Origin of the sequence: Burkholderia sp. JP2-270 (genome assembly GCF_003233675.1) — a bacterium.
GTDB classification, from domain to species: Bacteria; Pseudomonadota; Gammaproteobacteria; order Burkholderiales; family Burkholderiaceae; genus Burkholderia; species Burkholderia pyrrocinia_C.
Genome location: NZ_CP029826.1, coordinates 288,358 through 346,028 on the forward strand (window position 1 = coordinate 288,358; position 57,671 = coordinate 346,028).

At 66.8% G+C, this 57,671-nt stretch carries 44 protein-coding genes and 4 pseudogenes (1 of these 48 running past the window's edge); 17 read left to right on the plus strand and 31 right to left on the minus strand.

Annotated elements, in window-relative coordinates; all coding sequences use genetic code 11:
- Together uvrA and DM992_RS33985 are read right to left on the minus strand one after the other, a co-directional pair.
- Positions 1-2,222, minus strand: partial view of an excinuclease ABC subunit UvrA gene (gene uvrA, locus DM992_RS33980; RefSeq protein WP_111020673.1) — the 5' portion only. It extends 3,682 nt beyond the left edge of the window; the window shows 2,222 of its 5,904 coding nt (coding positions 1-2,222); the start codon lies at positions 2,220-2,222; its stop codon lies beyond the left edge, outside the window.
- A 184-nt stretch (positions 2,223-2,406) separates the two neighbouring features.
- Positions 2,407-2,766 carry a helix-turn-helix domain-containing protein gene (locus DM992_RS33985; RefSeq protein WP_111020674.1) on the minus strand — a complete coding sequence of 120 codons (360 nt, stop codon included), beginning with the start codon at positions 2,764-2,766 and terminating at the stop codon, positions 2,407-2,409.
- On the opposite strand from DM992_RS33985, the gene DM992_RS33990 reads away from it, so the two are divergent.
- Positions 2,765-3,238: an SDR family oxidoreductase gene (locus tag DM992_RS33990; RefSeq protein WP_239511518.1), complete on the plus strand. Its 474-nt coding sequence runs from the start codon at positions 2,765-2,767 to the stop codon at positions 3,236-3,238. The genes DM992_RS33985 and DM992_RS33990 overlap by 2 nt on opposite strands.
- A gap of 23 nt (positions 3,239-3,261) precedes the next feature.
- On the opposite strand, the gene DM992_RS33995 is transcribed toward DM992_RS33990, so the two are convergent.
- From DM992_RS33995 to DM992_RS34015, 7 genes and pseudogenes are all read right to left on the minus strand, one after another.
- On the minus strand, positions 3,262-4,722 hold the full coding sequence (locus DM992_RS33995) for an amino acid racemase (protein WP_111020675.1): 1,461 nt from the start codon (positions 4,720-4,722) through the stop codon (positions 3,262-3,264).
- Positions 4,719-5,993 (minus strand): dicarboxylate/amino acid:cation symporter, encoded by a 1,275-nt coding sequence (locus DM992_RS34000; protein ID WP_111021588.1) that lies wholly within the window; start codon positions 5,991-5,993, stop codon positions 4,719-4,721. Before DM992_RS34000 ends, DM992_RS33995 begins: the two co-directional genes overlap by 4 nt.
- Before the next feature lie 186 nt (positions 5,994-6,179).
- Positions 6,180-7,094, minus strand: a complete 915-nt coding sequence (locus tag DM992_RS34005; protein ID WP_111020676.1) for a LysR substrate-binding domain-containing protein — start codon at positions 7,092-7,094, stop codon at positions 6,180-6,182.
- A gap of 336 nt (positions 7,095-7,430) precedes the next feature.
- Entirely contained in the window at positions 7,431-7,826 is a 396-nt protein-coding gene (bamE, locus tag DM992_RS34010; RefSeq protein WP_111020677.1) for an outer membrane protein assembly factor BamE, read from the minus strand.
- 44 nt (positions 7,827-7,870) lie between these two features.
- Positions 7,871-8,248 (minus strand): YadA-like family protein, encoded by a 378-nt coding sequence (locus DM992_RS43590; RefSeq protein WP_343212488.1) that lies wholly within the window; start codon positions 8,246-8,248, stop codon positions 7,871-7,873.
- Between the two features lie 97 nt (positions 8,249-8,345).
- Positions 8,346-8,819 (minus strand): annotated as a pseudogene (locus DM992_RS43595) (hypothetical protein); the annotation flags it as partial.
- Positions 8,738-12,367: pseudogene (locus DM992_RS34015) on the minus strand (ESPR-type extended signal peptide-containing protein); the annotation flags it as partial. The pseudogenes DM992_RS43595 and DM992_RS34015, both read right to left, overlap by 82 nt.
- Positions 12,368-13,811: 1,444 nt before the next feature.
- On the opposite strand from DM992_RS34015, the gene DM992_RS34025 reads away from it, so the two are divergent.
- Both DM992_RS34025 and DM992_RS34030 read left to right on the plus strand, forming a co-directional pair.
- The gene (locus tag DM992_RS34025; RefSeq protein WP_034182376.1) at positions 13,812-14,645 is read left to right on the plus strand and encodes a response regulator; all 834 of its coding nucleotides are present in this window, start codon (positions 13,812-13,814) and stop codon (positions 14,643-14,645) included.
- Positions 14,638-16,986 carry a sensor histidine kinase gene (locus tag DM992_RS34030; RefSeq protein ID WP_111020679.1) on the plus strand — a complete coding sequence of 783 codons (2,349 nt, stop codon included), beginning with the start codon at positions 14,638-14,640 and terminating at the stop codon, positions 16,984-16,986. Before DM992_RS34025 ends, DM992_RS34030 begins: the two co-directional genes overlap by 8 nt.
- Positions 16,987-17,071: 85 nt before the next feature.
- On the opposite strand, the gene DM992_RS34035 is transcribed toward DM992_RS34030, so the two are convergent.
- On the minus strand, positions 17,072-18,418 hold the full coding sequence (locus DM992_RS34035; RefSeq protein WP_111020680.1) for an MFS transporter: 1,347 nt from the start codon (positions 18,416-18,418) through the stop codon (positions 17,072-17,074).
- A gap of 296 nt (positions 18,419-18,714) precedes the next feature.
- Here DM992_RS34035 and DM992_RS34040 point away from each other — a divergent pair, with 296 nt between their 5' ends.
- The 4 genes from DM992_RS34040 (at position 18,715) to DM992_RS34055 (ending at position 23,856) form a co-directional block, all read left to right on the plus strand.
- Positions 18,715-19,752 (plus strand): LacI family DNA-binding transcriptional regulator, encoded by a 1,038-nt coding sequence (locus DM992_RS34040; RefSeq protein ID WP_111020681.1) that lies wholly within the window; start codon positions 18,715-18,717, stop codon positions 19,750-19,752.
- Between the two features lie 206 nt (positions 19,753-19,958).
- Positions 19,959-21,740 (plus strand): IlvD/Edd family dehydratase, encoded by a 1,782-nt coding sequence (locus tag DM992_RS34045; RefSeq protein WP_111020682.1) that lies wholly within the window; start codon positions 19,959-19,961, stop codon positions 21,738-21,740.
- 32 nt (positions 21,741-21,772) lie between these two features.
- Entirely contained in the window at positions 21,773-22,954 is a 1,182-nt protein-coding gene (locus DM992_RS34050; RefSeq protein ID WP_111020683.1) for a fumarylacetoacetate hydrolase family protein, read from the plus strand.
- 512 nt (positions 22,955-23,466) lie between these two features.
- Positions 23,467-23,856 carry a cupin domain-containing protein gene (locus DM992_RS34055; RefSeq protein WP_111020684.1) on the plus strand — a complete coding sequence of 130 codons (390 nt, stop codon included), beginning with the start codon at positions 23,467-23,469 and terminating at the stop codon, positions 23,854-23,856.
- An 84-nt stretch (positions 23,857-23,940) separates the two neighbouring features.
- Here the strand turns inward: DM992_RS34055 and DM992_RS34060 are convergent, their stop codons facing one another.
- The 19 genes and pseudogenes from DM992_RS34060 to DM992_RS34145 form a co-directional block, all read right to left on the minus strand.
- A complete protein-coding gene (locus tag DM992_RS34060) occupies positions 23,941-24,417 on the minus strand; it encodes an AraC family transcriptional regulator (protein ID WP_111020685.1) in 477 nt (158 codons plus the stop codon).
- Positions 24,418-24,428: 11 nt separating this feature from the next.
- Entirely contained in the window at positions 24,429-25,580 is a 1,152-nt protein-coding gene (locus DM992_RS34065) for an FAD-binding oxidoreductase (RefSeq protein WP_204356204.1), read from the minus strand.
- Positions 25,580-27,001 carry an FAD/NAD(P)-binding oxidoreductase gene (locus tag DM992_RS34070; RefSeq protein WP_111020687.1) on the minus strand — a complete coding sequence of 474 codons (1,422 nt, stop codon included), beginning with the start codon at positions 26,999-27,001 and terminating at the stop codon, positions 25,580-25,582. Before DM992_RS34070 ends, DM992_RS34065 begins: the two co-directional genes overlap by 1 nt.
- Positions 26,983-27,291, minus strand: coding sequence for a (2Fe-2S)-binding protein (locus DM992_RS34075; protein ID WP_111020688.1), 309 nt, complete (start codon positions 27,289-27,291; stop codon positions 26,983-26,985). The genes DM992_RS34070 and DM992_RS34075 overlap by 19 nt, the downstream gene beginning before the upstream one ends.
- 74 nt (positions 27,292-27,365) lie before the next feature.
- Positions 27,366-28,643 (minus strand): FAD-binding oxidoreductase, encoded by a 1,278-nt coding sequence (locus DM992_RS34080; protein ID WP_111021589.1) that lies wholly within the window; start codon positions 28,641-28,643, stop codon positions 27,366-27,368.
- Between the two features lie 199 nt (positions 28,644-28,842).
- The gene (locus DM992_RS43100) at positions 28,843-29,400 is read right to left on the minus strand and encodes an aldehyde dehydrogenase family protein (RefSeq protein ID WP_239511519.1); all 558 of its coding nucleotides are present in this window, start codon (positions 29,398-29,400) and stop codon (positions 28,843-28,845) included.
- 178 nt (positions 29,401-29,578) lie between these two features.
- Positions 29,579-30,481 carry a GNAT family N-acetyltransferase gene (locus DM992_RS34090; protein WP_111020689.1) on the minus strand — a complete coding sequence of 301 codons (903 nt, stop codon included), beginning with the start codon at positions 30,479-30,481 and terminating at the stop codon, positions 29,579-29,581.
- Positions 30,482-30,757: 276 nt separating this feature from the next.
- Complete coding sequence (locus DM992_RS34095; RefSeq protein WP_111020690.1) at positions 30,758-31,942, minus strand: M20 aminoacylase family protein; 1,185 nt, start codon at positions 31,940-31,942, stop codon at positions 30,758-30,760.
- 68 nt (positions 31,943-32,010) lie between these two features.
- Entirely contained in the window at positions 32,011-33,468 is a 1,458-nt protein-coding gene (locus DM992_RS34100; RefSeq protein WP_111020691.1) for an aldehyde dehydrogenase family protein, read from the minus strand.
- Positions 33,465-34,742, minus strand: coding sequence for an FAD-binding oxidoreductase (locus tag DM992_RS34105; RefSeq protein WP_111020692.1), 1,278 nt, complete (start codon positions 34,740-34,742; stop codon positions 33,465-33,467). The genes DM992_RS34100 and DM992_RS34105 overlap by 4 nt, the downstream gene beginning before the upstream one ends.
- A 135-nt stretch (positions 34,743-34,877) precedes the next feature.
- Positions 34,878-36,203 (minus strand): FAD-binding oxidoreductase, encoded by a 1,326-nt coding sequence (locus DM992_RS34110; RefSeq protein WP_111020693.1) that lies wholly within the window; start codon positions 36,201-36,203, stop codon positions 34,878-34,880.
- Positions 36,204-36,205: 2 nt separating this feature from the next.
- On the minus strand, positions 36,206-36,940 hold the full coding sequence (locus tag DM992_RS34115; protein WP_111020694.1) for a cupin domain-containing protein: 735 nt from the start codon (positions 36,938-36,940) through the stop codon (positions 36,206-36,208).
- Between the two features lie 313 nt (positions 36,941-37,253).
- Positions 37,254-37,709, minus strand: coding sequence for an AraC family transcriptional regulator (locus DM992_RS34120; protein ID WP_111021590.1), 456 nt, complete (start codon positions 37,707-37,709; stop codon positions 37,254-37,256).
- A gap of 11 nt (positions 37,710-37,720) precedes the next feature.
- Positions 37,721-37,885, minus strand: a pseudogene (locus DM992_RS34125) (sarcosine oxidase subunit beta); the annotation flags it as partial.
- A pseudogene (locus DM992_RS43600) lies at positions 37,885-38,034 on the minus strand (FAD-dependent oxidoreductase); the annotation flags it as partial. The pseudogenes DM992_RS43600 and DM992_RS34125, both read right to left, overlap by 1 nt.
- Before the next feature lie 143 nt (positions 38,035-38,177).
- Positions 38,178-40,049, minus strand: coding sequence for an ABC transporter ATP-binding protein (locus DM992_RS34130; RefSeq protein WP_111020695.1), 1,872 nt, complete (start codon positions 40,047-40,049; stop codon positions 38,178-38,180).
- Positions 40,049-41,005, minus strand: a complete 957-nt coding sequence (locus DM992_RS34135; protein ID WP_111021591.1) for an ABC transporter permease — start codon at positions 41,003-41,005, stop codon at positions 40,049-40,051. The genes DM992_RS34130 and DM992_RS34135 overlap by 1 nt, the downstream gene beginning before the upstream one ends.
- A gap of 30 nt (positions 41,006-41,035) precedes the next feature.
- The gene (locus DM992_RS34140; RefSeq protein WP_111020696.1) at positions 41,036-41,989 is read right to left on the minus strand and encodes an ABC transporter permease; all 954 of its coding nucleotides are present in this window, start codon (positions 41,987-41,989) and stop codon (positions 41,036-41,038) included.
- A 79-nt stretch (positions 41,990-42,068) separates the two neighbouring features.
- Positions 42,069-43,655, minus strand: a complete 1,587-nt coding sequence (locus DM992_RS34145; protein WP_111020697.1) for an ABC transporter substrate-binding protein — start codon at positions 43,653-43,655, stop codon at positions 42,069-42,071.
- 498 nt (positions 43,656-44,153) lie between these two features.
- On the opposite strand from DM992_RS34145, the gene DM992_RS34155 reads away from it, so the two are divergent.
- Positions 44,154-44,498 (plus strand): cupin domain-containing protein, encoded by a 345-nt coding sequence (locus DM992_RS34155; RefSeq protein WP_111020699.1) that lies wholly within the window; start codon positions 44,154-44,156, stop codon positions 44,496-44,498.
- Between the two features lie 54 nt (positions 44,499-44,552).
- Here the strand turns inward: DM992_RS34155 and DM992_RS34160 are convergent, their stop codons facing one another.
- On the minus strand, positions 44,553-46,091 hold the full coding sequence (locus tag DM992_RS34160; RefSeq protein ID WP_111020700.1) for a methyl-accepting chemotaxis protein: 1,539 nt from the start codon (positions 46,089-46,091) through the stop codon (positions 44,553-44,555).
- A gap of 209 nt (positions 46,092-46,300) precedes the next feature.
- A complete protein-coding gene (locus DM992_RS34165) occupies positions 46,301-46,969 on the minus strand; it encodes a haloacid dehalogenase type II (protein ID WP_111020701.1) in 669 nt (222 codons plus the stop codon).
- Between the two features lie 54 nt (positions 46,970-47,023).
- Here DM992_RS34165 and DM992_RS34170 point away from each other — a divergent pair, with 54 nt between their 5' ends.
- From DM992_RS34170 to DM992_RS34210, 9 genes are all read left to right on the plus strand, one after another.
- A complete protein-coding gene (locus DM992_RS34170) occupies positions 47,024-47,281 on the plus strand; it encodes a hypothetical protein (RefSeq protein ID WP_111020702.1) in 258 nt (85 codons plus the stop codon).
- A gap of 166 nt (positions 47,282-47,447) precedes the next feature.
- Positions 47,448-48,308 (plus strand): GNAT family N-acetyltransferase, encoded by an 861-nt coding sequence (locus DM992_RS34175; protein ID WP_111020703.1) that lies wholly within the window; start codon positions 47,448-47,450, stop codon positions 48,306-48,308.
- A gap of 12 nt (positions 48,309-48,320) precedes the next feature.
- Complete coding sequence (locus DM992_RS34180) at positions 48,321-49,247, plus strand: glyoxylate/hydroxypyruvate reductase A (RefSeq protein WP_111020704.1); 927 nt, start codon at positions 48,321-48,323, stop codon at positions 49,245-49,247.
- A 161-nt stretch (positions 49,248-49,408) separates the two neighbouring features.
- Positions 49,409-50,809, plus strand: coding sequence for an aspartate aminotransferase family protein (locus DM992_RS34185; protein ID WP_111020705.1), 1,401 nt, complete (start codon positions 49,409-49,411; stop codon positions 50,807-50,809).
- 86 nt (positions 50,810-50,895) lie between these two features.
- Positions 50,896-51,387: a winged helix-turn-helix transcriptional regulator gene (locus tag DM992_RS34190; RefSeq protein ID WP_034182400.1), complete on the plus strand. Its 492-nt coding sequence runs from the start codon at positions 50,896-50,898 to the stop codon at positions 51,385-51,387.
- A gap of 88 nt (positions 51,388-51,475) precedes the next feature.
- A complete protein-coding gene (locus DM992_RS34195; RefSeq protein ID WP_111020706.1) occupies positions 51,476-52,948 on the plus strand; it encodes an NAD-dependent succinate-semialdehyde dehydrogenase in 1,473 nt (490 codons plus the stop codon).
- 43 nt (positions 52,949-52,991) lie between these two features.
- Entirely contained in the window at positions 52,992-53,972 is a 981-nt protein-coding gene (locus DM992_RS34200) for a M14 family metallopeptidase (RefSeq protein WP_111020707.1), read from the plus strand.
- A 163-nt stretch (positions 53,973-54,135) separates the two neighbouring features.
- Positions 54,136-55,656 (plus strand): sensor domain-containing diguanylate cyclase, encoded by a 1,521-nt coding sequence (locus DM992_RS34205; RefSeq protein WP_111020708.1) that lies wholly within the window; start codon positions 54,136-54,138, stop codon positions 55,654-55,656.
- A gap of 428 nt (positions 55,657-56,084) precedes the next feature.
- On the plus strand, positions 56,085-57,671 hold the full coding sequence (locus tag DM992_RS34210) for a methyl-accepting chemotaxis protein (protein ID WP_111021592.1): 1,587 nt from the start codon (positions 56,085-56,087) through the stop codon (positions 57,669-57,671).

Genomic DNA, 57,671 nt, shown 5'->3' on the forward strand with positions numbered 1-57,671 from the left:
CGAATCTCGTCGAACGCGCCGACATAACTCGCCGGGTTCGAACGCGTGGTCTTGCCGATCGGCGACTGGTCGACGAACACGACATCGCCCACCTGGTCGGCGCCCGTCAGGCTGCGGTACGCGCCCGGCGACTCGGTCGCCTTGCCGTGGTGCCGCGCCATCGCCGGATAGAGCACGTCCTGCAGCAGCGTGGATTTTCCGGAACCCGACACGCCCGTCACGCACACGAGCCGCTGCAGCGGAATCTCGACCGTCACGTCGCGCAGGTTGTGCTCGCTCGCGCCGTCGAGCACGATGCGCGGCGTATGCGCGTCGACCGGCCGGCGCGCCCAGTTCGACGCATGCGCGACGTGCTTGCGGCCGCCGAGGTATTCGCCCGTCAGCGTATGCGCCGAACGGATGTCGCCCGGCGTGCCGTCGTAGACGATCGTACCGCCGCGCTCGCCCGGGCCAGGGCCCATGTCGATCAGCCGGTCGGCCGCGAGCATCACCGACGGATCGTGTTCGACGACGACCAGCGTATTGCCCGCGTCGCGCAGCCGCTGCATCGCCTCGACGATCCGCGTGAGATCGCGCGGATGCAGCCCGATGCTCGGTTCGTCGAGCACGAACAGGGTTTTCGTGAGCGATGTGCCGAGCGCCGTCGTCAGGTTGATCCGCTGCACCTCGCCGCCCGACAGCGTGCGGCTCTGCCGATCGAGCGTCAGGTAGCCGAGCCCCACGTCGCACAGGTATTTCAGGCGCGTGCGCACTTCGGCGAGCAGCAGCTTCAGCGCATCGTCGAGCAGCGCGCTCGGCAGGCTGACTTCATCGAAGAAGCGCCGGATGCGCTCGATCGGCAGCAGCATCAGGTCGTGCACGGTCAGGCCCGGCAGCGCTTCGAGCTGCGCGCGGCTCCAGTCGACGCCGCGCGGCATGAAGCGGCCGGCCGGCGCGAGCACGCCGTCGGCGTTTTCTTTCGAGCCGAGCCGCCATTGCAGCGATTCCGTCTTCAGGCGCGCGCCGCCGCACACGTCGCACGGCGTGTAGCTGCGGTATTTCGACAGCAGCACGCGGATATGCATCTTGTACGCTTTCGATTCGAGGTAGCCGAAGAAGCGCTTCACGCCGTACCACTGGCTCTGCCACTTGCCGTTCCAGTCCGGCGAACCGTTGACGACCCAGTCGCGCTCGGCGTCCGTCAGCTCGGCCCACGGCACATCGCGCCGGATGTCGGCCTTCGCCGCGTAGCGCATCAGGTCGTCCTGGCACTCCTTCCACGCGGGCGTCTGCATCGGCTTGATCGCGCCGCCGCGCAGCGTCTTGCGCGCGTCGGGAATCACGAGGCCGAGATCGACGCCGATCACGCGGCCGAAGCCGCGGCAGGTTTCGCACGCGCCGTAGGCCGAGTTGAACGAGAACAGCGCCGCCTGCGGCTCCGCGTAGCGCAGGTCGCTGTCGGGATCGTGGAGCCCGGTGGAGAAGCGCCACACCTGCGGCTCCGCGGCCGTGCCGCCGGCGTTTTCCGGCTCCGCCGCGAGCACGTAGACGTTCACGCGCCCGCCGCCGCGCTTCAGCGACGCCTCGATCGCCTCGACGACGCGCACCTTGTCGGCCTGCTGCACGCGGAAGCGGTCGGCCACCACGTCGAGCACCTTGCGCGGCCCGGTGGGCGACGCGACTTCGCGCTGCGCCTGCACGCGCGTGTAGCCGCTCGCTGACAGCCACTGCGCGACTTCTTCGTCGGACGCCGAATCAGGCAACTCAACCGGGAACGTGACGACGACGCGCGGATCGTCCGCCTGCGTGCGCGCGACGAGCTCCGCGTAGATCGTCTCCGGCGTGTCGTGCCGCACCCGCCGCGCGGTCTTGCGGTCGAACAGCTCGGCCGCGCGCGCGTACAGCAGCTTCAGGTGATCGTTCAGCTCGGTCATCGTGCCGACGGTCGAGCGCGAGCTGCGCACCGGGTTGGTCTGGTCGATCGCGATCGCGGGCGGCACACCGTCGACGCGATCGACCTGCGGGCGGTCCATCCGGTCGAGAAACTGCCGCGCGTACGCGCTGAAGGTTTCGACGTAGCGCCGCTGGCCTTCCGCGTACAGCGTGTCGAACACGAGACTCGACTTGCCGGAGCCCGACGGGCCGGTGACGACCGTCATTTCGCCGGTGCGCAGGTCGAGATCGATATTCTTGAGGTTGTGCTGACGTGCTCCGCGAATGCGGATCAGATTGCTGGATGACAATTTGCCTGCCCGTCTGAATGAGTTAGCCAGAGTTCACGGTGCCGGAACGCTGCGGCGGATGCCCGCAGGCGCGGCGCACGCGCCGCCCAGGGTCGCACCTGGGCGGCTCGATTTCGACGGCTACTATACTGTATATTCATACAGTTTTCCATGGCCGGCGCGGATACCCCGGCAACGCGTCCGGTCATTCCGGCTTCGGCTTGAACGCGTTGGGCGTGCGTCCGCGCGTCGTGGGCCTGACCGGTACGCTGCGCCCATACTCGTTCCACCACGCTGTCAGCGCTTCCATCGTCGGCCCGAGACCGCGCGCCTTTGCGGTGATCGCGTATTCGACGCGCGGCTGCACTTCCGCGAAAACCGTGCGGGTAATCAGGCCGTCCGCCTCGAGCTCCCGAAGCTGCGCCGTCAGCATGTGCTGGGTGATGCCCGGAATCGCCTTTCGTAGTTCTCCAAAGCGATAGACGCGCTGGTTGAGCAGCCACATGATTTCCAGCTTCCATTTTCCCGACAGCAACACGAATGCGCGCCGCATTTCGTCGTGCATGTTCACTTCATCGGCGCCGTTCTCGTCGATCGTCGATCTGCCGGTCGGGCAACTGCAGCGAAACTTCGAACTCGGGCCCGTTGCGTACCTGAGAATGATGCAGGCAGCCTATCCGCACCTGAAAGCGAGCGGCGAAGGACGCGTGATCAATTTCGGGTCCATGGCCGGCGTCATGGGGCTGGCGGGGTACGGTCCGTACAACATGGCGAAAGAAGCGGTTCGCGCGCTGACGAGAACCGCCTCACGCGAATGGGCCGCCGACGGGATCACAGTCAACAACGTCCTGCCGCTGGCGCAGACGTGGGGCGCGGACACCGACGTGCCGCCGCCGACCAATCCGCTCGGCCGCTTCGGCACGCCGGACGACGACATCGCGCCTGTCGTCCTGTTCCTCGCAAGCAGGGATGCACGGTTCCTGACCGGATACAGCCTCACGCCGGACAGCGGCGCGATCATCGACAGCGCGCGCTGAAGCGCGATCGACGGGAAGCCGCTTCAATCGCCGGCAGCCGTCGCATACGCGACGCATCGGCGCGCAAGAACCTCGGTCGGATCGATCAGCGTTGCCCGCACGCCGTTCCGCGCGGTGTATTCGCCGCCCGGAAGAAGGATAGGCAGCTCCGTGCACCCGAGGACGATCACGTCGATACCCTCGGCAATCAGCGCGTCGACCGCGGCGCCGATATCTTCTTCGCACTGTCCGGTCGTGAAGCCGGCCTTGACGCCATGCTTTCCGTAAATCGCTTCCATCACGCGCGCCTGCAACGCCGGCGCCGGTGCAACCTGTCTGAGCCCGTGCGATTCGAGCGCCTTTTTGTACACGCCGCTTTCGATCGTGCCCGACGTTGCCAGTACGCCGACATCGCGCAGCCCCGGATACGCGTCGCGCAGATGAGCGACGGTGACGGTCAGCATGTTTACGATCGGGATGCCGAGGTACGGTTGAATCCGCTCGACAAAAGCATGCGCGGTATTGCACGGGATCGCGATGATGTCCGCATCGCCGTCCTCGAGCTTCTTGCACGTCGCATACAGGGAGATCGTGGGATCCGTACCGGCATCGACGAGGTTCTCCGTCCGATCGGGAATCTGCGGATTCTGTTCGACCAGCAGCTTGATGTGATCCTGGTCGCGCGAAGCCGGCGTGTTGCGAACGATCTTGTGCAGGAAGTCCACCGTCGCGGCCGGCCCGACGCCGCCGACGACACCGATCTTGAACGTCGATGCGCGGGCGTCGCACCGTGCCGAGACAACGTACTGCGCATACGCCAGATTGGAGTCGATCAGCGGTATCCGCCGAGGGCCGATTTCGTCGGCGACGAGCGCGATCTCCGTCAGCCCGGGAACGATGACCTGGGCCCCCTGATCCGCCAGATCCTCGCATGCGTCGCGCAGCAGTTCGATCGGCCGGCCGCAAAGATTGCCGCGCTTGATGCCGTCCGGCCCGTAGATCGCTTCGGTGACGAGATCGATATCACCGCGCGGCCGCGGATGGACGATCTCGAACTGCGGCGACGGGAAGTACCGGTCGAACAGTCCGTTGGCCCGCACATGGTCCGAAGCCAGCACACCGATACGCGTGGCGCCAGGATACTTCCGCTGCACGTGGCTGCGGACGGCTTCCACGATATCCACGATCGGCAGGCGCGTATTCGCCTTCAGTTCGTCGATGAAGGTGTGGCTCAGAAAACACGGCAGCACCACCGTCGTCACGCCGCGTTTCTCGAACCCGCGGATCATGTCGAAGACATAGAGCTTGCGCCCGGTCGTCGCCGCGCTGCCCGAACCCGAACCCCTGAACGGGTATTGCTCGAAGATCAGGTCGATGTGCTCTTCGTCGGACGACGCGGGCGTTGCCTTCACCAGCTTGAAGAAGACGTCGGTGCTTCCCAGCGGCCCGAGGCCGCCGACCACGCCGAATTTCCGCCGCGTATCCGCGATTTCCGCGCGCTTCATGCGTTCAGCTCCGGCCGGTCGAACGCGGCGCGGCTCGGCTTCGCCGCCCGCCCGCCTTCCCACTTCGCGATCACGGCCGTCGCGACGCTGTTGCCGATGACGTTCGTCATCGTACGGCCCATATCGAGAATCTGATCGATCGCGAGGACCATGGCCACGCCGGCGGCCGGCAGATGGAACATCGGCGCGACGGCAGCGACGACGACCACCGATCCGCGCGGCACGCTTGCCATGCCCTTGCTGCTCAGCATGAGAATCAGCAACATGGCTATCTGCTGCGACAGCGGCATGTTCACGCCGAACGCCTGCGCGATAAAGATCGCCGCAAACGCCTGATACATCATCGAACCGTCCAGGTTGAATGCGTAACCCAACGGAAGCGTGAAGCCCACCACCTTCTTGTCGACGCCGAACTTCTCCAGCTGCTCGGTCAGGCGCGGATAGGCCGCCTCGCTGCTCGCGGTCGAGAACGCGATCAACGCGGGTTCGCGCACGGCCTTCAGCAGGCTCCCGACGCGCCGCCCGAGAAACGCATAACCGGCGCCGATCAGGATCATCCACAGGATGAGCAGCCCGAGATAGAACGAGCCGATCAGCTTTCCGTACGTATAGATCACATCGAGCCCGCGAAGCGTGACCGACGAAGCGATGGCACCGAAGACGCCGAGCGGCGCCGCGCGCATCACGTAGTTCGTCAGGCGCAACATCACGGGCACCATGCCGTCGATCGACTGGATGACGATGCCGACACGCTTGTCGTTCTTCAGTGCGCTCAGCGCGATGCCGAGAAAGACGGAAAAAACGAGAATCTGCAGGATATCGTTGCGCGCCATCGCATCGAGCAGGCTGGTCGGGAACGCATGCGTGATCACGTCCCTGGCGTTGAGCGCGGCCGTATTCAGGCCGACATTGACCTCGCCCGCGGTCTCCGTGAGCTTCAGGCCGGCTCCCGGCTGCAGCGCATTGGCCATGACCAGGCCGAGGCTCAACGAAATGAGCGATGCGCAGACGAACCACCCGATCGAGCGCAGGCCGATGCGCCCGACGTCGTCGCCGCTGTCCATTCCCGCGAGGCCGGAAACGAGCGTGACGAACACCAGCGGCGCGATGATCATCTTGATCAGTCGCAGGAAGATGTCCGTCATGATCGAGAAGTAACCGGCAATCGTCTTGAGCGTGCCCGGGTCCGAGATGCCCGTGTGACACGCATAGCCGGCGACGACGCCGAGAATCATGCCGACTGCGATGCTTAGGGTAAGGCGATTTTTCATGTCCATCCGTCCGTGGGTGGCGCCCGGCCCGGCCGCCGGAAGGCGGCTGTCGGGCGCTGGAATGAGCGCAGGTGACGCTGGCCGCGCGTCACATTTGCCGTTGGAACGAATGGTAGGGAGGGTCAATAAAACCGTGATGCCGGTCCATCATGGCGGTATGCGAGCACCGCATAAGGCGGGAAAACCCTAGCCCGGCGGGGCAGCGGCGGCGCGCAGATGCTGCCAGAGCGTCTCCAGGAACTCGCTGCGATTGGACGCGTCGCGATATACCCGCAGCTCGACTTCGAGGTTCCATGCCGCCGGCCCGGCCGGCAAGAGCTCGCCGGTCGCGAGTTCGGCGGCGATTGCGCTCTTCGGCAGCCACGCCACGCCCTCGCCTTCCATCACGAGCTTTTTCAGCACTTCGGCCATATCGGACTCGTAGTGCAGTTGCAATGCCGGCGCCTCCGGTGCGCGACCGAGCAGCAATGCGAGACACCGCCCGAAGTAGCTGGTTTCCGTATATGAAATAAGCGGCAGCGGGTGCTGTTTCGTGCCGGGAAGGCGAAACGCGGGCGCCGATCGGCGGTTGGGCCTGCAGGCCGGCATCAAGGTGTCGAGGCCGACTGTCAGATGCTCGTACCTGACCGGATCGAGATGGAGCGGAAGCTCGGGATGGTGATAGGCAAACATCAGCTCGCAGTTTCCGTTGACGAGCATCAGGATCGAATCATGGACGTTCGTGGGAATGACGCGTGCCCGCACCTCGCCGAAATGCGGCGCAAGCGCCTTGAGCCACGCCGGCAGGAAACTCAGCGCGATCGTGTGACCTGCTGCGATCTGCAAGCTCTTGCCGGCGATTCGCTGCTCGGTGCGGATAATCGCCCGGGTGTCGAACAACCGGCCGAGCACATCTTCCGCCGTCTCGCGAAACAGTCGTCCGGCCGGCGTCAGCACAGGCGGAAAGCTGCTGCGGTCGATCAGTTCGGCGCCGATCCACTGTTCGAGCGACTGGATCCGGCGGCTGAAACCCGATTGCGTGACGTTGCGGAACTCCGCCGCCCGGGAAAAGCTCTGGTATTGAGCGAGGGCGATGAAATCCTCGATCCATTTGATTTCCATGTTTGCCTTCGAGGTCCACAACCGGATCGACCTGCGGGTGACCGGCGTAACGGCGCGGGTGCGGAAGGCAAAAGCTTACGAGCGTCGAGCGCGATTCGTCAAACGGCCCGGTTTTATCGCCACGTCGACGTCCTGCCGCAACACGCCGTCGACCATGGCCACCGGATACGGGCCTCTTTACGATGATTCGACGTTCGCCGAAGCACGATCCCGATCGCGCCCGGGCCGGGCCGGGCAAACAGCGACCGTGACGCTGAACGATGCCCGTCGCAACGGGCGCCGATGCACGAACGGCATCGGCGCCCGCCAGGTGCCGGGCAGACAGGTCACGCGGCGTCAGCCCTCCTTGCCCGCCGCCCCCTTCCCGCCGAAGGCTTCGCACTCGGGCTTGTCCCACCGCGTCTTCACGACGCGGTTATCCGAATCGAACTGAACCTGGTACTGGCAGGTCGCGACCTTCCCGCCGTCGCGGAACTGGAACAGGTAGTTCCACGTCCGCACGTGAAAGATCCACTCGTGGAAATGCGGCGGGCCGAGGAGTTCGTAAAGCTGGTTCTTCGTCACGCCCGGCTGGACTTGCGCGAGGTTCGCGCGATTCGGATACGTGCCCTCGGGCAGCGTGGCCGTATCGGCCGACGGGAACGGCGGATCGCCCTGCTGCGTGGCGCATCCGGTCAGGCCGGCGACGGCGAACAGTGCCGCGGCCGCGAACTTAGCAATGTGTGCGTTCATGTTTGGCATCGTCTGAATGGAATGGAAACGGCGCGGTTCGCGGCTCACCACTGATACCCGGCACCGACCACGGCGCCATACGTGCCGCGCGTGTTGGTCGAGACGGCCGCCTTGTAGATCCAGTGGTTGTTCTCCGAAATCGTCGAAATACCGAGCGCCTGCCCGGACTGGCCGCGATACACGCTGCCGGCCAGCGCGACCATGCTCTTGCCAGGGCCGGACGGCTGCGGCAGGCCGGCCACGGCCATCGCCGTCGCGGTGCCGCCGTCCGCATCGCGGCGGTAGCTGTCGAGGCTGTTGCGCAAGCCGGCGACCTGGCCGTCCGTGTAGCTGTTCGCCTGCGACAGCGTGTTGCCGACGCTGGCGTTCAGCTGGTTCACGTTGACCGCATCGGTGCCCTGCGTGCCGGCCGCGACGTTCACGACCTGGCGCGCCGAGTCCGCCGAGCCGACCGCGACGACGTTCGAGCGGCCGCCGTCGTTGCTGCCCGTGCCGATCGCAGCCGAGTTGCTGCCCGACGCGGTCGACCCGACCCCGATCGCGGTCGAGCCGTTGCCGGACGCCAGCGACCCGTTGCCGACCGCCGTGCTGTTCGAGCCCGATGCGACCGCACCCGAGCCGCCGGCCGACGAGTTCGACCCGGTCGATCCCGGCGGCACGTTGGAGCCGGCCGGATTCGACGTGTACGAACCGCCGAGGTTCGACGTGCGCTGGTTGATCAGCGTCGTCAACTGGTTGGCGACCGAATCGAGCTGCGACACGTTCACCGCGTCGGTGCCGCTCTTGCCGGCCGCGAGGCCGGTGATCTGCCGGTTGCCGACGTTCACTTCGCCGGCCGACGACTGCGGGCTGCTCAGCCCGTACGCGATGTAGTTCGTCTGCGCGCCGACCGTGGTCAGCGAACCCGCGCCGAGCGCGACGCTGTTCGCCAGCGTCGCCGACGCGCCGGCGCCGAGCGCGAGCGCGTCGGTTGCGTTGCTGCGCGCGCCCGATCCGATCGCGACGCTGCCGACGCTGGCCGCGACCGCGTTGGCGCCCTGCGCGACCGACTGCGCGCCGGTGGCCGTCGCGCCGCTGCCGAGCGCGATCGCATCGGCCTGCGCGGAACTCGCCGCCTGCCCGATCGCCACGCCGCCCGGCGCGGTGGCGTCGACGATCGCACCGTTGCCGATGCCCACGCCGTTATCGCCGTTGACAACCGTCGTCGGGCCGACCGCGATCGACTCCGCACCGACCGCGAGCGAGTCCACGGCCGTCGAGTTCGCATGGAAATACTTCTGGCTCGTGACCGCGAACGACTGCAGCGCGCCGGCCAGTTGCCGCACGGTCACGGCATCCTGCTGGCCGGTGCCGTCCGCGACGTTGGTGATCTGGCGATACGTCCTGCTCGTCGCGTCGCCGACCGATACCGCGCCCAGCAGCGTCTGGTCGGTCGTGTTGAACGGGATCGATGCGCTGCCGTTGCGGATCACGCCGGAAGCCGGCACCGTCGCGCGATCGGACACCGAGCCGGCGCCGAGCGCGATGCTGCCGTCCACCCTCGCGACCGCATTCGGACCGATCGCGACGCTGTCGACGCCGAGCGCCTGGCTGTCCGGCGCGGTCGAGTTCGCGTGGAAATACTTGGTGCCGTGCGCGTTGATGTTGTCGATCGCCGAGCCGACGTTGTTGTTGATCGTCGTCGAGCCGTCGCTGTTGTACGTCACATACGACGGCGCCGAGATCGTCCCGGTCGTCGGATCGTAGGTGGCCCCGCCGCCGATCGCGCCGGCCGTGCTGTTGCCGAGATTGGTGTTGTTCGACGCGATCGAGCTGAGGCCGGTCGACAACGAACCGATACCCGTCGACGTCGCGGTCGACAGCGACGTCAGGTTGCTGTTCGTGCTCGACAGGCCGGTGGACAGCGAGCCGACGATCGTCGACGTGGACGTCGACAGCGACGTGATCGAGCTCGCCGTCGAGCTGAGGCCGGTGGACAGCGAACCGATGCTCGTCGACGTGGCGGTCGACAGCGACGTCACGCTGCTGTTCGTCGTGCTCAGGCCGGTCGACAGCGAAGCGACGCCGGTGGACAGCGAACCGACGATCGTCGAGGTCGACGTCGACAATGATGTGACCGCGCTGTTCGTGCTCGACAGGCCGGTGGACAACGAGCTGATGCCCGTCGACGTGGAGGTCGACAACGACGTGACCGTGCTGTTGGTCGAACTCAGGCCGGTCGACAGCGAACCGACCACCGTCGACGTGGAGGTCGACAACGACGTGACCGTGCTGTTGGTCGAGCTCAGGCCGGTCGACAGCGAACCGACCGCCGTCGACGTGGAGGTCGACAACGACGTGACCGTGCTGTTGGTCGAGCTCAGGCCGGTCGACAGCGAGCTGATGCCCGTCGACGTCGACGTGGACAGCGACGTGATCGCGCTGTTCGCCGACGACAACCCCGTCGACGTGGAGGTCGACAGCGACGTGACCGTGCTGTTGGTCGAACTCAGGCCGGTCGACAGCGAACCGATGCCCGTCGACGTCGACGTGGACAGCGACGTGATCGCGCTGTTCGCCGACGACAACCCCGTCGACGTGGAGGTCGACAGCGACGTCACCGAACTGTTGGTCGAGCTCAGGCCAGTCGACAGCGAACTGATGCCGGTTGAAGTCGACGTGGACAGTGAAGTAATCGAGCTATTGGCCGACGACAACCCCGTCGACGTCGAAGTGGAAAGCGAAGTCACCGAGCTATTGGTCGAGCTCAACCCGGTCGACAACGACGACACACCCGTCGACAACGACGTAATGCTCGACACCGTTGACGTCGACAGCGACGTGACCGCCTGATTCGTCGCATCGAGCTGCGACCCGTTGATCGCGTCCGTGCTCGCCGAATTGATGCGCCCGGCCGCGACGTTGGTGATCTGGCGTTCGGTGCCCGACGCGCCGACGCTGACGACGCTGGTCGGCGTCGTGCCCTGGAAGGTGTACGTGACGCCGCCGATCGTCGCGCTCGACGTCGGATGCGGTGCTGCCGTCGTCGAACCGGAGCCGAGCGCGACATCGCCCGCGTTGTTCGCAACCGCCGACGCGCCGAACGCCACCGAGCCCGCCGCCGCGGCCGTCGACGTGTTGCCGAGCGCAAGCGAGCCGACACCCTGCGCGTTGTTCGAATTGCCGATCGCCACCGCGCCGTCGCCGTTCGCCGTGTTGTTCGAACCGGCCGTGACCGCGCCGGTGCCGATCGCGGTGCTCGGGTCGCCGATCGCCACCGCGCCGTTGCCGCTGACCGTCTGGCCCTGGCCGAGCGCGACGGCGCCGGTACCCGCCAGCACCTTCGAGTTGTTACCGCCGGCGATCGAGCCCGCGCCCGCGGCGGCGGCGACCGAGTTGGTGTCGCCGATCGCGATGGTGGATCCCGCGGCTGCAACGCTGTTGATGCCGATTGCGGTCGAATTGATGGCCGAAGCCGTCGCACCGGGGCCCAATGCGGTCGCCGATATGCCGGTCGCGCGCGCGAGATTGCCGAACGCGACGGCGAACTGCTGCGTCGCGGTCGCCTGCACGCCCATCGCGGTCGAACTGATGCCCGACGCATTGGCGCTCAGGCCGAGCGCAATCGACTGGTCGGCGCCGGCCGTCGTGTTCGAGCCCAGCGCGATCGAGCTGGTGCCGAGCGACTGCGTGCCCGATCCCGGCACGCCGGCAACGCCGCCCCAGCCGATCGCGATCGACGAGCCGCCCTTCGCGCCGCTGTTGACGCCCATCGCGACGCCGGAATTGCCGGACGCCAGCGCGCCGCTGCCCACCGCAACGGCTGCCGCGCCTGAACTCGTCGACTGGTTGCCGATTGCGACGGTCCCCGTATCGGTGGCATGCGACGCGTAGCCGAGCGCAATGCTCTGAACCCCCACCGCGCTCGATCCGAGACCGAGCGCGGCCGCATACTGGCCGGACGCCAGCGCATTGTTGCCGAGCCCGATGGCGGCAACGCCGGTCGCGGCTGCGCCACTGCCGATCGCCACCGCTCCGCTTTGGGTCGCGCTCGAGAGATTGCCGATGGCAACCGAATAGCTGCCTGAACCGATCGCCTGCACGCCGAGCGCCGCGCTATTGACGCCGGTCGCCTGCGAGTTGATGCCGACGGCCGTCGAACCGTCGGCCATCGCGTGAGCGCCCGGGCCCAGCGCGGTGGCGGAAACGCCCGCTGCCGTCGACAGGTTGCCGAATGCGGTGGAATTCACCTGCGTCGCGGCCGAACCGTTACCGACCGCTATCGAACTGGCGCCGCCGGTTGCCGAACCGCCGCCCGCCGAATACTGCGCATGCGCGGCAACATGGAACAGGCCGAGATACACCGATGCCATCAGCACTGCCAGCCGCCGTAGCGACGGAGCGGCAGGCATTCCCGCGTGTGTCGCCGCGCCCACGATCGCGGTACGTTCCGCCGCGCTACTCGACGACGCAACGCGCTTGCCGCGCGCACGGTCAAGCTCCGACGCCGCAACCCAGGCCCCCAATGCTTCGTTCCAGATCGACTTGAACGACTTGTTCATCTTGTCTTCCCTCGGTTCTCATGTGCTGGATGACGCAACAGCGAACGCAACGACAAGCGACGACGCATCCCTCTGCGTTCCCGCCTGTCCTGCGACGCTCCGTTCTTCACTTCGTATAGCTAAATAAACGCTCGAACAACGCTTCACGACATTCCCGATCGCCATCGCGATCGCGCGAACGCACGCCGCACGTGCGCTTCGGCACGATGCGCGACGACGATCGCCGGTTATCGAATCATGGAAGCCGACCTCACAGGAAAAGCGGCGACGCGATATACCGCGCACCGCGAATCCGCGCGCGTGCGCCGTCGCACCGAACCTGCGGCGACCTCGAATCTCATGGGAAAGCGTCGTTCAGACGCCGGATGGACGGATGCCGGCCCAGACCCCGGGGCGGCCCGCCGTGATTCATTCAGGAGGAGGATGGAGCTGCGTAGTCCCCGGGTTTGAAGCATGCGCCGCCGGTTCGCTCGAACCGGTGCGTCGACCTGCCGTGCCTGTCGTGCTCATATTTTTCGTGCCCGCCTGATTCGATAGCTCACCTCGCGCGACCGCGCCCGGACGAACCAAATCGCCGGGCCGCCAACGCGAAGCCGCTGCCTCTTTCCGTTCGGCCGCCAAACGCACTTTCCGGATTTCCGGAAAAGAACCGATGGCTAGCCGAACGACCCCTGCATCGAATTAATCGATCGAATTTCCTTGACGATTTTTTCTTGCTCGATGCTTCAACCCAAAAAAACTTCACAGCCTTCCGATTTATCTTATATATCAACACACTCGGAGAATTATGAAGTTTGCATTACCCTCGCGCCAGTTATCCGCCCGCTGCAGAACGCCCAAACTCTGAGAATTCCATCATTCAATGTCACATTGAATATCGCATGACTCCAGATGCGACAGCGCAAGAAGTCCGCGCAAAACCAGTCTCCTCGAAGAACCGATTCCAGCCGCGCCGGGGCTAGTGTGCAGGGATTCGTCCACGCAAACCTTTTCCCGAGCGGACAAACCCTTTTCCCGAGCGGATGACATTTACATTCATACAATCCGGCACGAAATCCGATTTCTCCGAGAAAGCAATTCTGACCGGCCATCGATAAAACCTTAATCAGACAAGCCTCGAATCAGTGCATTCAATTTATGTCGAATGACACCAACTTTCGACACAAGACGCCCGAATTCATCGACCGGGCCATTTCAACAATGATAATCCCCGGACCGGAAATAAAGACCGATATTAAAAGTTAATTCGGCATGTTTTTCCACCTCTTTTGCTTTCCGCCGAACGCCGCTGCCGGAAACGCGTCACACCCCGCCGGATATGCCCACACAGGCCGCACGGAATCCTCACAATCGGCGCTGTTGTCGACATATAATTTTTTGCAACAATCGCGCGCATAGCGATGCTTTCCGCCCGTCAGGCCCATCTCCCTACCCGTCCGCAACCATGTCATCCCGCTCGTCCAGCCCGGCGTCGCTTCGCTCCACGCCGGATCTCGCTGACGCACATATTCTCGTCGTCGACGATCGCCCGAACGACCTGCGGCTCCTGACCGAGATCCTGCGTGCCGCGCGGTGCCGGATCAGCGTCGCGTTCGACGGCCTGCAGGCCTATCACCGTGCGCAGGCCATCTCTCCCGACCTGATCCTGATGGACGTGCGCATGCCGCGCATGGACGGGTTCGCCGCGTGCCGGCTGCTGGCGTCGACGCCGTCGACGCAGTCCATTCCGGTGATCATCCTGACGGCCGCGGGCGATCTCGAGGACCGCATCGCGGGGCTCGAAACCGGCGCGATCGACTACATCGTCAAACCGTTCGAACCGGCCGAAGTGATTGCGCGGATCCGCAATCACTTGAAGCGCGCGCGGCGCAGCCAGCCGTTTGCGCACCTGCCCGAACTGCCCGACAACCCCGACGCAGCCGTCGTGCGCGCGGCGAGCGAGGTGCTGCTGCGCAACCTGCGCCATCCGCCGGCACTCGAGGATCTCGCCAAACAGGTCGGCACGCACGAAAAGCGCCTGTCCCGCGTGTTCCGCGACCATCTCGGCCAGACGGTGTTCGAGTATCTGCGCGACACGCGCCTGCGCGCCGCGATGCACTTTCTCGCGGAAACGTCGATGGGGATCGGCGACATCGCCGAGGAAATCGGCTTTTCCACGCCGGGCAATTTCGCGACGGCGTTCCGCGAACGCTTCGGCATCACCCCGTCCGACTGGCGCCGCCAGCGCCATGCAGTCAATGCGCCACCCGCGCCCGGGGAGCACCATCACGATGCGTAGGCGATACGCGGCATGGGCAGCCGGATGTCGCGCGTTGCTGCTGCTTCTGATGGCGATCGCCGTCACCTGCGCGACGGCCCGGGCCGCGTCTGCGCCCAATCCCGCGCAACTGGAAGCCGTGTCGGTTTTCGAAGACGCGAGCACGGCGATGTCCGTCGATCAGGTCGCCGCGCGGCACGCCGATCCGTTACGCAGTGGATCCGCAGCAACCACGCCATCGTTCAACGTCGAGTTTTCCCGGTCGGCATGGTGGGTCCGTGCGACGCTGGCCAACCGCGGCAGCACGGTCCGCCCGCTGGTACTGGTGTTGCGCGACGCGCGCGTCGACCATGCCGCCTTCTATCTCCACCGGAACGGCCAGTGGACACTCGCCAGCCGCTTCCCCGCCGCCGATGCCGACGGCGATGCAAACCGGCAGCCATCGCGGTACCCGGTACTCGACGTCACGCTGGGCGCCGGCGAAAGCATCCCCGTGCTGATCCGCGTCACATCGCGCAAGGAAATGCGGCTCGCGCCGGCCGCGTTCACCCGCGAAGCATGGAACGCGCAGGAGTCGCGCGCCACGATGTGGGACTTCGGTTTCTTTGGCGGGTTGCTCGCGCTCGTGTGGTGCGCGCTGCTGATCGGGTTCTTCTCGCGCAGCGGCATGTTCCACGCACTCGCCGCGACGGCGCTGGGCACGATGCTGTTCGAAGCGACGTACCGCGGATACACGGCGCTGGCTCTGTGGCCCGCCGCGCGCGAGTGGTCGGCGCGCGGCGAGGTGATCTTCGCGTACCTGGCGGTCTCGCTCTTCATCGTGTTCATTCTGTTGGTCGCGCATCGCGAGAAGGCGCGGCTCCCGGTGCGCGCCGTCTACATGACGATCCTCGGCCTCGAATGCGCGGGAATGGCCGGCGCCGCCTTCGGCGACCTGCTGACCTTCACGTGGTTCTGCCTGCGATTGAACACCGTGCTGGGGATCGTGAACGTCGGCATCGCGCTGACGCTCGCGATCCGCCGGACGCCGACCGGCCGCGTGATGCTGATCGCGATTACGCTCGCCTGCTTCAACATCCTGCTGCGCACGCTCGACGGCATGGACGCGCTGCCGCCGTTCCTGTTCTGGCTCCAGTCCGATATCTATCCGAACCCCGTCATGGCGATCATCGGGCTCGCCACGCACCTGCTGGTGCTGGCCGCGTGGATCCACCACGTGGGCCGTCAGCGCACCGCGGCCAGAAAACGGCTAGAACATTTCCAGCTCACCGAACAGGATCGCCTGCGCGACGAAGTCGCGAGGCGCACGGTCGCGCTCAACGACGCGCTGCAGCAGGTGACGACGCACATGCAGCAGAAGATCGAGACGCTCGGCTATGTCAGCCACGACCTGCGCGCGCCGCTGTCCACGATCAACGGCTACGCGAAGCTGCTGCTGCAAAGCGCGACGCGCAGCCAGGCGCGGCTGATCCGGTCGATCGACCGCAGCATCCGCTACCAGCTCGCGCTGATCGACGAACTGCTCGCGTTCACGAAGGCCGAGCTACAGCCGCTCGGCGTGTCGCCGGATACAACCGACCTGCCCGGCCTGCTCGACGACATCGGCCACTACGCGGTCGCGCTGTGCGCGCAGCAGCACAACCGGTTCGTCTACCGGCCGGCCACGCCGCTGCCGCGCATGGTGTCGATCGACGGGATGCGGCTGCAGCAGGTGCTGCTGAACCTGCTGTCCAACGCGTCGAAATTCACGCGCGACGGCACGGTCACGCTGTCGGTTCATGCGGCGCGGGAAGGCGATGCGTGGCGCCTCTTGTTCGAGGTCGCCGATACGGGGATCGGGATCGACATCAGCGGAACGCGCGACATCTTTCGCGCGTACCAGCAGGTGCAGGCCGTGAACGGCGGAACCGGGCTCGGCCTGTTCATCGCGCAGCGTATCGTCGACGCGATGGGCGGCGAACTGGCCGTCTCCAGCCGGCCGGGCGTCGGCACGTCGTTCTCGTTTCCGATCGTCGCGCCGGCCGTCGGGCACGCGCTCGTGCCGGCGTCGGAACTCGTCCGGCGGTTTGAGCCGGCGGACGATGCCGAACCAGAGATCGCCGCGCCCTTGCCGCACGGCCCGTCCGACGATGCGCTCGACGAGCTGATCCGGCTCGCCGGCGAGGGCCGGCTCACCGATATCGAAGAGTGGCTCGGCCAGTATGCGGACGAGCCGGAGCACGCGGCCTTCGTGCAGGCGATGCGCGAGCACCTCGACGCGCTGGACCTGCACGCGATCCAGAAGCTCGCCGGTTCGCTGAAACGCGCGCGCAGCGCGGATGCGTCGTTCGACGTCGAAACGGACGCGGCCGGGCCGGCCTGATCACGCGGTGGCCCATCGCTCGACCGCTATTCGCGGCGGCCGCTGCCCATCGACCCGCTCGACGACGCGGGCGACTGTCAAGGACCTACTGCTCGGCCGCGGGCACCAGCATGCCGCGCGGAATCAACGCAATCAGCACGCAGCTGACCAGCAGGCAAGCGCCCAGTGCATAAGTACCGTTGTTGATGTTGCCGGTCATTTCCTTTGCGATGCCGGTGATCATCGAGCCCGTGAAACCGGACAGGTTGCCCACCGAGTTGATCAGCGCAATGCCGGCGGCCGCGGCCGTGCCGGACAGAATCTGGCCGGGGAAGGTCCAGTAGATCGGCATCAGCGCCAGGATGCCGCAGGTGGCGATGGTCAGGAACACGATCGACAGCGCCACGTTCTGCGCGCATGCCGCGCTCATGATCAGGCCGACGCCGCCGATCAGCGCGGGAATCGCTGCATGCAGGCGGCGTTCGCCCGTCTTGCGCGAGTGCGATGCGTTCCACACCATCGCGAAAATTGCCGTCAGGTACGGAATGGCAGTAAGCAGGCCGATATAGAGCGGACTCCGCACGCCAGACGCGCGAATGATCGACGGCAGCCAGAAGGCCAGCCCGTAGAAGCCTGTATTGAACGTGAGAAGGATAAAGGTAAGCAGCCAGACACGCGGGCTGCGCAACGCGGCACCGACGCTGTGCGACTTGTGCGCGGCCTCGGATTCGAGATTGCGCGACAGCACTGCCTTTTCCTGGTCGGACAGCCACTTCGCCGACCGTGGGCCGTCGCCGAGGCAAGCCAGCACGATGAACGCCACCACGATCGACGGCAAACCTTCGAGCAGCAGCATCCATTGCCAACCGCTCATGCCTGACAGGCCGTGCGTCTGCTCCATCAGCCAGCCGGAAACCACGCTGCCCAGCGTCAGGCTCAGCGGGATCGCCACCAGGAAGCCCGACATGGCCACGCTCTGGCGACGCGCCGGAAACCAGTAGTTCATGTACAGGATGACGCCCGGGAAAAAGCCGGCTTCACACAGACCCAACAGGAAGCGCAGCGTGTAGAACATGGTGGGCGTCTGCACGTGGAAGAACTGCGCGAGCGGCACGATGAAGGCCATCGACGACGACACGATGCCCCATGTGATCATGATCCGCGCGATCCAGAAGCGTGCGCCGTACCGGTGCAGCAGCAGGTTGCTGGGCATCTCGAACAGGAAATAACCCCAGAAGAACACGCTGGCGCCGAACGCATAGACGCTGTCGCTCAGGCTCAGGTCATCGAGCATCTGCAGCTTGGCGAAGCCCACGTTGACGCGGTCCAGATAGGCCACGACGTAGCAGAGCAGCAGCAATGGCAGGATGCGCCGCATGACCTTGCGGTAGAGGGCGTCTTCGGACGAATCGGCCGCGGCCGGCGCGGCAGCGGTCTGCGTGATGGTTGGCATCGGATTGTCTCCTGATTGTGTAGGTCTTCTTCGTACCGGCGAGCTCGCCGGCTCGCCGATGTTACCGATACCATCCGGTGATAAAAAAAACCGTCGACAGGACGACGGGAGCAACCGGCGCTCTGATACCGGTAACAGATTTGAAGGTAGCATGCGACGACAGGCGAGTTCAAGTGCCGACGAACAAGTGGTTTCCCTAGTGCGGGCGTCGACGCAATGGGCGCGCAGCGGGCGGCCTGCACGGTACGCCGCACCGGTATGATGTAGCCTTTCCTGTTTCCCTGATCGCGATTCCGATGCCCAGTCCCACCGCCGTCCGGCCTGCCGGACCGCCCCGCATGTCCGACGTAGCCCGCCTGGCCGGCGTATCGAAGATGACCGTGTCGCGCGTGCTTGCCGGCCACAGCGTGGCAGCCGAGACGCGCGAACGGGTCTGCAAGGCCATCGACCAGCTCGGCTACGTGGCCGATGCTGCCGCAGGTGCGCTGTCGTCGGGGCGGTCGGAATTTGTCGCGGTGCTGGTGCCGTCGCTGTCGAGCTCCAACTTCTCCGACACCGTGCGCGGCCTGACCGATGCGCTCGAACCGCATGGCCTGCAACTGCTGCTCGGCGACACCGACTACGACCTCGAACGTGAAGAACGGCTGGTGCGCTCCATGCTGCGTCACCAACCGCGCTGCATCGCGCTGACGGGTGCGCAGCACACCGATGCGACGCGCAAGGTGCTGCAGCGCTCGGCCATTCCCGTGGTCGAGATGTGGGACCTCCCCACGCATCCTATCGACACCGCCGTGGGCTTCTCCAACGTGCGCGCCGCGCGTGCGATGGTGCGGCACCTTGCCGGGCAAGGTTACCGGCGCATCGGCTTTCTCGGCGGTGCCAGCGAGCTGGACCGCCGCGGCCTGGACCGGCTTAAGGGGTATCAGTCGGAGATCAAGGCACTGGGACTGTGCGAGCCGCGCGTCGTGCGGCTCGGTGAATCGCCGATCACCATGAGCCACGGCGGCCCTGCCATGGCAGCACTGCTGGAGATGTGGCCGGACACCGACGCGGCGATGTGCGTGAGCGACATGTCGGCGTTCGGCGCGATCATGGAATGCCACCGGCGCGGACTGTCCGTGCCGGCAGACATGGCCGTGGCCGGCTTCGGGAACTTCGAAGTGGCGACATGCTGCCACCCGACCATCACCACGGTGTCGGTCGACGCCTACGGCATCGGCCTGCGCACGGGCGAGGCCTTGCTGGCGGCGCTGCAAGCGCGTGACGACGGCGAACGGATCGAATCGCAACGCTTCCGCATCGACTACACGATCGTCGCGCGGGAAAGCGCCTGACGGGCTGAAGGCCAGGTTTGCCGCCCTTTATGAGACTGGTCGCGCGTCGAGGCGCGACTGCGTAGCGGCTCGCACCCTCATCCCCCCAACTCGCACGCAAAATCCCCTTTCGCAACGCAAAATCTCCGTGCTAACATCCGCTCGAATGTTACCGGTAACTATCCGGCAAAAAAACTGAACGAAGAACCATGCGGAGACAGCCCACCATGTCACAAACCCCTCGCCGCCTACGCAGCCAGGAATGGTTCGACGACCCTGCCCATGCGGACATGACCGCGCTCTATGTCGAGCGCTTCATGAACTACGGGCTGACGCGTGAGGAGCTGCAGTCGGGCCGTCCCATCATCGGCATCGCGCAGACGGGCAGCGACCTGGCACCGTGCAACCGCCACCACATCGAACTGGCCGAGCGCACCAAGGCGGGTATCCGCGACATGGGCGGCATTCCGATGGAATTCCCCGTGCATCCGCTGGCCGAGCAGAGCCGCCGGCCCACGGCCGCGCTCGACCGAAACCTGGCCTACCTGGGGCTGGTCGAGGTGTTGCACGGCTTTCCGCTGGACGGTGTGGTCCTGACCACCGGCTGCGACAAAACCACCCCCGCCTGCCTGATGGCCGCGGCCACCGTGGACATGCCCGCCATCGTGCTGTCGGGTGGACCGATGCTCGACGGCTGGCACGAAGGCAAGCGCGTCGGTTCGGGCACGGTGATCTGGCACGCCCGCAACCTGCTGGCTGCCGGCGATATCGACTACGAAGGCTTCATGAAGCTGACCACGGCATCGTCGCCGTCGATCGGACACTGCAACACCATGGGCACGGCGCTGTCGATGAACAGTCTGGCCGAGGCGCTGGGCATGTCGCTGCCGGGCTGCGCGAGCATTCCGGCCGCCTACCGCGAGCGCGGCCAGATGGCTTACGCCACCGGCAAGCGCGCTGTCGAGCTCGTTCGCGAAGACATGCGCCCATCGAAGATCATGACGCGCGCGGCGTTCGAGAATGCCATCGTCGTCGCCTCCGCGCTCGGCGCGTCGACCAACTGCCCGCCGCACCTGATCGCCATTGCGCGCCACATGGGCGTGGAACTGAGCCTGGACGACTGGCAGCGCTTGGGTGAAGCCGTGCCGCTGCTCGTCAACTGCATGCCGGCCGGCGAATACCTCGGGGAGAGCTTCCACCGCGCCGGCGGCGTGCCTGCGGTGCTGCGTCAACTCGATGCGGCCGGCCTGCTGCAGCGCGACTGCCTGACCGTGTCCGGTCGCGCGATCGGCGAGATCGCCGACACGGCGCAAGATGCCGACCGCGACGTGATCCGCACGCCCGAAGACCCGCTCAAGCATGGTGCCGGCTTCATGGTGCTGTCAGGCAACTTCTTCGACAGCGCCATCATGAAGATGTCGGTGGTGGGCGAAGCCTTCCGCCAGACCTACCTTGTCGAGCCGGGCGCGGAAAATACCTTCGAGGCACGCGCCATCGTCTTCGATGGCCCCGAGGACTACCACGCCCGTATCGACGACCCTCGGCTGCAAATCGACGAACGCTGCATCCTGGTGATCCGCGGCTGCGGTACGGTCGGCTACCCGGGCAGTTCGGAAGTCGTCAACATGGCACCGCCCGCGGACCTGGTGAAGCGTGGCGTGACGTCGCTGCCATGCATGGGCGATGGACGCCAGAGCGGCACGTCGGCCAGCCCGTCGATCCTGAACATGTCGCCGGAAGCGGCGGTTGGCGGCGGCCTGGCCCTGCTGCGCACGAACGACCGCGTCCGCGTGGACCTGAATCGCCGCAGCGTCGACGTGCTCGTCGATGAAGACGAACTCGCGCGCCGCCGCGAGACTGCAAGCTTCGCCGTGCCGCAGGCACAAACGCCCTGGCAAGAACTCTATCGCCAGTTCGTGGGCCAGTTGTCCACCGGCGGCTGCCTCGAACCGGCCACGCTTTACCTGAAGGTAATCGAGCAGCGCGGTAATCCGCGCCATTCGCACTGACTCAACCGCCCACGACTCTTGCCGAGCTGACCATGCGTACTCTTTCCGTTTCCGACTGCCTGCCGCACGACCTTGCGCAGGCCCTGCTGATCGGCCGCGTCTGGCGGCACGATGGTGCCCACGCGGGCCCGAGCGTCGTCGCCGTGCGCGGCGGCGAGATGTTCGACATCACGCACACCGTGCCGACCACCGCGGACCTGTTCGACCGTCCCGACGCAGTCGCAATCGCGGGCACCGCCCCCGGCGAATCGCTCGGCCGCGTCGAGCTCCTGCTGCAGGCGGCGCTGGACGGCACGCCCGGTGCCATTCACCTGCTCGCCCCATGCGATGTGCAGGCCATCAAGGCTTGCGGCGTCACCTTTGCCGTCAGCCTGATTGAACGCGTCATCGAAGAACAGGCCGGCGGCGATCCCGCCAAAGCGAGGGACGTGCGCGAAACCATGGCCGCGACCATCGGCACCGACCTGTCGAAGATCGTTCCCGGTTCTGAAGCCGCCATGCGCCTGAAGGCGGAACTCGAGCGCCGCGGCGCGTGGTCGCAATACATGGAAGTCGGAATCGGCCCGGATGCCGAGGTGTTCTCCAAGTCGCAGCCGATGTCGGCAGTGGGCTTCGGCGCGGACGTGGGTCTGCTGCCGGTGTCGGTGTGGAACAACCCGGAACCGGAGATCGTGCTGGCCGTCAGCTGCGACGGCAGGCCGGTAGGCGCCACGCTCGGCAATGACGTGAACTTGCGCGACATCGAAGGCCGCTCGGCGCTGCTCCTCGGCAAATGCAAGGACAACAACGGCTCGTGCGCGATCGGCCCGTTCGTGCGGCTATTCGACGACCGCTTCACGCTGGACAGCATGCGGCAGGCCAGCGTGTCGCTGCGCGTCGAAGGCGCGGATGACGGCTTCGTCCTCGACGGCATCAGCCACATGCGCGAGATCAGCCGCGACCCGGCCGACCTCGTCGCGCAGACCTGCGGCGCGCATCACCAGTATCCCGACGGTTTCATGCTGTTCCTGGGCACGATGTTCTCGCCGATCCAGGATCGCGACGCACCCGGCGGCGGATTCACTCACCACCTGGGCGACCGCGTCACCATCTCCACGCCCTTGCTCGGCGCACTCGTCAACACCGTGCGGCTTTCCACGGAGATCTCGCCATGGACTTTCGGCGTGCGTGCCCTGTACGCCAACCTGGCCGCACGCGGCCTGCTCGATGCGTGAGGCCATTCATGGACGATCCAGCCGACCTCGGAACGCTCCGGACGTGGGCTCGGCGTGTCGTGGTAAGCGATCGCAGCACCGGCAAGCGTACTGATCGCCATCGGCGACTCGGGAGATCGTGGTTGCGACTGTTGATGTGGCGCGGACACTACCGGCCGAATGCAGGCAGCGACTCGCACGAGGAGTGACGAGACGTCGGCCCCGGAATATCGATCGCCACCAGACAACGAAGACCGATCCGACATGGCGCGCACGATGACAGCCTCGTGCGCAGAACGATTCCGCCCATCCGACTTAAATGCGCTGTGGAGGCGCACTGGCAAAGAATTCCGTCGCGCGGCGCAGTCGCGCGGGAACGAATCGCCGTTTCGGCCAGATGAGACTGACATCCCTGACCTCGCTGATGAATTCAACTAGTCGACGTGGAGCGAGAATATGACTTTCATCATGCGCCAGCGTTTCGTACAGTACAGACTCGAGCCCGTTCCCGTGATCCCTGCCAGGAGACAACCGTGTCTGCCAGTTTGCTTGCCGAATCATTCGACCTCGAAGGTGCATTCAGCGACGTGTCGGAATACTGGTCGCCCAAAGTCGTCGCACAGGTCAACGATCAATACGTGAAGGTTGCGAAAGTACGCGGACAGCTCGTCTGGCACGATCATGCGCACGAAGACGAACTGTTCTTCGTCGTGCGCGGTCACCTCAAGATCGAATATGAAGGCGGCCGTGTCGTCGATCTGCCCGCGGGTTCGATGCACGTGGTGCCGAGAGGCACGCTGCACAATCCGGTCGCTGACGACGAATGCTGGATCGTCCTGATCGAACCCGTGCAGACGAAGCACACCGGCGACGTCGAGTCTCCGCTGACACGGACGATCGACGAGCAGTTGCGTGAGCGCTGAGTTCATCCGTCGGCTTCGACCGATCCCGCCCAAGCCGGCATGTCGTTGCCGAACCCGTGCCGGGGCCCCGATACCCGCGAAACGTCAGGCCGAAACCGCCGTGCTGCCCGCGCCCTGCTCGCGCGCCGGTGCGGCCCGCCGCCCTGTCGCCGAGGCCGGCGCGCCGCTCGGTCGAGCCGCATTCGGCCGGTCGACGTAATCGCGCGGCGTGCGCCCGAGCACCCTTCTGAAATGGCGGCACAGATGGCTCTGGTCGAAGAACCCGACCTCGGTCGCGACGACAGACGGCGGCAACCCGGCACGCAGCAGGTCCTGCGCGCGCCGCACCCGCACGAGGCACAGATAGCGATGCGGCGACACGCCCAGCTCGCTGCGAAAGCGCGCGGCAAAACGCGACACGCTCAGCCCGGCGACCGCCGCGAGCGCCTCGATGCTCAACGGCTGCGCGTACGACGTCTCGATGATGCGCAGCGCGCCGCCGACGGCGCGCGACACCGGCTGGGCAACGCCGAACGGGCGGATCGCTTCATGATCGATCGCGTGATGAAAAACGTCTCCCATGCGAGGCTCCGTCAGGTCGTCGCGTGCGTCGCGTCGGCCGGCATCGCGAAGCGCCCGATCGCGAACGGCTCGATCGGCGTGCTCGTCGCGCCCGTGTCGATCAGCTCCGCCATCGTGTCGCCGACGCCCGGGCCGAGCTGGAAGCCATGCCCGCAGAAGCCGAACGCGTAATACAGCCCGTCGACCTTCGCGCTGCGTCCCATGATCGGCCGGTCGTCCGGCATATAGCCTTCGACACCGCTCCATACGCGAATGATGTTCAGCCGCGTCAGCGCCGGTGCGACACGCGCGAGCTGCGTGAACTGCAGCAGCGTGCTCTCGGGCAGCACCTTCGCGCGCCGTTCGTCGAGATGGGCCGGCGCGCGCGCGCAGCCGCCGATCACGATGTTGCCGCGCTCGACCTGCCGGAAGTACACGACTTCCTCGATATGCGGCGACGATACGCCGACGGACGGCAGGATCGAATACGGGACGGGCTCCGTCACGCACATCTGCGGCCCGTTGACCGCGATCGGCACCGGCTCGCCGAACTGCGTGCTGAGCTGGTTGCCCCACGCGCCGGCCGTCACGAGCAGTTTCGGCGCGCAGAACACGCGGCCGTCGGCGCTCGTCGCGCGGAACGTGTCGCCGTCCTTCTCGACGGTCGCGATCGCGGTGTTCTCCTCGATCCGCGCACCCGCGCGCGCCGCCGCGCGACCGAACGCCGGGGCAGCGAGGCGCGGGTTCGCGTGGCCGTCCAGCGCCGAATGGGACGCGCTCAGCACCTCGGGGCCGAGAAACGGAAACTTCGCGCGCATCGCCGCGCCGCGATACAGGTCGAGCTTCAGCCCGTATTGCGCGGCATCGCGCGCATAGGCTTCGAACATGTCGTCCTGCTCCTGCCGGTAGCACACGCGAACGTGCCCGACCTGCAGGAATTCGGCACTGTGCCCGATCAGCTCGGGCATTCGGTTCCAGATCTCGCGGGAACGGTTCGCCAGCGGCAGTTGCGGCAGGTAACGGCCCTGGCGGCGCACGTTGCCGAAATTGACGCCGCTTGCCTGCTGCCCGATCAGCCCGCGTTCGAGCAGGATCACCGAGCGGCCGCGCCGGCGCAGGAAAAACGCGGCCGCGGCGCCCATGAAGCCGCCGCCCACGATCACGACATCCGCATCGGCCCGCATCACTCGTCCCCCTTCATCGTCACGGCTTCGTCACGCGGCGCGGGCGGCTCGCCCGCCGCACGCAGCGCGACCGGCAGCGGCTTTACGGGCGCCTGCCCGCGCAGGCGGCCGACCGCCTCGAGCGGCACGCCGGCCGCGGCGGCGATCACCTCGGCCCCCGCGTGGCCGCAGTAGCGGCCCTGGCAGCGCCCCATCCCGACGCGGCTGAACGCCTTCGCGCGATTCGCGTCGCATGCGCCTTCGTCGCGAATCACGCGGCGCAGCTCGCCGACACTCACGCCTTCGCAGCGGCACAGGATCGTGTCGTCAGACAGCGTCGCGGCCTGTTGCGCGGGCCACGGAAACGCCTGCGCAAGCCCCGCGCGGAAACGGTCCATCTTCGTGCGTTCACGCTGCAGCGCGACGACCACGCGCGCGTCGACCGGCCGACCGAGATCCGTCAGCAGCGCGAGCGCCGCGAGGCGGCCCGCCGCTTCCGCGCCGTCCGCGCCGAGCACGCGCGCGCCGTCGCCGGCCAGATAGACGCCCGCGACCGAGCTGCGCCCCATGTCGTCGAGCTGCGGCAGCCATTGCCGTGTGTCGCCGTCGAAGCGGAACGCACAGCCGGCCAGATCCGCGAGCTGCGTCTCGGCGCGCAGGTGGTAGCCCAGTGCGACCGCGTCGCATGCGATGCGTGCGACGGCGCCGCCGGCGCTGCGAAAGCTGACGGCCGACACGCCCTGCGCGGGATCGCCGTGAATCTCGAGCGGCTCGATGCCGTGCTCGATGCGCACGCCGGCACGCTTCAGCGCACGCGTGAGCGCGATGCCCTTCGCGAGCACGTCGGGCCGCGCGAGCAGCTTCGGCAGCGCGCGCAGCCGGTTCGCGGCGGGCGACGTGTCGAGCACCGCCGCGACCTTTGCGCCGGCCTGCACGTACTGGTTCGCGACCAGATACAGCAGCGGGCCCGAGCCCATGAACACGACGTTCGCGCCGATCGCGCACGCCTGCGCCTTCAGCGCGATCTGCGAAGCGCCGAGGCTGTAGGTGCCCGCGTACTGCCAGCCCTTGACGGGCATCAGCCGGTCGGTCGCGCCCGGGCACAGCACCAGCGCGTCGTACGGGCGGCGCACCGACACGCCGTCGTGCGCGGTGTAGAGTGCGCCGTCGGACATGTTCCAGGCCAGCGTGTCGGGCGCGTAGTCCAGCGACGCGCGCAGGCGCTCGAACGTGTCGTGCAGGTCTTTCGCGCGCGCGGCCTCGGTACCGTACAGCTTGTCGTACGGGCGCGAGAACGTGTCGGGCTGACGCCGGTAGATCTGGCCGCCGTCGCGCCGGCCTTCGTCGATCACGAGCGGCCGCACGCCGGCTTCCACCAGCGTCTGCGCGCAGCGCACGCCGGCCGGCCCGGCGCCGACGACGATTACGCGAGGTTCGACCATTGCGGCTCCGGTTGGCGGGTGACGATGTCGAGGCCCGTCTGCACGACGGTCGTGCACGCGCGCAGGCGCTCGCCGTCGGCGGTCCAGACCCAGCAGTCCTGACACGCGCCCATCAGGCAGAAACCGGCCCGCGCCTCGGGTCCGAACTCGGACTGCCGCACGTGGCCGGTCTGCGTCAGCATCGCGACGAGCAGCGTATCGCCTTCGAGCCCGTTCACCGTGCGACCGTCGACGCGGAACGCGACCGGACGGCGACCGGTTTCGGCGAGACGAACGAATCGCCCTGTCATATCCAACCCTCCTGTCGCGCGAGCGCGCCGCCCACCGGCCGGCTCGTCGCGCTTCTTCTCATCGTTTTCATCGTTCAGTGCAGGATGTCCTGCAGCCGGTAATACGCGCCGACGAACGGCAGGAACCACGCGTGCCCGAAATGGCCCGGCATCGCCGGCCAGTCGAGCTCGCGCCACGGATTCGACGCGGCCGCGCCATACATCACGTCGGCCATCACGCGGCCCATGTGCACCGACATCTGCACGCCGTGGCCGCTGTAGCCCATCGAGTAATACACGCCTTCGTGCTGGCCCGCACGCGGCAGGCGGTCGGCGGTGATATCGACGAGGCCGCCCCAGCAATAGTCGAGCCGCACATTCGCGAGCGCCGGGAAATACGCGGCCATGCCGGCGCGCAGGATGTCGCCGCTTTTCGCATCGGAGCGCGGGCTCGACATCGCGAAGCGCGCGCGGCCGCCGAACAGCAGCCGGTTATCGGGCGTCACGCGGAAGTAGTTGCCGATATGGCGCGACGTCACGTACGCGCGGCGATGCGGCAGCAGCCGGTTCAGCTGGTCGTCGGGCAGCGGCTCGGTGACCACGATGAAACTGCCGACCGGCGCGATGCGCCGCCGGAACCACGCGAACGGGCCGTGCTGCGATGCGCCCGTGGCGACCAGCACGCGATCGGCCACGATCGTGCCGCGCGTGCTGGTGATCGCGTGACGCTCGCCATCGAGCCGCTCGAGCTGCGTGACGGCCGCATGCTCATAGATGCGCGCGCCGGCCCGCGCCGCGGCTTGCGCGAGCCCGACGCCGAACTTGCCCATGTGCATCTGCGCGCCGTTGCGCTGCAGCAGGCCACCGTGGAAGCCGTCGGAGCCGACCTCGTCGCGAATCCGCGCCGGCTCGATCAGTTCGATATCCGGATCGACGTCGCGCCGCAATGCGTCGAAGGTCTTCGCGAGCCCCGCGAAATGCTGCGGCTTCGCGGCAAGCTTCAGCTTGCCGGCGCGCCGGAAATCGCAGTCGATCGCGTGTTCGGCGACGATCGTTTCGACGGTTCGCACCGCGCTCTCGTACGCGCGATAGAACTGCTTCGCCTGCGCGGCGCCGAGTCGCGCGGCGAGCGATGCGTAGTCTTGCGCGACGCCGGTGTTGCATTGCCCGCCGTTGCGGCCGGATGCCTCGGCCGCAACCTGTGCGGCTTCGAGCACCACGACCGACACGCCGCGCTGCGCGAGCGCCAGCGCCGCCGACAACCCGGTAAAACCGCCGCCGATCACGACCACGTCGGCACGCCCTTCGACGGGGCCTTCGCTGCCGGCGCGAAAGTCGGGGCGGGTATCCAGCCAGTACGATTCGAATTTCATCGGATCCTTCGTGAGCAATCGGGCGCCGCGCATGACGCGCATGCGGAGCGCCGGCCCGCCTGTCGCCGCAGGTTCGCGACCGGGCGATGGCCGCCCGGTGAATACCATTTAAGCATCGTCAAAAAGCGCAGTTGCCGCGTATTGACGCACCGCGCGCGCATCATCCGCTGTTTTGCCGGGCCGCGGCAGCACACCATGCTCAAGCCGCGCGCGGCAGCCTGCGCGCGCCGATCGAGCGTCGTCCGATCCGGTCATGGAACGCGCCGGCGTCATTCGTCACGCCCCCACTCTTGAAGCGCAGGTTCGCCTCGTAGGCATAGCGGCCGAGGTCGGCCACATGCACGCCTGCCGCGAGCCCGTACTTGTCGTGCGCGACGAGCGTGAGCGCTTCGTCCTCGTCGTCGAACGTCCGAACCGTCAATACCGGCCCGAAGATTTCATCGCGCAAGGCGGGTGACTGGGTCGTCACGTCGGTCAGGATCGTCGGCGCATAAAACGCGTCATCGCCGGTGAGCGCGACGCGTGTGCCGCCGAGTTCGAGCGTGACTGACTTCGTGCCCGACTGCACGCATGCAGCCATGGTCGCCGCAGCGTTGTCAAGTTGAAGTGCCGGAGGCGCAAGCGTGCCGGGGGATCGGCCGTTACCCGGCAAGCGGCCTGAGTCCGGATGACGCCATACTGCGCAGCGAATCGTCTGAGGATTTCCGGCGCGCGAGAAACGCGCCCGGCGCGCGGTATTCCGTCGCGTGCAAGACATTGACGTGACAACGCCGCTTTGACATCGATCACGATTCTTATAGCATTCCTGGCACGCATTGCATTGAAATCAAGGCCGCCTTTACGAAACGCCGGCTTCCATGTTTTCCGGCCGGCCCCAGGGCGCGATTACGGTTCTGATGGACGTCAACGGCTGCCGCCGGGTGCGCGGCCGTGACCTACAACATCGCTTGACTGATTAGCCCGTACAGCCCGCATGCCGGATCGAGCGCACCGTCGTGTGCTGCGGCGAGCGCATTGCGAACCATCTTCGAGCAGGTGTCCACTCGCTTCAATCCCTGAGCGCCGAGCCAGTCCGGCAAACTCGTTCCCGAAGGTACGTCGATGCGAACGAACTCGTTCTCCAATCCGCTCATCCAATAGCCGATCAGGGCCCTCGCACGCGCGTCGTCGGTCGAACGCCGTGCGACCACCGGGCCGATCAAGTAACCGCGGCCGAAGTGGCGCAGCACGGAAAATCCGACGATTTCGCCGTCGCGCTCGAGCACGACGCTTTCCCCGCGCTTCAACAATGCCGACAAAAGCGCATCGCGCTCGAGGCCGGAAGCGCGCGCGTCCAGTTCGACGAGGCAACGCAAATCGGCAGGCGTCCCGGCCCGCAGTCTCTCGCCATCGAGCAGTGCAACCGCGGCAGGCTGACTCACGTTCCCTTGATATTGGTCCAGCGATCCGCACACGTTGAAACCGAGCTTTTCGTAGAGTGGCAAGCCCGCCGGCGTCGCATGCAGGAACGTGATGCGCGGCCCCAGTTCTTCGAGGAGCGCCTCCATCAGCTCGCGGCCGATACCTCTGCCCTGGTGCGCGGACGACACGATGACGTGCCCGATGGAAGCGCGGTCCGCGCCGAACTTCCAGCACATCGCCGTACCAATGACCACACCGCGTTCCTCGGCCACGAACGCGATCGACGTGTCGGCGGAAAACTGCCAGTCTTCCAGCCTGAAGGGCCAGCGAAGCGCCATGGACAGAGCGTGGGCCGCGGGTATATCGGCCGCGGTGAACCTTCGATAGCGAAGCTCCGCCGTCGAGCGAGAATCGTTCGTCACGTGTTCCTGTTTCATCAAGCAATCCTTCCAAATGGCACCGTTCCGCAACCGGGTGCGCTCGACGGCGCGAGCCGGTCTCACCGGATATTCGACGAGACGGCATCTACGCCCGTGCTTTCTTGGCACACGCATCGTACCGGCATGTTCATTGAATAGAATATAGAAAATAATACATTCGTTATGCTTAACACCCGGTGAGCGCCTGTCGCGACTGCTCCGCATGCGCGATGCGGGCACAGCGCCCGATCGCGCGACGAATCGATCCCGGGCACGATGGATCGAACCGCCGCGTCAAACGGTCCCGAAGTAGTGCTGCGCCAAGGCGACCCAATACCGGACGCCGGCCGGAATGATGTCGTCGTTGAAATCGTATTTCGGGTGATGCAGAGCCGGCGCGGCCGTTCCGGCCGGCGCATTGCCGATCAGCACATAAGCGCCGGGCCGCTCCTCCAGCATGAAGCCGAAGTCTTCGGATGTCATGTTCGGCGGCACGTCGCGGTAAAGGCGTTCGTCGCCGAACGTCTCGCGAATGACCGTTTCGCAGAGCGCCGTCTCGGCCGGCGTATTGACCGTCGCGGGGTAGTACTGAAAAAATTCGACCTCGACTTGCGCGCCATAGGCACGGGCCAGCCCCTCGCACATGAGCTGGACGTCGCGCTGCAGCTTCTGCTGCAATGCCGACGATAGCGTGCGAATCGTCCCGCGCAACTCGGCGCTGTCCGGAATGACATTGTCCGTCGTTCCCGCATGGAACATGCAGACGGAAATGACGGCGGGATCCACCGGATCCTTGTGCCGCGCAGCGATGGTCTGACACTGCAGCACCATCGAACACGCGAGAGGGACGGGGTCGACGCCCAGATGCGGCTGCGCCGCATGCGCGCCCCTGCCCGTTACCGTGATCCTGAACCGGGAGCCCGCGGCCATGATCGGGCCGGTACGCAACCCGAAATGCCCGGCAGGCAAACCGGGCCAGTTGTGCATGCCGAATACCGCCTCCGTCGGACATTGCTCGAACAGCCCGTCGTCGATCATCTTCCGCGCGCCTGCGCCCCCCTCTTCTCCGGGCTGGAACACGAAATGAACCGTGCCCGGCAACTGCCGTAGCTCCTTCAGGATTCGCGCGGCCCCGAGCAACATGACGGCATGCCCGTCATGCCCGCAAGCGTGCATGACCCCTTGGGCGCACGATGCATGCGCAAAGTCATTGGCTTCCTGTATCGGCAACGCATCCAGATCTGCACGGAGCACGATGCCGCGGCCCGGATTCGCACCGGGCAGGCTCGCGACGACTCCCGTGCCTCCGATCCCACGTGAAACCGCGTAGCCAAGATCTTCGAGCTCGCGGGCGACGACGTCGGCCGTCCTGTGCTCTTCGAATCGCAACTCGGGATGCGCATGCAGATCGCGGCGCAATGTCGCCCAGTGCGCGTGATGCGTTTTCAGCGACGCCTCGGGGATGACGGGGATTTCCAATCTGGGCACCTTTACCAAGCAAACGGATTCAAATCTGTACTGCCGCCGCATGGCGCGCAGCAGCTGCTTCAATCATGGAAACCAAGGATCGACTTGATCTCCATGTACTCTTCCATCCCTTCGATCCCGTACTCGCGACCGTTCCCCGACTGCTTGTACCCGCCAAACGGAGCCTGCGGGTCCCATGCCGGGTAGTTCACATGCACCTGACCCGCCCGGATGCGCGCAGCCACCGCGCGCACGCGTTCCTTGTCGGTGCCCTGCACATGTGCGCCAAGCCCGTAAACCGTATCGTTCGCGATAGCGATGGCTTCTTCGACGGTGTCGTAAGGAAGGATCGCGAGGACCGGACCAAAGATCTCTTGCTGCGCGATCGTCATGTCGGTGCTGACATCGGAAAAGACGGTCGGCCGCGCATAAAGGCCTCGATTGAAACCCGCGGGCCGCCCGGGCCCACCGGCGATGAGCTTCGCCCGTTCATCGATGCCCGCGTCGATCATCTGCTCGACGCGATCGAACTGCGCGCGATTGGCCAGCGGGCCATGCGTCGTCGCTTCGGCGAACGGATCGCCGACGACCATCCGCTCCGTTGCCGCGACGACCAACTCTTCGACGCTACCCAGAAGGCTGCGCGGTACGATCAGACGGGTCGGCGCGCTGCACGACTGGCCCATGTTCCGGAACGCGGCGGCAACACCCGGCGCGACGGCACGCGACAGGTCCGCATCGGGCAACACGATGTTCGGCGACTTGCCTCCAAGCTCCTGCGCAACGCGCTTGACGGTCGGAGCCGCCGCTTGCGCAACCAGTACGCCCGCACGCGTCGACCCCGTGATCGAAACCATGTCGACCTCCGGGTGCGATGCGAGCGCCGCACCCACTTCCGTTCCACTGCCGCTCACCAGATTGAATACGCCCGCGGGCACGCCCGCATCGGCGATCACTTCCGCAAACAGCAACGCGCTGAGCGGCGACAGCTCGCTAGGTTTCAGGACCACGGTACAGCCCGCCGCGAGAGCCGGGCCGACCTTCGCCGTGATTTGATAGATCGGCCAGTTCCACGGCGTGATCAGCGCGCACACGCCGATCGGCTCGCGCACGACCGCGGTCGTCCCCCGCCGGGTCCGGAACGGGTAGCTGGCCAGATTGTCGCGCGCGACCCGGATATGTTCGGCCGCAAGCGGCACATGGGCACCGCGCGCATAGCTGATGGGCGCGCCCATTTCCATCGTGAGCGCTGTGGCGAACAGTTCGGCACGCTCGAGTATCAGCGCATGAACGCGGTCGAGCAGCGCGGCGCGTTGCTGCGGCGACGTCGCGGCCCAGCGTTCGAAAGCGTCGCGCGCGGCCTGCACCGCGCGGTCGGCGTCGCGTGCGTTCCCAAGTGGAATTTCGCACAGCCTGTCTTCAGTGGAAGGGCAGACGACCGCGAACCGATCGCCGCCGTCGGGCATGACCCAGTCTCCGTCGATGAAGAATCGATTTAGCCTTCCGGCTTGCATCAGGTGACTAACAGGTGAATTCATTGCAGGGTGTCCTTGAGTCGGTACCACGCGCCCACGAACGGCAAAAACCATGCTTTGCCGAAGTGGCCGGGAATAGCGGGCCAGTCGAAACTGTTCCATGGGTTGAGATCGGCGCGCCCGTCCATGATCTCTGCCATCAGCGTGCCCATCAGCGTGGCCATGTGCGTGCCGTGGCCGCTATAGCCCATCGAGTAATAAACACCTCGTCGCTGGCCCGCACGCGGCAGGCGGTTGGCCGTCATGTCGACCATGCCGCCCCAGCAATAGTCGATGCGCACGCTGGCCAGTTCGGGAAACACGGCGGCCATCTGCTGTCGCAGGATCAGCCCGCTCTTTTCGTCTGAACGGGGGTTAGACGTCGCAAAACGCGCACGCCCGCCAAACAGCATCCGGTTGTCGGGCGTGACGCGAAAGAAGTTCACGAAGTTCTTCGTGTCGGTGACCATCCGGCGAGTCGGCAGCAACCGGTCCAGAAGTTCGCGCGGCAAAGGCTCGGTGACGATGATGAAAGCGCCGACCGGCACGATCCTGCGTCGGATCCAGCCGAACGGCCCCACCTGCGAAATGCCGCTCGCCAGAAGAATCTGGCGCGTACGGATCTCACCGAGCGGCGTTCGCAACGCGTATGCGCCACCCGCCTCCCTCTTTAACCCGAGTACCGGCGCGCGCTCCAGGATGTGCGCACCGCGCGCTTGCGCGGCGTTCGCAAGGCCGCGCACATAGCGACCGACGTGCATCCCGGCACTCTTCTCGAAGATCAACCCGCCGTGATAACGGTTCGAGCCGATCTCGTCGCGCAGTTCCGCCTTCGTCACCACGCGCGTGTCCGGATCCACGCTCGCGGCGAGCAGCGCCTGACTTCGCACAAGCTTGTCGTAGTGCTCCGGCTTCGCCGCGAGCTTGAGCTTTCCGCAGCGCACGAAATCGCAGTCGATCGACTCCTCCCTGACCAGCCGCTCGACCGTGTCGACACCCGCGTCGAACGCAAGATACAACCGGTTGGCCAGTTCCGTGCCGATGCGCTGCGACAGTGAAGCGTAATCCTGCGCGAAGCCGTTGTTGCACATGCCGCCGTTGCGTCCCGACGCCGCCTGCCCCACGGTGCCGGCTTCACAGACAACGACGCGTGCGCCTTTTTTCGACAGCGCCAGTGCAGCCGCCGAACCCGTGATTCCGCCGCCCACCACGACCACGTCGCAACTTCCGTCGGGCAGATCCGGCGAGCTGCTCACGAATGGCTCGGACGTATCGAGCCAGTAGGAACTGAAACGCATCACACACTCCAAAGCTGGCGCACCAGGCTGGAAAGCCGGCGGGCATTCGCCGCACCGATCCGGTTGGTCGCGCACGATCCGAACCGAAGCGCATCATTCAAACGCCGCCACCGACTTCCGCGTGACGGCCGCAAACTAAAAATCAGCGACCTTGCCCCAGGCGGATTCGCCGAATCGGCCGGGCCGATACGGTATCGGGTCTACGATCGGCCGCACACCGGTGGCGAGATCCGCGATCAAGTGACCCGCGCCTGGGCCGATGCCGAAGCCGTGCCCGGAAAAGCCTGCCGCCAGGATCAAGCCCGGCACGCCCGGCACTTCGCCGATACCCGGGACGCCGTCCGGCGTGCTGTCGACGAACCCGGCCCAAGCGTGAGTGACCGTCGCTTCACGAAGTTCGGGCAGCAGTTCGACGGCGCGGCGGTACGTTTCGTTGATCGTCGGCCTATCGGGCTTCGGATCGAGAATGCGCACCGCCTCCATCGGTGTCGGCGCATCGAGTCGCCACCGCTTCAGCGATTCGTGGCCGCCGCGCATGCCTTCGAGGCCTCCCGGAAGAAGGCTGCGCCAGCGCTTCGCGAACATCGGCACGAAATGCGGGGCGAATCGCAGGAACTGCGGCGTCACATCCACGCGCGCGCGGCCGCTGATGGCCAGTGCGTAGCGTCCGTCGCTCCGCCGCGTAACGGACACGCCGGAGGTGTACAGCGCATCCGGCAGGCGCTGTTCGACAGGCAATACGCTCAGGATCGACTGGCGAATCGAGGCCTGAGGAAATCGGATGCCGAGCTGGCGGCAGAACGACGACGCCCACGCGCCACCGGCGAGCACGGCCGTTCTGGTCTTGATCACCCCGGCTTCCGTCACGACGCCGGAAACCCGCCCGCCCTCGAGTTCGATGCCGCGGGCCGCGCAGTGCTGGTTGACGCTGCCGCCGAGCTTCATCAGTGCAGCTGCCACGGCCGGCGCGGCCTTCGCCGGGTCGGCGGTGCCGTCGCTCGGCGAGAAGACGCCGCCCTTCCAGGGCCGCCCGGTTGGCTGCCCGCGCTGGCTCGCTTGCCGGCTGTCGAGCATGTACGTCGTCACGCCCGCGGTCTTTGCGAACTCGCCCCAACGGGACCAACGCGACAACTCGGCTTCGTCATTGCTCAGATACAACAGCCCGCAACGATGAAAACCCGTGTCTTCGCCGGATTCGGCGGCAAATCGTTCCCAGAGATCGAGGCTCTTGCTTGCCATCGGCAACTCGCGCGCGTCGCGGTTTTGCTGCCGGCACCAGCCCCAGTTGCGGCTCGACTGCTCGGCTCCGATCCTGCCCTTCTCGACCAGCGCGACCGAAACCCCGCGCAGGGCCAGGTAGTAGGCGGTAAAGACGCCGATGATCCCGCCTCCGATCACGACGACGTCAGCCGCGGCCGGCAGCGTGGGCGAAGTTTGTATGTGCTGCAGTGGAGGCGACATGATCAATGTTGCCCGGTTGAAGACCGGACGTCCTGCACGACGTAGAACTTCGCCACGCGATCGCTGCTTTCCCACCCGATCGATGCGCCCTGCGGGACGAAAAGCGCGTCGCCGGCGCCGACCGACAGCACGCTGCCATCAGGCGCGGCGAACCGTACGCTGCCGGCCAGCAGCTGCATGAACTCGTTCACGCGATGCGGGCGAACGATCCGATGGTACGGCGTCGAATCCCACGTACCCGCGCAGAAATTTGCGCCGTCGTCGGTGAAGACGTTGTCACTGCGGCATTGCGGAGCGGGACCGAGCAGCACGTCGGCCGGCAGCGATGCGGACGGCTTGAAGTCGGCATCGGCGCGCAGCGCAAAGAGGCCGCATTTCGTCGGATTCCTACAAGCCGCCGCGCAGAACATGAAAAGCACGGGCGATGCTGCATTGATGCGGACCGTTGTGCCGCCGCCGATGACCGCCCCCGTTTGCGGGCCGAGCACCAACGGCGCCGCTCCGGGCACTTCGAGCGTAAGCTCTCCTTCCACGACGACGATGGTTTCAATATGCGGAAAGCTCGGCACGTCGAGCTCGCCCACGAAGCCGATACGGCCCGCGGCCATCGAGTCGCGGCCTTTCCATGCAATCTCCCGATGTCTCCCGAAAGGGTCGTTCTCGCCGAATGACTCCCTGCGGAAGACGGTTGACAAAGGCGTGCCGTCGGCACGGTGCAACACGAATGCTACGGTCATTTCTGCTCCTGCGCATTGCGCGACGATCTTGTTGAAATGTCCTCGGGCGGTAGCGGAAATCGTTGTTCTCGCGACTTCGTTTCCGAAAACCGTCAGGAGTATTGATCTGTTAGATAAAGCGTACTCGTTGCGAAATAATTCAATCGCGCGACTGGTGGTTCGCGCCTGCAATTATGTGTCTCGGACCTTCCCGACTGATTAACTTCCAGAAAATCGATCGTTAAACACGGTTTAATGCGCAAGCCTCAGGCCGGTAGGCGGCTTCACCGAGCAGCCAGGGCCGGTCGCAGCCGCGCGCCCGCTCCGCTTTCGCCTACGCGGCTTGACAGGACGCGCCGCGGCGTTCATCGTGCGTGCGCATCGACGACGTTCGCCCCTGCGCCCCACCCGACCGCGCGCTCACGTAATCGCGCGGCGTAATCCCGAGCACCCGCCGGAAATGCCGGCACAGATGGCTCTGGTCGAAGAAACCGACTTCGGTCGCCACGACCGACGGCGCCACGCCGCCGCGCAGCAAGTCCTGCGCACGCCGAACACGCACCAGACACAGATACCGATGCGGCGACAGCCCGATTTCGCTGCGAAAACGCGCGGTGAAACGCGACACGCTCAACCCGGCCACCGCCGCGAGCGTATCGAGATTCAGCGGCTGCGCGAACGACGCATCGATCGTGCGCAGCACGTCGCCGATGGCCGGCGATACGGGCCGCCCGACGCCAGCAGCGCGGAGCACCGCACTTTCGACCGAATCGTGGAACAGAGCGACCATGTTCGCCATCCTCATGCAGCCGCCTGCGCGGCCGTTACCGGCGCGACGAAGCGCGCGATCGCGAACGACTCGATCGGCGTGCCGGTCGCGCCGGTGTCGATCAGTTGCGCCATCGCGTCGCCGACGCCGGGCTCGAGCTGGAAGCCATGTCCGCAGAACCCGAAAGCGTAATGGAGACTACGATCACGTCGGTGCGCCCTCCGACGGTCTCTCCACGGCCGGTGCGAAATGCGGGACGAGTATCCAGACTGTACGATTCGAGTTTCATCGGATCCTTCTTGAACGCTCCGGCGGCAGCGATCGGCGATCGCTCATTGAAAACCATTTAATCACCGTCAAGAAGCGCAGTTGCGGCGTATTCGCGCACGGCGCACGCACAATCCGCCGTTTTTCGCGACTGCCGCAGCAGCCTGTGCGGAAAGCCGATCGCCGGCCTACGCGAGCGCGGTGAACTAATGGTGCGGCCCACTACAGGCGCACCGGCTGCACCGGCGCGACGACCTCTGCCGGCTCCGCCTGGAAGCGTGTCAGGTCTTCCTCGCTGCGATGGCACAGCACCTGCGCGCCGTTGTCGAGCGTGCGCAGCACGGGTGCCGTTTGATTGCATACGCCGTCGATCCGCATCGCGCAGCGCGACAGGAACGGGCACAGCGCGGCGTTGTCCGCGCTGGCGCCGATCGGCACCAGCGGCCGGTGGCAACGCTCGGCCGCATCGTCGAGCCAGCCCGCGCGCAGTTCCGGCGCCGACGACACGAGCAGGTGCGAATACGGGTGGTAAGGCGGCGCACACAGCGCGTCGCGGCTGCCCGTCTCGACGCGGCGGCCCGCGTACAGCACGACGATGTCGTCGCTGATCGCGCGCACCTTGGCGATGTCGTGCGTGATGAACACGTACGACACGCCGAGCTTCGCCTGCAGTTCGCGCAGCAGGTCCATGATCGCGGCGCCGACCACGGTATCGAGCGCCGACGTCACTTCGTCGCACAGGATCAGGTCGGGCTCCGCCGCGAGCGCGCGCGCGAGGTTCACGCGCTGCTTCTGCCCGCCGGACAATTCGCCGGTACGCCGCCCGGCGACGGCCTGCGGCAGCCGCACGAGCTCGAGCAGTTCCGCGACGCGCCGCCGTGCGCGTGCACCCTTGATCCCGTGATAGAACGCGAGCGGTCGCGCGAGCGTGCGCTCGACGGTATGCACCGGATTGAGCGCGGTATCCGCGTTCTGGAACACGATCTGCACGCGGCGGTGCTGCTCCTTCGTGCGCTTGCCGATGTCGAGCGCGAGCGGCTCTCCGTCGAGCAGGATCTGCCCGCCGATGGCCGGCACCAGGCCCGCGATCACCTTCGCGAGCGTCGTCTTGCCCGAGCCCGATTCGCCGATCACGCCGACCGTCTGCCCGCGCCCGATGCGCAGGTCCACTTCGTGCAGGATCACCTTGGCCGGCCAGCCTTTCGCGGTGCGGCCGCCGTAGCCGGCGATCGCGCCGCGCACGTCGAGCAGCGGCGCAGGCGCGGCGGGCACGGCTTTCGCCGCCGGTTCGGCATCGCTCGGCGCGACCGCCGCGATCAGGCTCTGCGTATAGGGATGCACGGGCGCGTGCAGGATCTGCTCGGTGTCGCCCGACTCGCGGATCACGCCGTCGCTCAGCACGATGATCCGGTCGGCCATCTGCGCGACGACGGCCAGATCGTGCGACACGTACACCGCGCTCATGCCGTAGCGCCGGATCACGCTCTTGAACGCCTGCAACACGTCGATCTGCGTGGTCACGTCGAGCGCCGTCGTCGGCTCGTCGAGAATCACCAGCTCCGGATCGGTGATCAGAGCCATCGCCGCCATCAGACGCTGCAGCTGGCCGCCCGACACCTGGTGCGGATAGCGCTTGCCGATCGTCTCCGGCTCCGGCAGCGCAAGCGCGCGGAACAGCTCGACCGCCTTCGCCTGCGCGTCGCGCTTCGTCAGCGTCCGGTGAATCAGCGCGCTCTCGATCACCTGGTCGAGGATCGTGCGCGACGGGTTGAACGCGGCGGCCGCGCTCTGCGCGATATACGCGACCCGGCGGCCGCGCAGCGCGGTCAGCGCCGGTGCGGACAGCGTGCAGACGTCCGAGCCGTCGAGCCTGACCGAGCCGCCGGCGATCCGGCAGCCGGCGCGCGCATGGCCCATCAGCGACAGCGCGATGGTCGTCTTGCCCGAGCCGGATTCGCCGATCAGCGCGAGCACCTCGCCGCGCCGGACGTCGAAGTCGACGCCGTCGACGATCGTCGTTTCCGCACCGCCCGGCCGGCCGCCGACCACGCGCAGCCCGCGCACCTCGACAAGCGGGTTCGATTCGTGTCGCATCAGTGTGCTCCTGCGGCGCCCGCCGCACCCTTGCGGCGGCCGCGATGCGGCAAGCCGTCGATCAACAGGTTGACGCCCACCGTCAGGATCGCGATCGCGACCGCGGGCATGATCGCGACGGCCGAGCCGTCACCGAGGCTGGCGATGTTCTCGCGCACGAGCGAACCGAGGTCCGCGTACGGCGGCTGCACGCCGAGCCCGAGGAAGCTCAGGCCGCTCAGCAGCAGCACGACGAACGTGAAGCGCAGGCCCGTGTCGGCGAGCATCGGGTGAATCATGTTCGGCAGCATCTCGACGCACGCGATGTACAGCGCGCTCTCGCCGCGCGCTCGTGCGACCTGCACGAATTCGAGCGTGCTGATGTTGACCGCCAGCGCGCGGGCGATCCGGTACGAGCCCGGCATGTAGCTGATCGCGGCCGTCATGATCAGCAGCGGCAGCGACGAGCCGAACGCGGCGACGATCATCAGCGCGAACATCTTCGACGGGATCGACGTGAGCGCATCGAGCACGCGGCTCATCGTCTCGTCGACCACGCGGCCCGACACCGTCGCGAGCAGCCCGAGCGTCGTGCCGGTCAGCGCGGCGAGCAGCACCGCCGCGAGCGCGAGCAGCACGGTCAGCCGCGTGCCGTACAGGATCCGGCTCAGCATGTCGCGACCGAGGAAGTCCGAGCCGAACGGCAGCTTCGCGCTGAACGGCGCGAACACGTCGGGCGTCACGATCGAGCCGACTTCGTGCGGCGCGAGGAGCGGCGCGAACACCGCGACGAACAGCATCAGGCCGGCCATCGACAGGCCGATCCAGCCGCCGGTGGTCAGTGCCGGACGCATCGCGCGGCGCTTGCGCGGCTGCTCGGGGGAAGGTGCGGCAGGCGGCGTGTCGCCCCACGACGGGCGCGGATCGCCGGGCGGCGGCAGCGCGCTGCTGCGTTGTACGGGTTCGGTCGGGTGCATGTTCGGCATCTCGGGAGAAGGACGGGACGCTCAGGTCCGCAGTCTCGGGTTCGACACGATCGAGCACAGGTCGGCGAACAGCACGAGCGTCAGATAGGCCACGCAGAAGATCAGCGTGCACGCCTGCACCAGCGGGAAGTCGCGGTTGCCGACCGCATCGACCATCAGGCTGGCGAGGCCCGGATAGTTGAAGATCGTCTCGACGACGATCACGCCGCCGAGCAGGTACGACAGGCTCAGTGCGATCGCATTGGCGATCGGCCCGATCGCGTTCGGCAGCGCATGGCGCAGCACCACGCGCGCGGGGCTCGCGCCCTTGAGCACGGCCATTTCGACATACGACGCGCTCAGTTGCTCGATGACCGCGGCGCGCGTCATCCGCGCCATCTGCGCGATCACGACCGCACAGAGCGTCAGCACCGGCATCGCATACGCGCGCAGGAAATCGTGGACGCTTTCGATCGGCCCGCTGTACGACAGCGCGGAGAGCCAGTGCAGCTTCACCGCCAGCACGAGCACGGCGACCGTCGCGATCAGGAATTCCGGCGTCGCGACGAGCGCCAGCGTGCCGAGGCTGATCGCGCGGTCGATCGCCGACTCGCGCTTGACCGCCGCGAGAATGCCGAGCACCAGTGCGATCGGCACCGATACGCAGGTCGTGATCGCCGCGAGCGTGAGCGACTTCGGCAAGCGCCCGCCGATCATGTCGGACACCGGCATGTCGCTCGACAGCGAACGGCCGAAGTCGCCGTGCAGCAGGCCCGCGAGCCAGTGCGCGTAACGCACGTGGGCCGGCATGTCGAGGCCGAACTGCTGGCGCAGCGCGGCCACCGTTTCCGGCGTCGCGGACTGGCCGAGCGCGGCCTGCGCGGCATCGCCCGGCAGCAGGTTCGTGATCGCGAAGATGATCACGGACACGATCAGCAGCGTCAGCGCGGTAACCGCGATGCGGCGGCCGATCAGTCCGAGCAGAATGCGGTTCATGGCGCGGCCCTCCGGGAAAGTTCGAGCGTTGCCGGCGCGGCAACCCGCACCGGCAACGCGGCTGCGGCTGGCAACGCCGTCACGCGTTCCACCATACGTTCTCGGCGAACATGAAGCCCATCATCCCGCCGGTCGGGATCGACCCGAGGCCGCCGAGGCGCTTGTCGTAGCCGTCGAGGAAACTGATGAACGCCGGGATGCCGACCCTGCCCTGCTGCGCGACGATCGCCTGCATGTCGCCGTACATCTGCTTGCGCTTCGCGTCGTCGGTCTCGGAACGCGCGGCCAGCAGCAGCTGATCGAACTTCGCGTTCTTCCAGCCCGACTCGTTCCACGGCGCATCCGACTTGAAGAACTGCGTGAACAGCACGTCGGCGCTCGAGCGCGGGTTGATGTTGCCGAAGCCGAGCGGATGCTTCATCCAGTGGTTCGACCAGTAGCCGTCGGCCGACACGCGGTTCACCTGCAGGTTCAGTCCGATCTTCTGGCCGGCCTGCTGCAGCAGCACGGCCATCTCGATCGAGCCGTTCGCGTCCGACGTCGCGTAGATCGGCGGCAGCGTGACGCCCAGCGCGCCCGCTTTCTGGAACAGGAATTTCGCCTTGTCCGGATCGTGCGGCCGCTGCGGCAGCGACGCGTTGAAGTAGCGATGGCCCGGCGGAATCGGCTGATCGTTGCCGATCACCGCGTAGCCGCGGAACACTGCCGAGCGGATCTGCTCGCGGTCGAACAGGTACTTCATCCCCTCGACGAAATCCGGGTTGGCGGTCAACGGGCTTTCGCTGCGCATGATGAGGTCGGTATAGAGCCCCGACTTGGTTTCCCTGAGCGCATAGCCGGGCGTCGACGCGACGCGCTGCGTCGAGCGCGGGTCGATCGCATTCACGAGGTGCACGTCGCCCGACAGCAGCGCGTTCAGGCGCGCGGCGCTGTCGCTGATGCCGATCAGCTCGATCTCGTCGAGATACGGCATCCCGGGCTTGAAGTAGCTGTCGTTGCGCACGCCGACCGTCGACACGCCCGGCTTGAACGTCTTCAGCTTGTACGGGCCGCAGCCGATGCCGGTCGTGAAGTCGGTCGTGCCGTCCTTGACGATCACGAGCTGCGGCGTCGCGAGGATCACCGGCAGGTCCGCGTTCGCGCTGGCGAGCGTGAGCGTGACTTCGTCGGGCCCGGTCGCCTTCGCATCGGTGAACTGGTCGGCGATCGTCTTGACCTTCGAAGCCGTGGCCGCGTTCTTGTGGCGCAGCAGCGAAAACACGACGTCGGCCGGGCCGACCGTCTTGCCGTCGTGGAACGTGACGCCCTTGCGCAGCTTGATGACCCAGGTCTTCGCGTCGGTCGTCCGCAGCGATTCGGCCAGGTTCATCTGCGGCGTCAGGCTGGCGTCCAGCTGCGTGAGGCCGCTGTAGAACATGAAGAAGCGGATGTAGTCGGCGCCCGTCGAGCCCTTGGCCGGGTCGAGCGTATCGGCCGTCGAGCCGGATTCGTTGGCCACGCGGATCTTGCCGCCGCGCTTCGGCGCGGGCGCGGCGAACGCCGGCTGCGCCCCCATCAGCAGTCCGCCGGCGCCGGTGGCCATCATGCCGCCCGCCGCCATGATCCGCATCATGTCGCGGCGCGTGAAGCCGCGGTGATCTCCGCCGTTGTCGATATCGTCGCTCATCCGAACTGCTCCTGACTGTGGAAAGTGGGTCCTGGGGTCCAGCGTGGTTCGTGATTCCCGCCGCGCCCGCCTGCTGGTAGCGAGCGCAACGTCGTACGCATTGAGTTCATTTAAGCACCGCCAAAATGGCGGTTGTCGCGATTCGGGGCACCTGCACGACACGATTCGACCGTTTTGGGCCGCCTGCGCAGCATGATCAGCTGCGCGCCCGCGTGTGCCGCCGCACCTTCCTGATCCGTTCGCGACAGATGCGTGACAAACAGAATCGTAAAGCGGCGGCCGCCGCAGATTGCACCGACAAAATTGCCCGTTCGGCATCCGAAACGCGTTCGGTGGCCCCAAACCGCATGTTTTGCATCGATTGCGCGCCCGCGGATCCGCGGCGCTCGGAACGAGCGAAATGCGCTAGTCGCCGGCCGCGCGCGTGTGCGACGGTGAGCCGCCCTCGCAGCCGCTGCGCCGGGGCGATTTCCCATCACCGCGATGACACACCCACGCATGAAAGTTCAGAAGATTTCCCGCTCGGTCGACACCGAATTGCCCGAAGACCGGGGTACAGCCGGATTGCCCGGCACCGAGCCCTCCCGCGTGTCGGCCCGGCAGGTCGTGATCCCGGGTAGCGAAGCGTTCGACACGGGCGAGTTCGAATGCACGCCGGGCATTTGCCGGCGCGGAGTGAAGGAAGCGGAGGTGATGCATTTCCTCGCGGGCGCCGGCACGTTCGCGCCGGATGGCGAGCAAGCGATCGAGTTCGGCGCGGGCGACACGCTGTTCTTCGCCGCGAACCCCGAAGGGCTGTGGGACGTGCGCGAAACGATGCGCAAGGTGTATGTGATCTTCTGACGCGGGCGGGCCGCTCATGCGCGCCGCGCCCGGTTTCCCGCCCGGGCGGGCCGCTCAGCTGGCCAGCCGGAACACCGCTACCGCGGACCTCAACCGTGCCGCCTGTTCATCCAGGGACGAAGCGGCAGCCGCAGCCTGCTCCACGAGCGCGGCGTTCTGCTGAGTGACTTCGTCCATTTGCGACACCGCCTTGCCGACCTGTTCGATGCCGGTACTTTGCTCGGCGGAGGCCGTGGAGATCTCGCCCATGATGTCGGCGACCCGGTCGATCGACCGGACGATCTCCGTCATGCGCGCCCCCGCCGCCTCGACGAGCCGGCTGCCGCTGCCGACCTTCTCGACCGACACCTCGATCAGCCCCTTGATGTCCTTCGCTGCCGCGGCGCTGCGCTGGGCGAGCGAGCGGACCTCCGAGGCCACGACCGCGAACCCGCGCCCTTCCTCGCCGGCTCGCGCCGCTTCGACCGCGGCGTTGAGCGCAAGAATGTTGGTCTGGAACGCGATGCTTTCGATCACGACGGTAATGTCGGCGATCCGCACCGACTCGTCGGAAATCTGCCGCATCGTTTCGACGACCTCCTGCACGGCGGCACCGCCGAGTTCGGTCGCCTCCTTGGCCGTGGTGACGAGCGCATTGGCCTGACGCGCATTCTCGGCATTCTGTCTGACCGTCGACGTGATCTGTTCCATGCTGGCGGCCGTTTCCTGCAGCGACGCGGCCTGTTCCTCCGTGCGTTGCGACAGGTCCAGGTTGCCTTGCGCGATCTCGCCCGTGCCCACCGCAATCGAGTGGGTCGTGGTCTGGATTTCGGCGATCGTCTCGGTCAGGCGCGCCTTCATTTCGCCGAGCGCGGCGAGCAGGCTGCCCGGCGCGGCCTTTGCCGCATCGAACTCGACGTCCAGTTCGCCGGCGGCGATGCGCGCCGCGATGTGCGTCGCGTGCGCTGGCTCGCCGCCCAGCATGCGCCTGACGCTGCGCAGGACGCCCCATGCGATTGCCGCGAGCGTCGCGGCGATGACGAGCGCGATGGCGCCCAGCACCATCGCGAGCCGGGTGAAGGCCGCGTCGATATCGTCGTAAAAGAATCCCGTGCCAATCCACCAGTCCCAGCCGGGAATGGCGACCACGCCCTGCAGTTTCGGCACCGCATCCGCATCGGGGCTGCGCTTGACCAGCACGTCGACGAGCGCGAAATGCGCCTGCGCCATCCCGGCGCGGTAAGCCTCGCTGTCGGTCAGGCCGCCGGTCGTGCGGTTGCCCTTGGCCCGCGTGCCGACGAACTTCGCGTTCGGATGAACCAGGTTGACGCCGTCGGCGGTCGTGACCCAGTAGTAGCTTTTCGTATCCGCGTTGAGCGCCGACAGCGCGGCTTTTGCCTGCTGCTGGGCCTGATCCGCGGTGAGCGTACCGCTCGCCTGCAACGCACGGTACGAATTGACCAGATGTTCGGCCTTCGTCAAAAGAATGACGATCTCTTCGCGACGGCTGTCGATCAGCGCGCCGCGCAGCGTCTGCAGCGACATCGCGGCGAGCAATACGACACCGAGCAGCGCGGCTGCGACGAGCATCAGCAGTTTCGTGGACAACTTCATGCGGGAGCCTCGCGATATTAACCATTCGGTACATATATCGGCGCTGGCGGCTCCACCTTGAACATCACCGCATCGGTATTTACCCTCGATTCGTGCGCTGATCGTATGCGCGCGACGAAGCGGCCGGGCCGGCCGCTCCGTGGATTCGCCCGGGCGTGCCCGGGCGGCGGCGCGACGCACGCCCCACGCGCGCGCCGCCGACGCGCCGCTTACAGGCCGAGCTGCGTCGCGAGATGGCCGATGTCGGACACCTCGTAGTAGTTGTAGAACGGCGTGCCCGGCTCGTGGCCGCGATTGACGAACGCCTTGTGCTTGATCCCGAGATCCTCGGCCGTCATCAGGTCGTAGCGCAGGCTCGACGATACGTGCAGCACGTCCTGCGGCTGGCAGCCGAGCTTGTCGAACATGTATTCGAAGCCCTGCATGCGCGGCTTGTACGACTGCGCCTGCTGCGCGGTGAACACCGCGTGGAACGGCGCGCCGAGCTTGTCGACGTTGCTCATGATCTGGTCGTCCGACGCGTTCGACAGGATCACCAGCTTGTACTTCTTCGCGAGCCGCGACAGGCCGGCCGGCACGTCCGGATGCGGGCCCCAGGTCGGAACCGCGAGGTAGAAGAGTTCTGCTTCGGCTTCGTCGAACTTCACGCCGAGCTTGTTGCAGGTGCGGCGGATCGCGTTGACGACGACGTCGCGATACGGCTTCCACGCGCCGAGCACCTCGTCGAGGCGATAGGCGGCGAACGCGCGCACGAATTCCTCGAGATCGACCGGCGACAGGCGGTCGGCGTAAATCTCGCGCGCCATGTCGCCCATCCGGAAGCGGGTCAGCGTGCCATAGCAGTCGAACGTGATGAATTTCGGTTCAAATTGGATCATGGTGACGTCCTGTCGGTGTAAAGCCCCGGCAGGGCCGGGGACGGGCTGGGTTGAATGCAATTGAATCAGGGCAATAAATCCTTCGCGCATCGTTCGGCACCGCTCGAAACGCACGATCGCCGCGTGTTGCCGGGCCTGCACGGCACGATCTGCGGCGCGATCCCGGCGGGCGCGCGCCGCGCCGACCGACGGGATCGCGCGAAGCGGCAACGCGCCGCTCGTGCACACCCGCCGTACGATCCCGCCGTGCGGCGAGCACGCCGCGCTGCTTCAATCGTACGGGCGTTCACGCAGCAGAAGCTGCCGGATTGAGCGCCCGCGCCGGCACGGAACGCGCGTTGCGTCGCGCCGCTCGAGCCGGTTTGCGTCGATTTCGCGCAACGGGCCGCGATCGCCGAAAAACAGGCGAATCGTCCTATCCGCACCGTGCCGCCGCTGGCAGAGTGGATGCGTCATTCCTACCGATCCGGAGTCCGGCGTGGCCGACCTCAATCCTTCCCGCACGCTTACCTATCGTCCGTTCGCCGAAAGCGACCTGCCCGCCGCGCATCGGCTGTCGCAAGCGTTCAACTGGCCGCATCGGGTCGACGACTGGCGCTTCGTGCTGCAGCTCGGCAGCGGCTTCGTCGCCGAAGACGACACCGGCGTCGTCGGCACCGCGCTCGGCTGGCGCTTCGGCGAGTCGCACGCGTCGCTCGGCATGGTGATCGTATCGCCCGAACACCAGGGCCGCGGCATCGGCCGCGAACTCCTCGCGCGGCTGGTCGACGGCTTCGGCCCGCGCACGGTGTTCCTGCATGCGACGCCGGCCGGCGAGCCGCTGTACGCGAAGTTCGGCTTCCACGCGATCGGCACGATCGACCAGCACCAGGGCACCGTATTCCAGCCGCCGCTGATCTCGCTGCCGCCCGGCGAACGGCTGCGGCCGCTCGGCACGAACGACGGCCCGCGACTCGCGGCGCTCGCGTCGCGCGCGGCCGGCTATCCGCGCGACGCGGTGACCGACGCGCTGCTCGACGTCGCCAACGGCATCGCGCTCGACCGCGACGGCGAACTGCTCGGCTTCGCGCTGTTCCGCCGGTTCGGCCGCGGCCATGCGATCGGCCCGGTGATCGCGCCGGACGCGCTGCGCGCGCAGGCGCTCATCAGCCACTGGCTCGCGCTGCACGAGGGCATGTTCGTGCGGCTCGACGTACCGGGCGACAGCGGCCTGTCGGACTGGCTGCAGGGGCTCGGGTTGCCGCGCGTCGACACGGTCGTCGCGATGGTGCGCGGCGACGCGCCCGCGCGCGACCCGGCGCTGCGCGCGTTCGCGATCGTCAATCAGGCGCTCGGCTGAGCCACGCATCCGATGAGCTTCGTCTACAAGGCCGATCCGGTGCGCGGCGCGCAATGGGCACGCCGCTTCGCACAGCAAGCACCCGACCTCGCGTTCCGGATCTGGCCGGACATCGGCGATCCGCACGCGGTGCGCTACCTCGCCGCGTGGCAGCCGCCCGACGATCCGGTCGCGCTGCTGCCGAACCTGGAGATCGTGTTCTCCGTCGGCGCCGGCATCGACCAGTTCGACCTGTCGCGCGTTCCCGCGCATATCCCGGTCGTGCGGATGATCGAACCCGGCATCGTCGACGGCATGGTCGAGTATGTGACGCAGGCCGTGCTGACGATCCATCGCGACCTGTTCGACTACGCGGCGCAGCAACGCGCGCAGGTATGGCACGAGCGGCCGGTGCGCGCGGCCGCAGCGCGCCGTATCGGCGTGCTGGGGCTCGGCACGCTCGGCCAGGCCGTGCTCGACACGCTGCGGCGCTTCGGCTTCCCGTGCGCCGGCTGGAGCCGCACGCCGCGCACGCTCGACGGCGTCGAGTGCCATGCGGGCGATGCGGCGCTGGACGCGTTTCTCGCGCGCACCGACATCCTGATCTGCCTGCTGCCGCTGACGGACGACACGCGCGGGCTGCTCGGCGCGCGCGTGTTCGACGCGCTGCCGGCCGGCGCGTCGCTCGTGCAGGTCGGCCGCGGCCCGCAGCTCGACGCGGCCGCGCTGCTCGCGGCGCTCGACAGCGGCCGGCTCGACAGTGCGATCCTCGACGTGACGGACCCCGAACCGTTGCCGGCCGGACACCCGTTCTGGACCCATCCGCGCATCCGGATCACGCCGCACATCGCCAGCGCGACGCGGCCCGACACCGCCGTCGACGCCGTGCTCGCAAACCTCGCACGCCATCGCGCGGGGCAGCCGATGATCGGCGTCGTCGATCGCGCGCGCGGCTACTGACCGCTCATCCGCACCGGCGCGCGGGCGCAGCAGAAAATGCCGAAGCGCGCGGTGCAAACGCCGCGCCCGTATGTTTCAGCCGGCAAATTGAAGGCACGCGCGAATTTCTCGCTCGTTAGGATGACTCCATCGCTGACACCCGACGAGAGTCCCGCCCTGCCATGACCTACTCCGCGCTGATCGAAGCCGATCGCCAACACCTGATCCACCCGGTCGTCAATTACCGCACGCACGAGGCGCGCGGCGTCACCGTGCTCGACTCCGCCGACGGCGTGTTCCTGCGCGATGCGCAAGGCCACACGCTGCTCGACGCGTTTTCCGGCCTGTGGTGCGTGAACGTCGGCTACGGCCGCGACAGCATCGTGAAGGCGGCGGCCGACCAGATGGCGAAGCTGCCCTATGCCACCGGCTATTTCCATTTCGGGTCGCAGCCCGCGATCGAGCTTGCCGAGCGGCTCGCGGCGCTCGCGCCCGCGTCGCTGAACCGCGTGTACTTCACGCTCGGCGGCTCGGACGCCGTCGATTCCGCGGTGCGCTTCATCACGCACTATTTCAATGCGACCGGCCGCCCGACCAAGAAGCACATGATCGCGCTCGAGCGCGGTTATCACGGCTCGTCGTCGATCGGCGCCGGGCTCACCGCGTTGCCCGCGTTCCACCGCCATTTCGACCTGCCGCGCGCCGACCAGCACCACATTCCGTCGCCCTACCCGTATCGCCACCCGCTCGGCGACGATCCGCAGGCGCTGATCGCCGCGTCCGTCGCCGCGCTCGAAGCGAAGGTCGCGGAACTCGGCGCGGACAACGTCGCCGCGTTCTTCTGCGAGCCGGTGCAGGGCTCCGGCGGCGTGATCGTGCCGCCGGCAGGCTGGCTGAAGGCGATGCGCGACGCATGCCGGCGCCTCGGCATCCTGTTCGTGGCCGACGAGGTGATCACCGGTTTCGGCCGCACCGGCCCGCTGTTCGCGTGCGAGACCGAACGCGTCGAGCCGGACCTGATGACCGTCGCGAAGGGCCTGACGGCCGGTTATGCGCCGATGGGCGCGGTACTGATGTCCGACGAAATCTACGAAGGGATCGCGGGCAGCCGCACCGATTCCGCGGTGGTCGGGCACGGCCACACGTATTCCGCGCATCCGGTCAGCGCCGCGATCGGCCTCGAGGTGCTGAGGCTCTATCACGACGGCGGGCTGCTCGCGAACGGCCAGGCGATGGCGCCGCGCTTCGCGGCAGGCCTTGCCGCGCTGCGCGACCACCCGCTGGTCGGCGATGCGCGTTCGGCGGGCCTGCTCGGCGCGCTCGAACTGGTGGCCGACAAGGCGAGCAAGACGCGCTTCGACCCGGCGCTGAACCTGCCCGACCGGATCACCGCGGCCGCGTACGCGAACGGCATCGTGTTCCGCGCGTTCGGCGACGGCGTGCTCGGTTTCGCGCCGGCGCTGAGCTTCACGGCCGGCGAGTTCGACCTGATGTTCGAGCGCGTGCGCAAGACGCTCGACGACGTGCTGGCCGACGCGGGCGTGCAGCGCGCGCTCGACGCCGCCCACGCGCAGCCGGCGTAAAGCGGGCGAGGGAAAGCCGGACTTGTGGCGGCTACCGTTCGACTCTAAAGTAACCGGACATTCCATTTCTGCCTTCTCACGCGAACATGACGGACAGCAAGCTAGACCGGATCGACCTGCGCATTCTTTCCCAGTTGCAGAAGCGCGGGCGCATGACCAACGTCGAACTGGCCGATGCGGTCGGGCTGTCGCCGAGCCCGTGCCTGATCCGCGTGAAGCGGCTCGAGAAAGCCGGCTACATCGCCGGGTACGGCGCGCACATCCAGCTCGAGAAGCTCGGCGACGTGCAGGTGGTGTTTACCGAGGTCACGCTCGCCGACCACCGGCGCGAGGACTTCGACCGGTTCGTCGCGGCGATCCGCGATGTCGACGAGATCGTCGAGTGCCATCTCGCGAGCGGCGGCTACGACTATCTGCTCAAGTTCGTCACGCGCAGCGTGAGCCACTACCAGACGATCGTCGAAGGGCTGCTCGAGCAGAACATCGGCATCGAGAAATATTTCAGCTACGTGATCATCAAGTCGCCGTTCGTCAAGCGGCACTATCCGCTCGAATCGCTGTTCGGCGAACGGCACTGACGCGCGGCGGGCGGCCGCCGCGCCGTACGCGCGTCATCGCTACGCGCCCGCCTGCCGCCGTCGAGCCGCCCTCATCCAAGGACCTGCCATGCCGCTTACCCTCTCCCGCACCGAACTCGTTCGCAGTGCAAACCTGATCGACGGCACGTGGCGCGACGCGCTCGACGGCCGTCGCTTCACGATCACCGATCCGGCGACGCTCGAGCGCGTGGCCGACGCGCCCGACAGCGGTTCTGCCGACGCGCGTGCCGCGACCGACGCGGCCGTGCGCGCGCTGCCCGCGTGGCGCGCGACGCCGGCCCGCGAACGCGCGGCGATCCTGCGCGCGTGGCATGCGGCGATCGTCGCGCACACCGACGATCTCGCGAAACTGATGTCGCGCGAACAGGGCAAGCCGCTTGCCGAAGCGCGCGGCGAAGTCGCGTATGGCGCGTCGTACGTGCTGTGGTTCGCCGAGGAAGCAACCCGCACGTACGGCGACCTGATTCCGCAACAGCAGCGCGGCAAGCGGCTGAGTGCGGTCAAGGAGCCGATCGGCGTCGTCGCCGCGATCACGCCGTGGAATTTCCCGCTCGCGATGATCGCGCGCAAGATCGCGCCCGCGCTCGCGGCCGGCTGCACGGTCGTCGCGAAGCCGGCCGAGGACACGCCGCTCACGGCACTCGCGCTGGCGTTCCTCGCGCAGGAAGCCGGCGTGCCGCCCGGCGTGCTGAACGTGATCGCCGCATCGCGCGAGCACGGCATCGATGCGGTGGCCGACTGGCTCGCCGACGGCCGCGTGCGCAAGATCACGTTCACGGGATCGACGCCCGTCGGCAAGCTGCTCGCACGCGAATCGGCCGCGACGCTCAAGAAGCTGTCGCTCGAGCTCGGCGGCAATGCGCCGTTCATCGTGTTCGACGATGCCGAGCTCGACGCCGCGGTCGACGGGGTGATGGCCGCCAAGTTCCGCAACGGCGGCCAGACATGCGTGTCGCCGAATCGCGTGTACGTGCAGGCCCGGATCTACGACGCATTCGCCGCGAAGCTCGCCGCGCGGGTCAGTGCGCTGAAAGTCGCGCCCGCGACCGACCCCGCCGCGCAGATCGGCCCGATGATCAACGCACGCGCGGTCGACAAGATCGCGCGCCATGTCGACGATGCGCTCGAGCGCGGCGCCCGTGTGCTGACGGGCGGCCGGCGCCTGCCCGAACTGGGGCCGAACTATTACGCGCCGACCGTGCTGGCCGATGCGGCCCCCGGCATGCAGCTCGGTTGCGAGGAGACGTTCGGGCCGGTCGCCGCGCTGTTTCCGTTCGATACCGAGGACGAAGCCGTCGGCGCCGCGAACGACACGCCGTTCGGGCTCGCCGCGTATTTCTACACGCAGGACGTCCGGCGGATCGCGCGCGTCTCGGCGCGGCTCGAAACGGGCATCGTCGGCATCAACGAGGGCGCGCTCGCGAGCGAGGCCGCGCCGTTCGGCGGCGTGAAGGAATCGGGCTACGGCCGCGAAGGCTCGCGCTACGGCCTCGACGACTACCTGTCGATCAAGTACCTGTGCCAGGGCGGGCTCGACTGATCGCACGCCCCTTCCTTACGTTTTCGTTACCCGGTACGCCGCCATGACCGCTTTCACGCCCTACCCGATCGAGGTTTCGTTTCCCGACCTCGCGCCGCACCGCGCGGGCAATACCGGCGTCGACCACGTGTACCGCTTCGCGTCGGGCGAAGCCGGCCCGAACGTGATGGTCAACGCGCTCACGCACGGCAACGAAGTCTGCGGCGCGATCGTCGTCGACGCGCTGCTGGCGCTCGACGTGCGGCCGCGTCGCGGCACGCTCACGCTGTCGTTCGCGAACGTCGCTGCCTACGCGCGCTTCGATCCCGCGAAGCCGGACGCGGCGCGCTTCGTCGACCAGGATTTCAACCGCGTGTGGACGCCCGCCGTGCTCGACGATCCGTCGGCCCGTTCGGTCGAACTCGATCGCGCCCGCGCGCTGCGCCCGTTCGTCGATGCGGCCGACTGGCTGCTCGACCTGCATTCGATGCATGAGCGCAGTGCGCCGCTGATCGTCGCGGGGCCGCTCGACAAGGGCGTCGCGCTCGCGCGCCGCGTCGGCGCGCCGGCCACCGTGATCCGCGACGAAGGCCACCCGGAAGGCACGCGGATGCGCGATTACGCGGCATTCGGCGAGCCGGGCAGCCCGAAATGCGCGATGCTGGTGGAATGCGGGCAACACTGGGAAGCGCGCGCGGTGGACGTCGCCCGCGACACCACGGCCCGCTTCCTGGTCGCGTCCGGCGTGGTCGAGCCCGGCGACCTGCCCGCCGACTGGTTCCTGCCGCTGCCCGACACGATGCGCGTCGTGCAGGTGACGGAGCCCGTGGTCGCGACGAACGGCGTGTTTCGTTTCGCGGGCGACTACACCGGGCTCGAACATTTCCCGGACGCCGGCACCGTGATCGGCTGGTCGAACGAGGTCCCGGTCGTGACGCCGTACCCCGACTGCGTGCTCGTGATGCCGTCGCTGCGGCAATTGCGGCCCGGCGTCACCGTCGTCCGGCTCGGGCGGCTCGTCGACGAATCCGGCGCGCCCGCCTGACGGATCGGCTTCAACGCAACCGGCGCGGCGGCCGCACACGTTTGCGGCAACGCCGCGCCGATTCGCTTCGCATGCAGACCTCCATTTCCTCGCATACCTGCCGTTAACCCGGATTTCAGCGCAGCCTCGGTCATCGCATCGGGCTTCCCCCACGAGCGCGAGCATGTCCGCATCCACTTCCATCGAGAAAATCGCCGACTGGGCGGGACGAAACCATCTTGTCGTCGGCGCGCTCGGCACACTGATGTCGCTCGCCGCGCTGAGCATCAGCGCGATGACGCTGTGGGCCATGAGAAGCGGCGTCGTCGAGCACGCGCACGAGACTTCGCGCAACGTCGCCGCCGTGCTGGTCAGCGAAATCGCGCGGACCGTCGAAACGTCCAACAACGCGCTGATCGCGCTCGCATCCGATCTCGGCAAGCCGGAGGTCGGGCACATGGACGCCGGGCTTCGGCACGATCTGCTGTTCCAGCGCGCGGCCGCGCAATACGTGACCGGCATGGGCGTGACGGACCGAAACGGCCGCCTGATCGACGGCTGTTGCGGCCCGTCACACCACTGGGACTTCAGCGATCGCGACTACTTCAAGGTCCATCGCGACTCGGCGAACGTCGGCCTTTACGTATCGGAGGCCTATCGCGCGCGCTCGCGCAACGGCAAGGAGTCCATCGCGCTGTCCAGGCGCATCGAAGGTCCGGACCACTCGTTCAACGGGATCGCGATCGTTGCCATCGACATCGCCTACTTCGATCAGCTGCTTGCCCGACTGAACGTCGGCCCGAACGGCATCAGCGCGATCCTGCGCACGGACGGCACCATCCTGGCCAGAAATCCGCCGCTGAGCGAACACCAGATGGTTCGACTGAGCCGATCGAAGACCTTCGATCGCATGCTGAACCAGGATTCGGGGTTCTATGCGTCCTACTCGCGCATCGACGGAACCTTGCGGCTCTATACGTTCCAGCGGGTGCCCGGCACCCCGCTGATTGCCGTCGTCGCCCCTGCCGAGCGCGACGTGCTCGCCGGTTTCACGCGCATGTCGTGGTCGGTCGGCGTGTCGGCGTCGTTCATCTGCGCGCTCTTCTGCGCCGTCGTCTGGCTGCTCGCATTCGCATTGCGGGACAATCTCCGCAAGCAGACGCTGCTGACCGACCTCACCCGCACCGATCCGCTGACGGGCCTGCACAACCGCCGTGCGCTCGACGTCGCGCTGGCCGACGAATGGAAGCGACTCCAGCGCAGCAATGAAGGCAGCCTGTCGGTGCTGTTCATCGATGCCGACCACTTCAAGCAGTACAACGACCGATACGGGCACGCGCAGGGTGACACGGCACTGAGGTTCCTGGCCGAATGCATCCGGACTCACACGCGGCGGCGCGCCGACGTCGCCGCGCGCTACGGCGGCGAAGAGTTCGTCGCGGTGCTGCCGGATACGAGCGAAAGCGGCGCCGCGAAGGTCGCCGAGGCCATTCGCGCGGAAGTGGAACGCAACCAGCTCGCAGGATTCGCCGAGACGGTTCCCCCTTTCACGGTGAGCATCGGATACGCGACCGGGCATCGCGCACGCCCGGCGTCCATCGACGCGCTCACGCATCAGGCAGACCTCGCGTTGTATACGGCGAAGCGCCACGGTAGAAACCGCGTGTGCCGCGGCGACACGGGATCGCTTGCGCAATCGGCTTGACGGCCGTTGCGGTCGACTGCGGGCGCTTTTTCCTTTCGGCGTCCGTCTCGCCCGGTAATGCAGCGTACCGATCGCCGGCCGCGCGATCGTACCGCTGCCGCCGTTCGCCGGTGCCGGCAATCCGGCGGTTTCGCGCCCGGAACGTGAAACGCCTTCCATTCCGGGCTGGCGAACCCGCGTCGATCGACAATCTCATGGTCATCCAGACAGATAGTGACAGTTTCATGACCATGTCGCTTCCGAAATCACGCACTCGATAACGTCTGAAGTAAAAACCTCACGCGAGAACGCTCCGAATAGTGCGTTCTTGACCATTCTGAAGTTTCTCAACCCGCAAACGATTGCGCTTTTCAATCACCCTAAATACTTTTTTAACCAATCCGATAATAAGGAACGCTACCCAACATCAATGCAACGGATCCTGAATGATGACTAGCAAACAGTTAACGGTTCGCACGAAGCTCACCCTTACATTTGGCCTTCTGGCATGCGTGGTGCTGCTCGTTTCGTTCCTCGGCATCGTATCGCTCAGCAACGCGAACGAGGTATTCGCGAATTACGTCAATGGCCTCAACGCTCGCGCCGACCTGACGGACAAAGTACGCGTCGCCGTCGATCGGCGCGCCATCGCGGCGCGCAACCTGGTGCTCGTGGCAACGCCACGCGATACGGAGATCGAGAAGGAAGCCGCGCTGCAGGCCGACCGCGATGTCAGCGCGCGGCTCACCGAACTCAGGAACGCCGTTGGTGAAGGCACCGACGCGACGGACAAGGCGCGCGAGCTGGTGCGGAAAATCAACCAGATCGAAACCACGTATGGCCCGGTGGCGCGGGCGATCGTCGACGCCGCACTGAACAACCGGCGCGATCAGGCCATCACGATGATGAACGAACAATGTCGACCGCTTCTGGCGCAACTGGTCGACGCAACACAGGCCTATGCGCTGTACACACACGAACGCTCCGTGCAGATGGTGAAAGAGTCGGAAGACCGCTATGCGTCGCGGCGGTTGCTGCTCATCGTCATCTGCATCGCCGCCGTTGCGGGCGCGGTCGCGGCGGCCGTCATCATCGTGCGAGGGCTGACCCGTTCGCTCGGCACGGAGCCGGCCACGCTCAGCGACATCGCGCAGCGCATCGCCGGCGGCGACCTCGCCGCCGGATCCGCCACCGTCGACGCGCCGCGCGGCAGCGTGCTGGCTTCCATGCGCGAAATGCAGGCCAATCTGGTGCGGCTGATTTCGCAGGTCCGCATTGCATCCGGCAACGTCGCGACAGGCGCGAGCGAAATCGCGTCCGGCAACCAGGATCTGTCGTCGCGCACGGAACAGCAGGCCGCATCGCTGCAGGAAACCGCATCCAGCATGGAAGAATTGACGTCCACCGTGCGGCTGAACGCCGACAATGCGCAGCAGGCGAGCTCGCTGGCCAATAACGCATCGGAAGTCGCGCAGCGCGGCAGCACCGCGGTCGGCCTGGTGGTCGAAACGATGACGGACATCAGCGACAGCTCGACGAAAATCGCCGAGATCACCGGGATGATCGAAGGGATCGCGTTCCAGACGAACATCCTCGCGCTCAACGCGGCCGTGGAGGCGGCGCGTGCGGGCGAACAAGGCCGCGGCTTCGCGGTCGTCGCAAGTGAAGTGAGAAGTCTCGCGCAACGCTCATCGACCGCCGCGAAGGAAATTCGGCAGTTGATCACGCAATCGGTCCAGAAGATTCAGGATGGCTCGCGTCTCGCGCACAACGCGGGCGACACCATGAACCAGGTCACGCAGGCGGTGGCGCGCGTGACGGACATCATGGGCGAGATCGCGGCGGCATCGAGCGAGCAGAGTCGCGGCATCGAACAGGTCAACCTGGCCATCACGCAAATGGATGAAGTCACGCAACAGAATGCGGCACTCGTCGAAGAAGCCGCCGCCGCATCGAAGTCGCTCGAGGAACAGGGAAGCCAGCTTGCCGAATCGGTATCCCTGTTCCGGCTGGAGGCGAGCGCATCGCACGCGTAG

Coding starts and splice junctions, on each gene's coding strand:
- DM992_RS34130 (WP_111020695.1), bottom strand. CDS start 40,049: ATGCGACACGAATCGAACCCGCTTGTCGAGGTGCGCGGGCTGCGCGTG.
- DM992_RS34050 (WP_111020683.1), top strand. CDS start 21,773: ATGCGTACTCTTTCCGTTTCCGACTGCCTGCCGCACGACCTTGCGCAG.
- DM992_RS34105 (WP_111020692.1), bottom strand. CDS start 34,742: ATGCGTTTCAGTTCCTACTGGCTCGATACGTCCGAGCCATTCGTGAGC.
- DM992_RS34195 (WP_111020706.1), top strand. CDS start 51,476: ATGCCGCTTACCCTCTCCCGCACCGAACTCGTTCGCAGTGCAAACCTG.
- DM992_RS33995 (WP_111020675.1), bottom strand. CDS start 4,722: ATGAAGCGCGCGGAAATCGCGGATACGCGGCGGAAATTCGGCGTGGTC.
- DM992_RS34170 (WP_111020702.1), top strand. CDS start 47,024: ATGCAATTGAATCAGGGCAATAAATCCTTCGCGCATCGTTCGGCACCG.
- DM992_RS34210 (WP_111021592.1), top strand. CDS start 56,085: ATGACTAGCAAACAGTTAACGGTTCGCACGAAGCTCACCCTTACATTT.
- bamE (WP_111020677.1), bottom strand. CDS start 7,826: ATGAACGCACACATTGCTAAGTTCGCGGCCGCGGCACTGTTCGCCGTC.
- DM992_RS34035 (WP_111020680.1), bottom strand. CDS start 18,418: ATGCCAACCATCACGCAGACCGCTGCCGCGCCGGCCGCGGCCGATTCG.
- DM992_RS34030 (WP_111020679.1), top strand. CDS start 14,638: ATGCGTAGGCGATACGCGGCATGGGCAGCCGGATGTCGCGCGTTGCTG.
- DM992_RS34135 (WP_111021591.1), bottom strand. CDS start 41,005: ATGCACCCGACCGAACCCGTACAACGCAGCAGCGCGCTGCCGCCGCCC.
- DM992_RS34025 (WP_034182376.1), top strand. CDS start 13,812: ATGTCATCCCGCTCGTCCAGCCCGGCGTCGCTTCGCTCCACGCCGGAT.
- DM992_RS33990 (WP_239511518.1), top strand. CDS start 2,765: ATGTTCACTTCATCGGCGCCGTTCTCGTCGATCGTCGATCTGCCGGTC.
- DM992_RS34120 (WP_111021590.1), bottom strand. CDS start 37,709: ATGGTCGCTCTGTTCCACGATTCGGTCGAAAGTGCGGTGCTCCGCGCT.
- DM992_RS34200 (WP_111020707.1), top strand. CDS start 52,992: ATGACCGCTTTCACGCCCTACCCGATCGAGGTTTCGTTTCCCGACCTC.
- DM992_RS43100 (WP_239511519.1), bottom strand. CDS start 29,400: ATGTCTTGCACGCGACGGAATACCGCGCGCCGGGCGCGTTTCTCGCGC.
- DM992_RS34000 (WP_111021588.1), bottom strand. CDS start 5,993: ATGAAAAATCGCCTTACCCTAAGCATCGCAGTCGGCATGATTCTCGGC.
- DM992_RS33985 (WP_111020674.1), bottom strand. CDS start 2,766: ATGCACGACGAAATGCGGCGCGCATTCGTGTTGCTGTCGGGAAAATGG.
- DM992_RS34065 (WP_204356204.1), bottom strand. CDS start 25,580: ATGCGGGCCGATGCGGATGTCGTGATCGTGGGCGGCGGCTTCATGGGC.
- DM992_RS34160 (WP_111020700.1), bottom strand. CDS start 46,091: ATGAAGTTGTCCACGAAACTGCTGATGCTCGTCGCAGCCGCGCTGCTC.
- DM992_RS34205 (WP_111020708.1), top strand. CDS start 54,136: ATGTCCGCATCCACTTCCATCGAGAAAATCGCCGACTGGGCGGGACGA.
- DM992_RS34110 (WP_111020693.1), bottom strand. CDS start 36,203: ATGTCGCCTCCACTGCAGCACATACAAACTTCGCCCACGCTGCCGGCC.
- DM992_RS34145 (WP_111020697.1), bottom strand. CDS start 43,655: ATGAGCGACGATATCGACAACGGCGGAGATCACCGCGGCTTCACGCGC.
- DM992_RS34070 (WP_111020687.1), bottom strand. CDS start 27,001: ATGGTCGAACCTCGCGTAATCGTCGTCGGCGCCGGGCCGGCCGGCGTG.
- DM992_RS34185 (WP_111020705.1), top strand. CDS start 49,409: ATGACCTACTCCGCGCTGATCGAAGCCGATCGCCAACACCTGATCCAC.
- DM992_RS34100 (WP_111020691.1), bottom strand. CDS start 33,468: ATGAATTCACCTGTTAGTCACCTGATGCAAGCCGGAAGGCTAAATCGA.
- DM992_RS34190 (WP_034182400.1), top strand. CDS start 50,896: ATGACGGACAGCAAGCTAGACCGGATCGACCTGCGCATTCTTTCCCAG.
- DM992_RS34040 (WP_111020681.1), top strand. CDS start 18,715: ATGCCCAGTCCCACCGCCGTCCGGCCTGCCGGACCGCCCCGCATGTCC.
- DM992_RS34090 (WP_111020689.1), bottom strand. CDS start 30,481: ATGAAACAGGAACACGTGACGAACGATTCTCGCTCGACGGCGGAGCTT.
- DM992_RS34080 (WP_111021589.1), bottom strand. CDS start 28,643: ATGAAATTCGAATCGTACTGGCTGGATACCCGCCCCGACTTTCGCGCC.
- DM992_RS34180 (WP_111020704.1), top strand. CDS start 48,321: ATGAGCTTCGTCTACAAGGCCGATCCGGTGCGCGGCGCGCAATGGGCA.
- DM992_RS34115 (WP_111020694.1), bottom strand. CDS start 36,940: ATGACCGTAGCATTCGTGTTGCACCGTGCCGACGGCACGCCTTTGTCA.
- DM992_RS34155 (WP_111020699.1), top strand. CDS start 44,154: ATGAAAGTTCAGAAGATTTCCCGCTCGGTCGACACCGAATTGCCCGAA.
- DM992_RS34005 (WP_111020676.1), bottom strand. CDS start 7,094: ATGGAAATCAAATGGATCGAGGATTTCATCGCCCTCGCTCAATACCAG.
- DM992_RS34060 (WP_111020685.1), bottom strand. CDS start 24,417: ATGGGAGACGTTTTTCATCACGCGATCGATCATGAAGCGATCCGCCCG.
- DM992_RS34075 (WP_111020688.1), bottom strand. CDS start 27,291: ATGACAGGGCGATTCGTTCGTCTCGCCGAAACCGGTCGCCGTCCGGTC.
- DM992_RS34165 (WP_111020701.1), bottom strand. CDS start 46,969: ATGATCCAATTTGAACCGAAATTCATCACGTTCGACTGCTATGGCACG.
- DM992_RS34045 (WP_111020682.1), top strand. CDS start 19,959: ATGTCACAAACCCCTCGCCGCCTACGCAGCCAGGAATGGTTCGACGAC.
- DM992_RS34140 (WP_111020696.1), bottom strand. CDS start 41,989: ATGAACCGCATTCTGCTCGGACTGATCGGCCGCCGCATCGCGGTTACC.